Source organism: Nonomuraea sp. NPDC049695 (assembly GCF_040674955.1).
In the GTDB taxonomy this organism is placed as follows: domain Bacteria; phylum Actinomycetota; class Actinomycetes; order Streptosporangiales; family Streptosporangiaceae; genus Nonomuraea; species Nonomuraea helvata.
On the sequence record NZ_JBFANV010000004.1, the window covers coordinates 1 to 55268 of the forward strand.

Genomic DNA, 55268 nt, shown 5'->3' on the forward strand with positions numbered 1-55268 from the left:
ACCAGGCAGCCCGGACTCGATCGGCTGCGCATAGTAGGCCGCGACCGCGCGGTCCGGGCAGACGACCAGGACCGTGACGCCGCAGTCCAGCAGCATCCCGGCGGTGCCATGGGGTGGATCGGCCGGGTCGGTCGGGTGGCTTTGACGATGACGATGATGAGTGCGGTGACGCCGCCTACGACGACGGCCAGCACGACAAGGATGACGCAGGAAAGAGCGCCCCGACGGCGACCTCATCGAGCGTGACATCGAAACGTGACGGCCGGCGGTGACCCACGCGTGATCCAGGTCAGGCGTGCCGGCGGAGCGGACGGGAGCGCCCGCGGGCCGTCCGGAATGTCCCTGGCCTGGAGAGGGTTGAAGCACGTGTGAAAAAGATCGGGTTCCTCAGCTTCGGGCACTGGATGTCTTCGCCGTACTCGGAAGTACGCAGCGCGTCCGACAGCCTGCTGCAGGCGATTGAGTTGGCCGTGGCCGCCGAGGAACTCGGTGCCGACGGCGCCTACTTCCGGGTCCACCACTTCGCCCACCAGCTCGGGAGTCCATTCCCGCTGCTGGCGGCCATCGGCGCGAAAACAAGCCGGATCGAGATCGGCACAGGCGTCATCGACATGCGGTACGAGAACCCCCTCTACATGGCCGAGGACGCCGGTGCGGCCGACCTCATCGCAGGCGGACGGCTACAGCTCGGCATCAGCCGCGGGTCACCGGAGCAGGTGATCGACGGCTGGCGCTACTTCGGCTACGAGCCGGCCGAGGGCGAAAGCGATGCGGACATGGCGCGTAGGCACGCGGAAGTCTTCCTCAAAGTGCTCAACGGTGAGGGATTCGCCCAGCCCAACCCGCGGCCGATGTTCCCCAACCCGCCCGGGCTTCTGCGTGTCGAGCCGCATTCGGAAGGACTGCGGGAGCGGATCTGGTGGGGTTCCAGCTCGAACGCGACCGCAAAGTGGGCTGCCGGGCTGGGCATGCACCTGATGAGCTCCACTCTTAAGGACGACGAGAACGGCAAGCCGTTTCATGTGCAGCAGGCCGAGCAGATCGCCGCCTACCGGCAGGCTTGGAAAGAGGCCGGGCACGAGGGCGAGCCGCGGGTTTCGGTGAGCCGATCGATCATGCCGATCGTCACCGACACGGACCGCGCGTACTTCGGTCAGGAAAAGGCGAGTTCTGACCAGATAGGTTTCATCGACGCCACCACCAGGGCCATCTTCGGGCGCACGTACGCCGCCGAGCCCGACGTACTCGTCAAGGAACTGGCCACCGACGAGGCGATCGCGGCGGCTGACACGCTTCTGCTGACGGTTCCCAGCCAGCTCGGCGTGGACTACAACGCCCACCTCCTCGCATCGGTCCTGAACCACGTCGCTCCCGCGCTCGGCTGGCGTTGATCGCCGTATTGCAGGGCCCACCTGCGATTCGCCATTACATTCCAGGTAAGCCCGATGGGTCTCGCAAGGTGGGGGGAGTCGGACGCAGGGGCCTCTAACTGCGACTTCACGCCGGGGCGGAGCCCCTGATGAGACAGCCCGAGCGTCAGCGAGGATCGCTCGGGGCGGGCTCCAGCAGACCCACCCGGTAACCGGGCAACGGGCGGGCGATCGGCGAGCGAAGCGAGCGGAGGTCTTCGGGGGGTCGAAGGGGGCGCGAGCCCCCCTGGGAGGCGCTGCCCGAAGCCCCGTCGTGCGAAGCGCGTCCCATCGCGGAGGACCATGCAGTCCCCGGGAGCGCCGGGAAGCTCTAGGCGGTTTTGTGGCCGGCGCGGAGAAGGCCGTATGTCACCGCTTGCTCGAGCGCCTGCCACGACGCCTCGATGATGTTCTCCGCCACCCCGACCGTCGCCCACTCTGCCCTGTCGTCGCTGGACGTGATGAGGACCCGGGTGATGGCGCCCGTGCCGTGGGTGCCCTCCAGGATGCGGACCTTGTAGTCCACCAGTTCCAGCTTCGCCAGCTCGGGGTAGAGCTTCTCGAGCGCCAGGCGTACCGCCTTGTCGAGGGCGTTCACGGGGCCGTTGCCCTCGCCCGTCGCGACGATGCGCTCGCCCTTGGCGTGGAGCTTGACGGTGGCCTCGCTGACCAGCTCGCCGCCCTTCGTACGCTCCACGATGACGCGCCACGACTCGACCTCGAAGTGGCGGGTGCGCTCCCCGTGTACGGTGTCGCGCAGGAGCAGCTCGAACGAGGCGTCCGCGGCCTCGAAGGTGAAGCCCCGCGACTCCAGGTCCTTGACCCGCGCCACCAGGGTCTTGGTGTTCTCCGGGGTCAGTTCGTAGCCGAGCTCGCGGCCCTTGAGCTCCACCGAGGCGCGGCCGGCCATGTCGGAGACGAGCATGCGCATGTCGTTGCCGACCGCGGCCGGGTCGATGTGCTGGTAGAGGTTGGGGTCGACCTTGATGGCGCTGGCGTGCAGGCCGGCCTTGTGGGCGAAGGCGGAGGTGCCGACGTACGGGGCGTGGGAGTTGGGCGTGACGTTCGTGACCTCGGTGATCGCGTGGGCGACGCGGGTCATGTCGGCCAGGGCGGTCGGAGGCACGAGGTCGAAGCCGCGCTTGAGCTGGAGGTTCGCCACGACGGTGAAGAGGTTGGCGTTGCCGGAGCGCTCGCCGTAGCCGTTGGCGCAGCCCTGGACGTGCGTCGCGCCCGCCTTGACGGCGGCCAGGGTGTTGGCGACCGCGCAGCCGGTGTCGTCGTGGCAGTGGATGCCGACCCTGGCGCTGGTCTGTACGGCCTCGTGGACGATCTCGGCGAGTTCGTCGGGGAGCATGCCGCCGTTCGTGTCGCACAGGGCGATGACGTCGGCCCCGGCCTCGGCGGCGGTCCTGATGACCTCGAGCGCGTACGCCGGGTTGGACCGGTAGCCGTCGAAGAAGTGCTCGGCGTCGAGGAAGACTCGCTGGCCCTCCGCGCGGAGGTGGGAGACCGTGTCGCGGATCATCGCGAGGTTCTCCTGCAGAGTCGTGCGCAGGGCCAGCTCCACGTGCCGGTCGTGACTCTTGGCGACAAGGGTCACGACCGGCGCGCCGGATTCGCGCAACGCGGCCACCAATGGGTCGTCGGCTGCCTTCACACCGGCCCGGCGGGTCGCGCCGAACGCGGCGAGTTGCGCGTGCTTCAGGTCGAGCTCTGTTTGAGCGCGCCTGAAGAACTCTGTGTCCTTGGGGTTGGCGCCCGGCCAGCCCCCTTCGATGAAGCCGACGCCCAGGCCGTCCAGCTGGCGCGCGACGACAAGCTTGTCGGCGACGGTGAGGTTGAGCCCCTCCTGCTGGGCGCCGTCACGCAGCGTCGTGTCGTAGACGTGGAACCGGTCGTCGGCCATCAGTCTCTCTTCTCTCAAAAGTTCTCTGGGAAGGTCCCTGGAAGTTCCTGGAAAACAAAAAGACCCCTCACGGACGTGAGAGGTCTGCGCGCTGGCGGTGTCCCTTTTCAGCCAGCGCGCCTGCCGATAATGAGCAGACCGTAGAACATGGTGCCACCCAGTCTGCCACATGGATTCACCATCTGGCACACCGATCTCACCCTCTGGGACAGTCCACTACACGGTGACGCCGCTGCCACCGGTGATGACGCGCTCCAGCGTCGCCGCGTCGAATGCCTCGTTGCCCAGCACCTGCCCGTTGAGGAGCACCGTCGGCGTGCCCTCCAGCCGTACCTTCGCGGTCTCCTCCAGATGAGCCTGCGCGTACGACTGCGACCTGACGCATTCGTCCACCGAGGCCCCCGCCTGCCTGGCCGCCTTGACCAGGTCCTCGACGGCGAACCCGGACGCCTCGCCGTGCGGCGCCGGCTGCATGGCGTACAGCTCGTCCCTGAAGGCGAGCCAGCTCTCCTCGGGGACGCAGCGGGCGGCAGCGGCGGCGCGGATGGAGTTCGAGCGCATGGGCTCGTCCTTGAAGATCGTCACGGGGTGGAAGACGACCTTGACCTTGCCCTCCATCGCGAGCTTCCTGATGGTCGTGTCTACTCTGGTGTGAAGTTCCTTGCAGATGGGACAGTCGAAGTCCTCGTACAGGTCGAGCACGGGAGCGGTGCTCGACCGGTCGGCCAGGACCATCGAGCCGTCCACCTGCCGGGCCAGCCGCACCTCTTCGGACGACTCGCCCGGCTCCGAGAACGCCAGCACCCCGAGTACGGCGAGGGCCACGCACGCGAGCGCCACCGCCAGCAACCGCTTCATCATCTGCCCACTCTCACGTCATTGATCGCGCAGACCCTACCTGAAACCGGAAGAATGGCCACATGAAGGCATATCTCCTTGACCCCGCCGTCGCCCAGTACGTCTTTGCCCACTCCACCCCGCCCGATCCCCTGCTGGAGGAGCTGGCCAAGGAGACGGCCGAATCCACGGGGGACGCCGCCGGCATGCAGATCTCCCCCGATCAGGGCACCTTCCTCACCATGATCACCCAGCTCGTGGCCCCCCAGGTCGTCGTGGAGGTAGGTACGTTCACCGGCTATTCGTCCGTGTGCATCGCCAGAGGGCTGTCCGGCGGGCGGCTGCACTGCTTCGACGTGAGCGAGGAGTGGACGTCCGTCGCCCGCCGCTACTGGGAGCGAGCGGGGGTGGCCGACCGGGTGACGCTCACGCTGGGGCCCGCGCTGGAGACGCTCGCCGCCTTCGACCAGCCCATCGACCTGGCCTTCATCGACGCCGACAAGGGCAACTATCCCGGCTACTACGAGCTGGTCATGGAGCGCCTGCGGCCCGGCGGGCTGATCCTGGCGGACAACACGCTGCGCAGGGGGCACGTGGCGGACCCGGCGCACGACGAGACGACGACCGTGGAGATCAGGCAGTTCAACGACCTGGTGATCGAGGACCCGCGGGTGACCGTGCTCATGCTGCCCGTCGCGGACGGGATGACGATGATCAGGAAGAACTAGCCGAGAACGTGCGTGGCCGGGCCCCGAGGGGACCCGGCCACCTCACGCTAGGCGACCTTGTGGATCCAGTTGTGGGGGTCGGGGCGGGCGCCGTACTGGATGCCCACGAGGTCCTCACGCACCCGCATCGTCACGGGACCAGGCGTGCCGTCCCCGATCGTCCAGGAGCGGTCCGCGCCCCTCACCGAGCCCACCGGCGTCACGACGGCCGCCGTCCCGCACGCGAACACCTCGGTGAGCTCCCCGGACGCGCACCCCGCCTGCCACTCATCGACCGAGACGAGGCGCTCCTCGGTCTCCAGGCCCAGGTCGCCGGCGAGCTCCAGGATCGAGTCCCTGGTGATGCCGGGCAGCAGGGTGCCGGTCAGCGCGGGGGTGACGAGCTTGTCGCCGAAGACGAAGAACAGGTTCATCCCGCCCATCTCCTCGACGTACTTGTGCTCGTGGGCGTCCAGCCACACCACCTGGTCGCAGCCGTTCTCCACCGCCTGCCGCTGCGCGACGAAGGCCGCCGCGTAGTTCCCACCGCACTTGGCGAAGCCCGTGCCGCCGGGGGCGGCGCGCGTGTACTCGGTGGACAGCCACACCGAGACGGGCTTGATGCCACCCGTGAAGTACGAGGCCGCCGGGGAGGCGATCACCATGTACTTGTACATCTTCGACGGGTAGTTGACGCCCAGCCCCGCCTGGGTGGCGATCATGAAGGGGCGCAGGTAGAGGCTGTGGCCCTCGGTCGTGGGCACCCATTCCTTGTCGGTCTGGACGAGGAGCTCGAGCGACTCGACGAACGTCTCCTCGGGCAGCTCGGGCATGGCCATCCGGAGGGCCGACTGGTTGAAGCGGGCGGCGTTGGCGTACGGGCGGAACGTCACGATCGAGCCGTTGGTCTGGCGGTACGCCTTGAGCCCCTCGAACAGCTCCTGCGCGTAGTGGAAGACCGAGGTGGCCGGGTCGAGCGAGAGCGGGCCGTACGGCATGAGCCTGGCGTCGTGCCAGCCCTGCCCCTCGGTGTAGTCGATCGAGATCATGTGATCTGTGAAGATCTGCCCGAACCCGGGGTTCGCCAGTACCTGCTCTCGCTCGGCCGCGGTGCGAGCGTGGTCGGATAGCTGCACGTCGAAGCTGAGCTTCTGAGCGATGGTCATGACGGAGGTCCTTCTCTCTGCGAAATCTGCCCAAACCTACAGAAAACTGCGGATAGGCGTCGGTGGCCGGCGCTGCCCGCGGGCAGCCCCGTACTTCTTATTGTCTCGCTATATGGGATGGCAAGCGGCCAATGGGGTGGTTAGGCCGTTTGGACGCGAAAAAGCGCCCGGCGGTCCTCCGCGGACCACCAGGCGCTCTCGGGGCTAGGCGGTCCTAGCCGGATACTCGCGCGGTGATGTCGTCACCGATCTCGTGCGTGGTACGGCCGGCCCAGCCGGCCAGCCGCTCGACGATGTCCTCGGCCACCGCCTGCTCGACCTTGGCCGCCTCGGCGTGCCGGCCGAGGTGGTCGAGGAGCATGGCGACGGACAGGATGGTCGCGGTCGGGTCGGCCTTGCCCTGGCCGGCGATGTCGGGCGCGCTGCCGTGCACCGGCTCGAACATGCTGGGCGCGGTCCGCTCGGGGTTGATGTTGCCGCTGGCGGCCAGGCCGATGCCGCCGGCGATGGCCGCGCCGAGGTCGGTGATGATGTCACCGAACAGGTTGTCGGTGACGATCACGTCGAACCGCTCGGGCTGGCTCACGAAGAACATCGAGGCCGCGTCGATGTGGCAGTAGTCGGTCGTGACCTCGGGGAACTCCTCCGCCACGCGGTTGACCGTGCGCTGCCACAGGTCGCCGGCGTAGGTGAGCACGTTGGTCTTGTGGACGAGCGTCAGCTTCTTGCGGGGGCGCGACTTGGCCTTCTCGAACGCGTACCGCACGACGCGCTCGACGCCGTAGGCGGTGTTGAGCGACTCCTGCGTGGCGATCTCGTACGGTGTGCCGCGCCGCATGGCGCCGCCGGTGCCCGCGTAGAGGCCCTCGGTGCCCTCGCGGACGACGATCATGTCGATGTCCTCGGCAGGCGTGTCGGCCAGCGGGGTCTCCACGCCGGGGAACAGCTTGACCGGGCGCAGGTTGACGTAGTGGTCGAACTCGAAGCGCAGCTTGAGCAGCAGGTCGCGCTCGAGGATGCCCGGCGGGACGCTGGGGTCGCCCACGGCGCCGAGGAGGATCGCGTCGTAGCCGCGCAGCTCCTCCAGCACCGCGTCGGGCAGGGTCTCGCCGGTGCGGTGGTAGCGTGCGGCTCCCAGGTCGTAGTGCGTGGGCTCGATCTTCGTGCCCACTGCCTCCAGGACCTTGAGGCCCTCGGCCACGACCTCGGTGCCGATGCCATCGCCGGGGATGACTGCCAGACGGATGTTACGCGACTCCATGGGCCGTACCTTACCGCGTCGTCTCGACTGACGAACACTCCATCTCATTTCTCGGACGTCCGTTTTGTGCGTATTGCGGTTCTTTGACCGTTTCGTTAGAGTCCGTCGGGCCTAATCCACGCAGCGGTTGCGTGGAGCCGGGGACCCACCTCCCCCCTGGGGCGAATCGGCACCCACCGCCGTAGGGCTACTTCCAGGCCCGAGCCCGTCAGCTAACCCGGCCGGCCGCATGGAAGGACAGACCCCTGTCTCGCATTGCCATTGCCCTGGCGGTGGGCGCCGCCGGACTCCTCCTGGCCACCCCTGCCCAGGCTTCCCCCAAGGAAGACCCCACCACTCTGACCGACCCCACCACACTGACCGGCGCCGAGATCAAACGCATCCGGGAACAGCAGGCGCCGAAACCCGCCTGGAAGATCGCTGTCGACTTCGCCATGAGCAAGCGCGGCACACCGTACGTGTGGGGCGGCGCCAGCCCGAGCGGGTACGACTGCTCCGGGCTCATGCTCCGGGCGTACGAGCACGGGGGGATCGAGCTCCCCCGCACCGCCGCCGAACAGTACGGCGCGTTCGCCAAGAAGATCGCCTGGAAGGACCTCAAGCCCGGCGATCTCGTCTTCTTCCACGGCCTCGGGCACGTCGGGATGATCTCCCGGCCCGGCTACATGGTCCACTCGCCGCACACGGGTGACGTGGTCAAGGAAGAGCGCCTGAGCGACTGGCGCAGGGAATCCTTCGTGGGCGCCGTCCGTCCCGACCCCAAGGGCGTACGCCTGTGGGCCAGGCTCAAGGAGCAGCGCAGCGCCCCGGCGCCCGCCACGTTCAAGGCGACTCTGTAGGAAGCGCCCGCCTGCCCTGAGCCGTGCCTCAGGGCAGGCGGGCGTCGAAGATGAGGTCCCAGGCGCGGGTCCTGGCGTGGGCGACCGCGCCCAGCAGGACGCCGCTGTCGCCCAGCGTGCTGGCCACCACCGCCGGCCGCAGCGGGCCGAGCTCGGCGATCCGGGTCTCGATGGCCGCGCCCAGGAGGTCGAGGTTGCGGCCCACGCCGCCGCTGAGCACGATCACCTCCGGGTCCAGCACCGCCGCGACCGCCACCAGCAGCCCGCCGATGCGGCGGCCCTCGGCCTCCACCACCGAGCGGGCCACGGCGTCGCCGGAGGCCGCCGCGGCGAAGACCTCCTTGGCCGTGTCCAGGGTCAGGCCGGCGGCGCGGGCCGCGCGGACGACGCCGGGGGCCGCGGTCACCGCCTCGGTGGCGCCGTGGGCCAGGGCGTCGTCCGGCGGGAGCGCGGGCTCCTCTGCGGCGGGCACGTAGGAGACCTCGCCGGCCGCCCCGCGCGCGCCGACGTACAGTTCGCCGTTGATCACGATGCCCATGCCGACACCGGTCCCGATGGACACGAGCGCGAAGTTGGACTTCCCGCGCCCCTCCCCGTGCACGTGCTCGCCGACGGCGGCCAGGTTGATGTCGTTCTCGATGACGAGGTCCACCTCGAGCGTGGCGCGCAGGCGTTCGGCCAGGTCGGGGCCGGGCAGGTTGGGGGCGAACTCCAGGCGGCCGAGCGCGGGGTCGTACACGCCGGGCGATCCGACGACGGCGCAGGCGATGGACGGCCAGTCGAGCTCGGCCTCCCGTGCCGCCGCCCGGCACAGCTCGCCGACCAGGAGGGCGAGTTCGGCGGAGGTGCGCGCGGTGTTGCGCCCGTCCGTCCGGCCGGCGAACGTGCCGCGGAGGTCCGCGACGGCGACCCTGATCCAGTCGCGGCCGATGTCGATGCCGGCGACGTGGGTGGCGGCGGCGTTCACGTCGTACAGGGACGTGACGGGCCCGGGACGGCCGGAGAGCTCCCCGACGAGGTGCACGAGCCCGTCCTCCTCCAGCCCGGCCAGGGCCGCGGAGACCGTGGGCTTCGACAGGCCGGTGATCTTGGCTAGGTCGGTACGGGAGGCGGGGCCGTGCTCCTGGAGGTGGTCGAGCAGGCGGCGCTCGTTCAGCACCCGAAGCAGGCGCGGATTGCCCAGGTCACCCCGCATCGTCGAACCTCCTCGAAAGAAATCTAGCCAACGAGGCTGATAGTAAATTACCTTTCTTACCAAGCACAGGGGCGGCACATTCGGAAGGACGAAGTGCGATGCACCGAGCATGGCGATCAATCCCTGTCGCGGCGGTCTTACTGACCGCCGCCTGCGGGAACACCACAGGCACCACCCCCACGACCACGCAGAGCCAGGGCGGCAAGACGATCGCGCTGTTCCTGCCCGAGTCCAAGACCACCCGGTACGAGGCGTTCGACCGTCCGCTCTTCGAGGCGAAGGTCAAGTCGCTCTGCCCCGACTGCAAGATCCTCTACAGCAACGCCGAGCAGGACGCGCCCAAGCAGCAGCAGCAGGTCGAGGCCGCGCTCACCCAGCAGGCCGACGTGCTGGTCCTCGACGCCGTGGACGCCAACGCGGTGGCCCCGCTGGTGAACCAGGCCAAGCAGAAGAAGGTCCCGGTCATCGCCTACGACCGGCTCATCTCGGGCATCGACTACGCGTACTACGTCTCGTTCAACAACGTGCGGGTCGGCGAGATGCAGGGCCAGGCGCTGCTGGACGCCATGAACGCCAGGGGGACGACGGCGAAGGGCGAGATCGTGATGATCCACGGCTCGCCGACCGACCCCAGCTCCGCCGACTACAAGAAGGGCGCCAAGAGCGTGCTGGACGGGAAGGTGAAGGTCGGCAGGGAGTTCGACACGCCGGACTGGAGCCCCGACAAGGCGCAGCAGCAGATGGAGCAGGCGATCACGGCGCTCGGCAAGGACAACATCACGGGCGTCCTGTCCGCGAACGACGGCATGGCGGGCGGCGCGATCGCGGCCATGAAGCGCGCGGGCTACAAGCAGCTCCCGCCGATCACCGGGCAGGACGCCGAGCTGGCCGCCGTGCAGCGCATCCTCACGGGCGAGCAGTACATGACCATATATCTGGACATCAGGGCCGAGGCGGAGAAGTCCGCCGAGCTGGCCGTCGCCATCGCCAAGGGCGAGCAGCCCACCGCCCCCGCCAAGGTCAACAACGGCGCCGCCGACATCCCCGCCTTCCTCCTCGACCCCATCCCCATCACCGCCGACAAGATCAAGGACACGATCGTGAAGGACGGTTTCTACACGCCCGCCCAGATCTGCACGGCCGAGGTCAAGGCCGCGTGCGCGAAGCAGGGCATCCAGTAGATGCTCTCGGCGACAGGCATCTCCAAGAGGTACGGGGCGGTCCAGGCGCTCGACGGGGCCCGCCTGGACCTGCATCCCGGCGAGGTCGTGGCCCTCATGGGCGACAACGGCGCCGGCAAGTCCACCCTGGTCAAGGCCATCTCGGGGGTCGTGACCCCCGACGAGGGCACGATCACCGTGGACGGCTCGCCGGTCAGGATCGCCAACCCGCACGACGCGCAGTCCCTCGGCGTCTCGACCGTCTACCAGGACCTCGCGCTCTGCGAGAACCTCGACGTCGTGGCCAACCTGTTCCTGGGCACCGAGCGCCGCCGCTGGTCGCTGCTGCGCCACCTCGCCATGGAACGCGCGACCCGCGAGCTCCTCGCCCAGCTCGACGTGCGCATCAAGGACATCAGGGTGCCGGTCGCGATGCTGTCAGGCGGTCAGCGCCAGTCGGTGGCCATCGCCAGGGCGCTGATCGGCGAGCCCCGGCTGGTCATACTCGACGAGCCCACGGCCGCGCTGGGCGTGGAGCAGACGGCGCAGGTGCTGGCGCTGATCGGGCGGCTGCGCGAGCGCGGGCTCGCGGTGCTGGTCATCTCGCACAACCTGGCCGACGTGCGCGCGGCGAGCGACCGCGTGGTGGTGCTGCGGCTCGGCCGCAACGCCGGTGAGTTCCGTACGGCCACCGCCTCACAGGAGGAGATCGTGGCCGCGATCACGGGGGCGGGAGAATGACCGACACGCTGGTACGCAGGCCGTACACGCCGAAGGTCGCGGTCGAGCGGCTGCGCCAAGGGGACGTGGGCGCGTGGCCGGTGGTCGCCGGGCTGGTGGCGATCGCGATCGTGTTCAGCACGCTCAACGACCGGTTCCTCTCCCCCGAGAACCTCACCAACCTCGTCCTCCAGATGGCCGCCACCGGCACGATCGCGCTCGGCATCATCATGGTGCTGCTGCTCGGCGAGATCGACCTGTCGGCGGGCTCGGTCAGCGGCCTGTGCGCCACGATCATGACGATCGCCCACGTCAAGCAGGGCTGGAACCCGCTGCTCGCCATCGTGCTCGCGCTCGCCGTCGGGGCGGCGATCGGGCTCCTGCACGGGGTGATGCTGACCAAGCTGCGCATGCCGTCGTTCGTGGTGACCCTGGCCGGTCTGATGGGCTGGCTCGGCCTGCTGCTCTACCTGCTGCGGCAGGGCGGGACGATCAACCTGCCGTTCACCGGGTTCATCTCCAAGCTGAGCGACACGTGGCTGCCCGGCTGGCTGGCGTGGGCGGTCGCGGCGGGGCTGGTGGCCGTGTCGGCGGGCGCCTCGCTCGTCGCCAGGAGGCTGCGGCTGGCGGCCGGGCTGCCGGTGACGCCGCTGTGGTGGCTGCTCGCGAAGGCGGGCGGTCTGGCGGTGCTGCTCGCCGCGGCGGTGCTCGTCATGTCGGCGGACCGCGGCGTGCCGCTCCTGCTGATCATCTTCGGCGCGCTCGTGGTGCTGCTGGACCTCATGCTCAGGCACACCGCGTTCGGGCGGCACGTGTACGCCGTCGGCGGCAACGCCGAGGCCGCCAGGCGCGCCGGCATCAACGTCACGAGGATCAGGATCCTGGCCTTCATGCTGGCCTCGACGCTGGCGGCGGCCGGCGGCGTCCTCGCCGCCAGCCGCCTGTCCGCCGTCAACCAGGGCTCGGGAGGCAGCGACATCCTCCTCATGGCGATCGCCACCGCGGTCATCGGCGGCACCTCACTGTTCGGCGGGCGCGGGCGGGCGTATGACGCGCTGCTCGGCGTCCTCGTCATCCAGGCCATCACCAACGGCATGTACCTGCTCAGCGTGGACTCCTCGGTGCGCTTCATGGTGACGGCCGGGGTGCTGGCGCTGGCCGTGGCGATCGACTCGCTCGCCCGCAGGGGCGCCGCCCGGTGAGCCGGGTCCTGGGCATCGACGTGGGCGGGACGAAGGTCGCCATCGGGGTGTCCGGCTCCGACGGCCCGGAACTCTCCGCCCACGTGCGCCTGGACACCGGCCCCGACACGCTCGCGCGGGCGCTCGCGGCGGCCCGCGCCCTTGAGGGTTCGCCGGCCGCGGTGGGCTTCTCGACGTGCGGGGTGATCCGCGATGGCGTCGTACGGCTCGCCCCGAACGTCCCCGGCTGGGAGGGGCTCGAGCTGCCGAGGCTGCTCAGGGAGGAGTACGGCGACATCCCGGTCGCCATCGACAACGACGTCAACGCGGCGGCCGCGGCCGAGCTGCGCTGGGGCGCTCTTCGCGGGGTCTCCACGGGCGTCTATGTGAACCTCGGCACCGGCCTGGCGGCGGCCCTGGTGGTGGACGGGCAGGTGGTGCCGGGTGCCCACGGCGCGGCAGGCGAGATCGGTTACCTGCAGGTGGCGCCGGGCGAGCCCGCCTTCGCCGACGGCCGGGCACCTCTGGAGGAGCGCGTCTCCGGCGGCGCGCTGGCCGCCCGCGGCGCCGCCCTCCTGGGCCGCCCTACCACGGCGGCGGAGCTCCTGACCGAGGTGAGCGCGCGGGAACTGGTGGAGGAGACACTGCGGACCCTCGCCATGAGCGTGGCGAACCTGTGCGTGGTGCTCGACCCCGAGTGCCTGGTCGTGGGCGGCGGCATGATGGGCGCGGCGGACCTGATCATGCCGAGGCTGGCGGCCGAGCTCGCCCGGGCGGTGCCGTTCCCGCCGCAGCCGCGCCCGGCCAGGTTCGCGGACGACGCCCCCTTGCTGGGCGCGCTTGCGCTGGCCCGCGCGGCGTTAGCGTAGAGGTATGGCGCCAGAGAAGGTGCGACTCACCGAGGAGAAGGCCACCCTCCTCGCCACCCTGTACGGCCGGGCGCTCGACGCGAGATCCAGGCGCCCGATACTCGGCGACGACCTGGCCGTCGAGGCGGTCAAGAAGATCGACTTCGATTTCCGCAAGACCGGCATGAGCCCCGCCCTGGGCGCGGCCGTCGCGCTCAGGGACCGCTTCATCGACCGGTGGGCGGCCGAGTACCTCGCCACGCACCCGGATGCCACCGTGCTCCACCTGGGCTGCGGCCTCGACACCCGCTTCCACCGGCTGGCGCCGCCGCCCACCGTCCGCTGGTACGACGTCGACTATCCCGACGTCATCGAGCTGCGCGGCCGGCTGTTCCCCGAGCGGCCGGGCCACCGCATGATCGCCTCGTCGGTCACCGACCTGACGTGGCTGGAGCAGGTACCGGACGACGTCCCCGCGCTGGTCGTCGCCGAGGGCCTGCTCTACTACCTCGACCCGGACGACGGCCGGGCACTGTTGCGGGCGATCGTGGACCGCTTCCCCGGCGGGCAGTTCGTCTTCGACGCCGTGAACTGGCTCGGGATACGCCTGCAGAAGCTCAACAGGCCCGTACGGAAGGCCGGGGCCACGCTCCGCTGGGGCATCGACGGCCCTGGCGAGCTGGTGGCGATCCATCCGAGGCTGCGCTGCGTCAGCGCGGTGAGCGCGTTCGACATGGGCGGGTTCGACCGCCTGTCGGCGCCGCACCGGATCTCGACCTGGATCGCCGGGGCGCTGCCGGGGGTGAAGCGGTCGGCGATGTTCTACCGGCTCGAGTTCTGAGGCGCCCCGCCGTTGTCGCGGCGGTCCAGCGCGGTCTGCACGGCCTCCGCGGCCTCGTCCTCGTGCTCTTCCGAACGGTTCCAGGCATACATGTCGTACATGTGACTCATCTCATTTCGCGAGCGTTCCAGAGGGGGACGTCGAACCCCCGTCTCACGTACCGGACGGATGGGACTTACTGGTCGACGCACCGCCACTCGCCGCGGCGAGTCGTCGACCTGCCCTAACAGGCCCCGCCGCGGCAGGTAATAAGTACGAGCACCTGGCGCATTACCTGAAACAGTACCTCAGCAATCTCGTTGGATGTCCTAGCATCTCGCATGCTGAGACGCCAAAGGGGCCGTCACCTGGACGATCCAGGTGACGGCCCCAGGGCCGGAAATAGCGGCGGTCAGTCCTCCAGGTCCACCGAGCGGCCGCTGTCAGCGCCGATCTCGTTGACGATCTGGTCGATCACGTCGGCCGGGATCGCGGAGTCCACGGTGAGCGCGATGAGCGCCTTGCCGCCCTTGGTGGAGCGGGCCACCTGCATCGAGGCGATGTTGACGCCGTGCTCACCGAGCAGGCGGCCGACCACGCCGACGATGCCGGGGCGGTCGGTGTAGGTGTAGAACGCCAGGTGGGCCGTCGGCTCGATCTCCATCTCGTAGCCGTTGACCTCGACGATCTTCGTGATCTGGCGCGGGCCGGAGAGCGTGCCGGACACCGAGACCTGACGGCCGTCGGCCAGCAGGCCGCGCACGGTCACGACGTTGCGCCAGTCGGGGCTCTCCGAGCTGGTCACCAGCTCCACGGTGAGGCCGCGGTCCTTGGCCAGCAGCGGCGCGTTGACGTACGTGACCTGCTCCTCGATCACGTCGGTGAACACGCCCTTGAGCGCGGCCAGCTCGATCACCCGCACGTCCTCGGAGGCGATCTCGCCGCGCACCTCGACGTCGAGCTTGGTGGCGACCTCGCCGGCCAGCGCGGTGAACACGCGGCCGAGCTTCTCGGCCAGCGGCAGGCCCGGCTTGACGTCCTCGGCCACCACGCCGCCCTGGACGTTGACCGCGTCGGGCACGAACTCGCCCGCGAGCGCCAGCTTCACGCTCCGCGCGACCTGGGTGCCGGCCTTCTCCTGGGCCTCGTGCGTGGAGGCGCCGAGGTGCGGCGTGACGACGACCTGGTCGAGCTCGAACAGCGGGCTGTCGGTGCACGGCTCCTTGGCGAACACGTCGAGACCGGCGCCCGCGACGCGGCCCTCCTTGATCGCGGAGTAGAGCGCGCTCTCGTCCACGATGCCGCCGCGGGCGACGTTGATGATGCGCACGGACGGCTTGACCTGGTGCAGCTCCCTGTCACCGATGAGACCGAGGGTCTCCTTGGACTTGGGGAGGTGGACGGTGATGAAGTCGGCCTGCTTGAGCACCTCTTCCAGGCTGAGGAGCTTGACGCCCATCTGCGCGGCGCGGGCCGGCGGCAGGTACGGGTCGTAAGCGATCAGCTCGACGCCGAACGGCTGGAGCCGCTGGGCCACCAGCTGGCCGATCTTGCCCAGGCCCAGGATGCCGATGACCTTCTCGTCGAGCTCGACACCGGTGTACTTGGAGCGCTTCCACTCCCCGTTCTTCAGCGCGGCGTGGGCCTGGGCCGTGTTGCGCGCGCTGGCCAGGATGAGGGCGACGGTCTGCTCGGCGGCGCTGGTGATGTTGGAGGTCGGCGCGTTGACGACCATGACACCGGCCTTGGTGGCGGCTTCGACGTCGACGTTGTCGAGACCGACACCGGCGCGGGCGACCACGCGCAGCTTGGGCGCGGCGGCGATGGCCTCGGCGTCGACCTGCGTGGCGGAGCGGACGATCAGGGCGTCCACGTCGGCGAGGGCGGGCAGCAGCTGGGAACGGTCGGCGCCGTCGGTGTGGCGGACCTCGAAATCAGCCCCGAGTACGGCGAGGCCTGCCTCGGACAGCTCTTCTGCGACCAGAACGACGGGCTTGTTCACTGGTGTGGATCCTTAACGGCACGGCGGGCTTCGGGGGACACGTCCACGATCCCCCGGCGGTCCTACAGAGTGTATCCACCGCTTGTGAACGTGTTCACGAGGCACCCACGATGTGAGACGGCTCCGGTCTAGGTGCACAGTCCGCTACCTGCGGCGGTCCGCTGGACGCGGCCCGTCGTACCCGTCAGGCGACAAACTCATCCACTCCGCGTACATCTTTGTCTTGATCGGGAGATTTATTCGCCATTAGCCTGATAAGCCGTGGCCGAGTACCTAGGGTTCGTCTTATGAGCATCGGGAATCCTGCGCTTGCCGACGTGCTCGCACAGCATGGCACCCCGCATCGCCTGCTGAGCGCTCTCGCCGACGGTGGAGTCCTGGTGGCAGTGCGACCAGATCGCTCAGTCGTCCTCGGGACGACGCAAGCCGGTGACCGGGTGTTGCTCGGTTACACCGGAGCTGCCACCTATGCCAGGCACCGCGGAAGTCATTCCCTATCGGCGTGCGACGCCGACACCATCCTGGACATCCAGCGTGTCACCGGAGTGCGGGAGATCGTCATCGACGCGGCCGGACCAGCCGCCGCGGCCGTGCCCATCGACGACCTCCAGCGCTTCCTCACCTCGACGCGTACCGGGCCGACGCCCGTCCTGTCAGGGGCGGCGCCGGCGGCGTACGCGACGGGGGCGATGGCGACCGTGTCACGCGGTGCCGCGCTGGCCCAGGTGGCGCCCCCGAGTCCGCATGCGCCCACGCTGCCGTGGGTGCCCGCGCCCCGGCCGCACCTGTCGGGGCCCATGCAGCAGGTGGACCCCGGCTACCGGCGGTGCACCCATCCGATCCTGCCCGCGCTACGGCAGGCCATCGGACAGTTGCTCATGGACTTCCCGCTCGTGCACCACGTGTGGATCTCCGAGGCGCGTACGGCGTCCGGGGCTCCAGGGATCATGCTGCACGTGAAGGTGCACATGTCGGCGGCCGAGGACGTCGTACGCGACCTGCACCGCCTGGTCCGCGCCCGCCTGCCGCAGTTCGCGGCCTCCGGGGCGCCGATCCTCATGGCCAGGGTGGCGGACGCGCGCAGCGAGCGCCGGATGATCGAGATCGGCGCGCACGTGGTGTGCGCGAGCGTCACCGACTGACGCCCAGCACGGCGAACGGGGCCCGGACTTCCGGGCCCCGTTCGCCGTGCTTCGGGCTCAGACCACCCTGCGCGCGAGCACCAGTCGGGTCCGGGCGCACAGCCCGGCGACGACGGAGGCCAGCAGGGGCAGCCCCACCACGACCGCGGCCAGGAAGAGCCAGGGGACGGCGATCACCTGGGGGCCTCTGTACACCTCCACGCTGGACCGGGTCAGCGGCCAGGTCAGCGCGATGCCACTGACCGTGCCCCCGACGAGCCCGACCAGGGCGCCGAGTCCGGAGATGTAGGCGGCCTGGGCCGCCACCACGAGCCTTCGGACCCGCGGCGGACCACCGACGGCGGCCAGGGTGTCGAGGTCCTGGCGCATGTCGGCGGCGGCCAGCCCGGTGGCCGCGAACGTGCCGCCGAGCACGAGGACCAGCGCGGCTACCACCAGCACGAGGAGAACCATGAAGCGGTCCTCGCCATAGCCCTCGTTCACGGCCGCGAAGGCGCCCTCGCCGACCAGGGTCCTGATCTCGGTGTTCAGACGCTGCTCGTCGTCGGGGACGTAGGACGCGTAGAGGACCCGTTCCACCGCCTTGAACCCTGCCGCGGTCACCGCCGACGCCGGGATGATCATGCCGCTCTGGGAGGCGTCGGCCCCTTTCGACACCACGGCAGGCACCCGCAACGACTTGATCGGCTTGTTGTCTTCGGCAACCCACGGCCTCACCTCCAACTCGACGAAGCCGTCGCGCACCAGGCGCGGGTCGAACGCCACGGCCTTGCCCGCCGCCAGTGCCGCGGCGGCCTGCGGATCCCGGCGCCCCTGGAGGAAGCCGAGCACCCGCTCGTCCCCCACAGGCACGGGTACGAAGTAAAGGTCGGAAGAGCGGCAATCATCCTTCGTGCAGTACTTCTCCCAGGCGACGCTCACGGTCAGGGGCTTGCCCTGCGCGTCCATCACGTCCAGCCCGGTGGCCGGGCTTCCCGCCGGCACCTTCCCCTTGACGAACGCCTGCAGTTTGGCCCACGCCTGATCGTCCAGGCCCATACCGTCGAACGTCGTGGTGCCCATGGGGGTCACCGTGCCGTGATTCGCCTCCCGGTCGGCGAAGGAGCTGTCGGCTCCGATGCCGAGGGCGACCGCCCCCATGGTGGCCGCCATCACCGCCGCGGCGGCGGAGGCCGTACGGACCCGGTGGCGGGAGGCGTCGCGCACGGACAGGCGCAGCGGGAGCGGCAGCCGCCCCGCGAGCCGTCCCGTGGCCTGGACCAGCCACGGCATCAGCGCGACCAGGCCGAGCACGACCAGTACCGAGGCCACCGCGACGGACAGCGTGCCCCTTCGCAGGGCCCACACGTTCGCCGCGACCCCCAGCGCCACCAGCGCGATCCCGAGTGCCGGCCGGCCCGCGCGGCTGTGCGTGTCCACCGCGGCGCGTCCCGCCAGCACCTGAACGGGACTCTGCCGGCTCCCCTGGATCGCCGGCACGATCGCCGCGGTCAGCCCGCTCACCAGGCCCAGCGCGGCCACGCCGAGCACCTGCCCCCACGGCACGTCCGCGGGGCCGTGCCCCCAGTCCAGCCGGCGGGCCAGGTACGACTCCGCCACCAGCCCGGCGCCGATGCCGAGCGCGGCGCCGGCCAGGGCCGCCAGGCCGCCGAGCACCAGGCCGTCGGCCAGCACGATCGTCTTGAGCTGCCGCCCCGATCCGCCCTGTGCGGCGATCACGGCGAGCTCCCTGCGCCTGCGCCGCAGCCCGACGGCGAAGGCGGGGCCGGCGAGCAGGACGGTCTCCGTCACGATGAGCACGACGGCGACACCCAGCTCGACCAGCCCGTGCAGGTCCCGCGGCCGGGAATCGTCGAAGTCGGAGCTCTCGATCACAGCGCGCGAGCTGACGACCAGCCCCGCCTGGTTGAGCCGCCGCACGTCCGGCCACTGGACGGGGGCGCGGGTGTCGATCAGCCAGCCGCTGCTGTTGCCGTCGTTCTGGTGCTTGAGCAGCCCGTCCGGCAGGGCGATCATCTCGAGTATGCCGGGCCGGTTCGGGTTCTCGGCGACGCCGACCACCCGCACGGTGCGGTCCGGCCGCCACACCTTGACGGTGTCGCCGATCCGGATGCCTCTGTCGACCATCTCGGGCGACACCGCGACCTCGCCGGGCGCGGCGGCGAACCTGCCCTCGACCAGGCGGCGCATCCCGCTGGTCATAGGGTCGCGCAGATCGGCCTCGAACACGTCCATATGGTCGTAGCCGTCCGGCAGACGGGCCTCAACGGTGCTCGACTGCCAGCGGAGCAGGCGACCCTGGAGCAGCGTGCCGAGCTCGGCGGGCGTCCACTGCGGCGCGGAGCGCTCCGCATCGGGCTGCGAACCGGCCTCGCCGGAGGCCGTCTGGGTGGCGGGGGTGCGGAACGGGAGGGTCATGAGGCGGGCGTCGGCCGCGCCCAGCAGGGACCCGAGCTTCTCCGGTGGGGTGAGGCTCGTAGTTGCGGCGCTGGTGAGCACCGCCGTGATGACCAGGACGGGCAGGCCGATCATCACCATGATCAGCGCGGTGCGGCCCTTGGAACGCAGGGCGTCCCTGCGCGAGATGCGCAGCGCGGCGAGGAAGGCGCTCATCTGGCGCTCTCCAGCCGGACTGCGTTCGACTCCACGATCAGTCCGTCACGCAGGTAGACCACCCGGTCCGCCCACGCCGCGTAGCGCGGCTCGTGGGTGACGAGCAGCACCGCGGCGCCCTCGTCGCAGCGGGTGCGCAGTAACTGCAGGATCTCGTCGCCGGTGGCCGTGTCGAGCGCGCCGGTCGGCTCGTCGGCCAGCAGCAGCCGCCGCTCGCCCACCAGCGCCCTGGCGATGGCCACGCGCTGGCGCTGCCCGCCGGACAGCTCCTCGGGGAACCTGCCCGCAACCTCTCCGGCCCCCACCTCGGCGAGTACGGCCAGCGCCTCCTCCCGTGCCTGTCCGGAGCGGACGCCGTCGAGCTCCCTGGGCAGCATCACGTTCTCGGCGGCGGTCAGGGACGGGATCAGGTTCAGGTCCTGGAAGACGTACCCGACGCTGGTGCGCCTGAGCGCGGCCAGGTCCTTGACCTTGGCCAGGTCCTCGCCCTCGATCGTCACGGTCCCCGAGGTGGGCCGGTCGAGGCCGCCCGCCACGTTGAGCAGGGTCGACTTGCCCGAGCCGGACGGGCCCATGACCGCGACCAGCTCCCCCGCCGACACCTCCAGGCCCACCCCCTTCAGGGCGTGCACCTGGCCGTGCTCGCGGGTCACGTCCCGCAAACTCACCACCACAGTCATGACGTCTTCTTCTCCTTGGAAACGGCCTCGCAGTGGTCCAGCCAGCGCTGCTCCGCCTCGGCCTTGAAAATCAACGAATCGAGGACCAGCCGCTGCGCCGTACCGCCGGTCGCGGCCCGCTTGGCCCTCGTTAGCTCCTGCAGCGCGCGCATGGTGGCCGCGCGCTGGGTCTGGATGACTTCGGCGACGTCCACGTCACCGGCGACGGCCATCGCGATCTTGATGGCCAGTTCGTCCCGAGGCCGGTCGGTCTGGGCGACGGGGGTGCTGAACCATCGCTCCAACTCCTCCCGACCGGCCTCGGTGATCGTGTAGACCGCGCGGCCCTGCTCGTCGGCGCCCCCTGGCGCCACCAGGCCGTCACGCTCAAGGCGGGAGAGCGTCGTATAGACCTGGCCGATGTTCAGCGGCCAGGTCGCCCCTGTGGACGCCTCGAACTCCACCCGCAGCTGATAGCCGTATCGCGGTCCGCTGCTCAGCAACGCGAGCAGTCCGTGTCTGATCGACATGAATACTGAGTATGCATACCGAGTATGCTCGCTGCAACTGATCTCGCATATTCTGGACAGCGAGCGGCCTCCGGTCCGATACTCGCTACATGAGTTCCACGCATCCGCCCTTTCGCGCGTCCGACGGGGACCGCGACCGCGCGATCGAGGAGCTCAAGGACCGGGCCGTGGAGGGCCGGATCTCGCATGACACGTTCGTGGGCCGGGTGGACCAGGTGCTGCGGGCACGCAGCCGGCACGAGCTCGACGAGGTGATCGCGGACCTGCCGCGACGGCCCTCACTCCGGCAGCGGCTGACCGACGCCGTCGCCTCCGTCTCCGAGTTCACCACCCGGTTACAGTCGGCGTGGCGCCGTCCGCGGCTGCCCCGGCTGGCGCTGCCCGACGACGACCGGCTGCGCTACGTGGTGGGGCGGGGGTCGGCATGCGACCTCGTGCTGTCGGACCTGACGGTGTCCCGGGTCCACGCCGAGCTGCGGCGCGAGGGCGACGGCGGGTGGATGCTGGTGGACCTGGGCTCGCTCAACGGCACCCGGCTCAACGGGTGGCGGCTGGTGGGTCCCGCGCGGGTGCGGTCGGGTGACGAGATCTCGTTCGGCGACTGCGGGTTCCTGCTGACCTCGGACCAGCCGTCCCTCTGACGTCGCGGCCCTTCGTTCGGCCGGGTGGCCGGATCGCCGACAAATACGGATATTTGCGGATTGCGTGGGGGCTGGGGTGATTCATGCTCGCAGGTGATCCTCCCAGTCACTTGGAGACCCCATGCGGCGCACCTCAGCATCCCTCGTCGCGGGCGCGCTCGTCGCGGCCCTCGCGTGGGCGTCCAGCCCCTCCTCCACCGCCGTCGCCCTGGACCCCTCCGCGGGCGTGGCCGACCTGACCCAGGACATCAACAAGATCCTCAGCGACTCCCGGCTCACGATCGCCAGGGCAGGCGTCGTCGTCAAGAGCGCCGACACCGGCGAGGAGCTGTACGCCACGGACGCCGGCAAGCTCCTCACTCCCGCGTCCAACACCAAGCTCTTCACCTCCGCCGCGGCCGTGGAGACGCTCGGGCTCGACTACCGCTTCCCCACCACCGTGCTGAGCACCGGCCGTAAGATCGGCTCGGCGCTGACCGGCGACCTGGTGCTGCGCGGCACCGGTGACCCGACCATGCTGGCCGAGGACTACGACGCGCTGGCCGCCAAGGTGGCCGCGACAGGCGTCAAGGTCATCGCGGGCAAGCTGGTGGCGGACGACACCTGGTTCGACTCGCAGCGGCTCGGCAACGACTGGTCGTGGGACGACGAGACCGCCTACTACGCGGCGCCCATCTCCGCGCTGACCGCCTCGCCCGACAGGGACTACGACGCCGGCTCGGTGATCGTGTCCGTGGCGGCCGACGGCGACAAGGTCAAGGTGTCCACCACGCCGGAGACCGGCTACCTGAAGATCGTCAACAGGGCCACCGTGGGCTCGGAGACCGACGTCCTCATCGAGCGGCAGCACAACAGCCGTACCGTCGTGATCACCGGCACGGTGAAGGACCCGTACCAGGAGTGGGTGGCCGTGGACGACGCCACGGCGTACGTCTCGTCGCTGTTCCGCGGCGCGCTGGCCAAGCACGGCGTGAAGGTGCTCGGGCCGACCGTCACGGGCGCGGCTCCCCAAGGGGCCGTCGAGCTGGCCAAGCACGAGTCGATGACGCTGGGCGAGCTGCTGGTGCCGTTCCTGAAGCTGAGCAACAACATCCACGCCGAGATCCTCACCAAGGCCATGGGACGCAAGGTCGCGGGCCAGGGCACCTGGTCGGCCGGCCTCAAGGTCAGCACCGACTTCGCCAAGGCCAACGGGGTGCAGGTGATCAACATGCGGGACGGCTCCGGGCTGTCGCGCCGCGACGGCTTCTCGCCGGGCTCGATCGTGCAGCTGCTCACGGCCGTGCGGAGCAAGCCGTGGTTCAAGACCTGGTACGAGGCGCTGCCCATCGCGGGCAACGCCGAGCGCTTCGTCGGCGGCACCCTGCGCAGCCGGATGCGCAACACGCCGGCCGCGAACAACGTCCACGCCAAGACCGGCTCGCTGACCGGCGTCACCTCGCTGTCCGGATACGTGACCAGCGCCGAGGGCGAGCCGCTGATCTTCTCGATCATGCTGAACCAGTACCTGTCGTCCTCGCCCAAGGACATCGAGGACAAGATCGCCATCAGGCTCGCCCAGTTCTCCCACGCGAATCCCACCGCCGACGCCGTGCAGCTCCGGGCCGAGGACCTGGGTTCGGCGGGCGACCTCGAGTGCTCCTGGCTGAAGCCCGCGCAGTGCTAGCGCTCCGCTGAGATCCGCGGCCCCCTGACGTCCAGGGGGCCGCCGTGGTTTACCCCTCCGGCCACTTGGGACTCCAGGTTAGGTCCGAAATTTCCATACATAGCCGCCCCGGGACCGCCAGAATTCGGATTCGACGCCAAGAGCCAAGGGAGCGTCGGGCCTCCACCGGCCCCACCCGAGCCGGTTTCCCACCGCACGCCCACGCGCTCCCCTTCGAGTGGGCCCGGCCGCGCCTCCCCCCGCACACAGGACCGCGGCCGGGCCCGCACACCCCACGCCGACGCGCTGAGGGCGGTGCGGGCCCGCGTCAGGGGCGGTCGCGCGGGTCGGAGAAGCGGGCCAGGACGAGCGACTCGACCACGCCCACGACCGCGTACGCCAGGATGGACACGGTCGTGACCACCACGATGTCCGCCCACACCTCGTCATAACGGAAGCCGCCGATGGCCCGCAGGATCTCGGCGCCGATCCCCCGCCCGCTGGCCAGCCACTCGGCGATGAGCGCCCCGATGATGGAGGCGGGCACGGAGATCCGGGCCGAGGCGAAGACCGAGGGCATCGCCGTCGGCACGGCCACCTTGCGCAGGACCGTCATGCGGCTCCCGCCGTACGCCATGATCAGGTCGGTGGCCTGCGGCGAGGCGGAGCGCAGCCCGAAGGCGATGTTCACCAGCGCCGGGAAGAACACCACGATGCCGCCGATGACGGCCACGCCGAGCAGGTCCCGGCCGAAGATCAGCGTGATCAGCGGCGTCATCACCACGAGCGGCACGGACCGCAGCAGCATCGCGACCGGCATGAACGTCTGCTCGACGGTCCTGAACAGCACGAACGCGACCGCCACGGCCATGGCGGCGATCATCCCGCCGGCGAACCCGATGGCGGCGTCCCTGATCGTGATGCCCAGCGCGCCGAACACGGCCTCGCGGTGGGCGGCCGAGGAGGTCAGGTACTCCCAGACCTGCGGGGGCCGCTTGCCCACGAGCGGGCTGATCCCGAACGCCTCCAGGGCCAGCCACCACGCGGCCACGACGATGACCACGGAGGGCAGCAGCGGGCCGACGATCCTCAGCACGGTACGGCCGATCACTGCGACTCGCCTCTCGACCAGGGGGTGACCACGCGCGCGACGAGGGCGACGATCGCGTACCCGAGCCCGGCGACCAGCCCGGCCACGAGCGCGAGGCCCCACGTGCGCGGCACCTGGAACTGCTGCTGGGAGATCATCAGGGAGACGCCCAGCCCCGCGTCGTTGCTGCCCAGGTACTCGCCGATGATGGCGCCGAGCAGCGCGGAGGGGGCGGAGATCTTCAGCCCGGCGAACGTGCTCGGCAGGGCGGAGATGATCTGCACGTAGCGGAGCCTGGCCAGGCGGCCGCCGCCGTACACGGTGACGACGTCCAGGCTGGCCCGGTCGGCGGAGCGCAGACCGAGCAGGGCGCCGATGAGCGTGGTGAAGAAGACGGAGATGGCGGCGAGGAACACCACGGTGGCGTCGCCGCCGAAGACCACCAGCACGATGGGGCCGATGGCGAGCAGGGGGACGCAGTAGCTGATCACCGCGAGCTGCGTGGCGACCGCCTCCAGCCGGGGCACGAGCAGCACCAGCAGCGCCACGCCGATGGCCAGCCCGTTGCCCCACAGGAAGCCCTGGACCGCCGCGGTGAGGGTGGCGGAGATGTTCGGGCCGTAGAAGGCCCAGCCGTCGGCGCCCATGGCGGACAGCACCGCCCAGGGAGTCGGCACCGCGCCGCCGCCGGCGAACACGGTCACGGCGAGCAGCCACCAGAGCCCGATGAGCGCGACGACGCCGAGCAGCCCCTGGACGCGTCTCATGAGCCGTGCCCGAACAGCAGGTCGCTGAGGTGGTCGTGGAGGGCGTGGAACTCGGGCGTACGCATCATGTCGGGGGTGCGCGGCCGCGGCAGGTCGATCTCCACCATCTCGACGACCCGCCCGGGACGGGGGCTCATGACGGCCACCACGTCCGACAGGAAGACGGCCTCGCCGATGCCGTGGGTGACCATGAGCGTCGTGGCCGGCTTCTCGGTCCAGATGCGCAGCAGCTCCAGGTTGAGCCGCTGCCTGGTCATGTCGTCCAGCGCGCCGAACGGCTCGTCGAGCAGCAGCACGCTGGGCTTGACCACCAGCGCGCGGGCGATGGACACGCGCTGGCGCATGCCGCCCGACAGCTCGGCGGGCCTGGCCTTCTCGAACCCCTCCAGGCCGACCAGCTTGATGAGCTCCTCGATCTGACCCGGCTCCGGCTTGATCCCGGCGACCTCGAGCGGCAGCCGGATGTTGGCCGCCACGCTCCGCCAGGCCAGCAGCGCCGAGTCCTGGAAGGCGATGCCGAGGTGGTGGCTCCTGCGCAGCTCCTCCGGGGTCTCGCCGTTCACCCGGATCTCGCCGGACGTGGGCTCTTCCAGCCCGGCCAGGATGCGCAGCACCGTGGACTTGCCGCAGCCGGAGGGGCCGAGCAGCGACAGGAACGAGCCCTTCGGCGTCTGGATGTCGACTCCCTGGAGCGCGGTCACTCCTTTGCCGAAGGTCTTGCTCAGCCCCGCGATGCCGATGCCCGTCATGACAGCTTCAGGCTCGGGTCGGCCTTGTAGACCTCGTCCAGGATCGTCAGGTCGAAGAGCTGCTCGGCCTTGATGTTCAGGCCCGCCTTGGCCAGGGAGGCGATGTTCTGCTCGATCAGCTCCGGCGTGATCGTGAACAGGCCGTTGGCCTTGACGTCAGGGGTGACCACGAGCTCGTTCTGCATCTTGGCCTCCTCGGTCTGCTCCTTGACGTCGAGGTTCTGGTCCTTGCCGTAGACGGTGGCGGCCAGCTCGGCGGACTTGGCCGGGTCGGCGACGGCGTCCCTCCAGCCCTTGATCTCGGCGGTCAGGAACGCCTTGAGCTTGTCGCGCTCCTTGTCGATGGTCTCCTGCGTCACCGTGAACGTCTCGGCGACCAGCGGCAGCCCGGCGTCGGCGAACAGCAGGTAGGCCGGGTCGTGGCCCTGCATCCTCAGCCGTACGGGGCCGCTGGTGACGTAGCCGACGTAGCCGTCGAGCTGGCCGGAGGTGAGCATCGACGGGTCCGACTGGAACGGCACCCTGGTCACGCTCGACGGGTCGATGCCGTTGGCCTTGAGCAGCGCGTTCCACACCAGCTCGTTGGAGTCCTGGACGCCGATCTTCTTGCCGGCCAGGTCCTTGGCGGACTCGATCGGGTTCTTGCTGAGCGAGACGATCGCGAACGGGTTCTTCTGGAAGGTCGCGCCGACGATCTTCAGCGGGGCGCCCTGGAGGATGGCCGGCGCGGTGATCGTGGGCGCGGAAAGGCCCGCCCAGCAGCGTCCGGTGGCCAGGCCCGACTCGACCGAGGTGCCCGAGCCGCCACCCGACAGCAGCTCGACCTGGGAGAACCCGGCGGCCTTGAAGTACCCCTTGGTGTCGGCGAAGTACTCGCCGGCGAACTCGACGTTCTTCTTCCAGGAGAGCTGGAGTTTCACCGAGCCGAGCCCGCCGCCGGAGGAGCCGGCCGACGTGCCGCTCTCGCCGCAGGCGGCCAGACCGAACGCCAGCCCGGCCAGACCTGTTGTCCGCAGGAACGCGCGGCGGTCGAGGGAAATAGCCATAATTCTTCCTTGCAGCGGCGGGAACGTGCAGGTCAGGACGGTATCTATCGATTATTACCATCATGTGACGGTGGTTTTGGACAGCGCGGCCCGGCCAGGGGCCGCGAAGGGGGAACGCGGGAAAACCGCTGGCGGCCCCTGTAGGTCCCTACGAGAGTGCCGCGCGAGGACCGTAGATCCCTCCAGCCGGCCGGCGGCTCCGGTAGCGTCGAGCGTGAAATGAGACTCGACGGAATCCCTCTTTGGGACGGTACCGAATACCGGGGCCCGGTCGATCTGAGCTGGGAGCCCGACCGCATCCTCAGCGTGCAGCCGGATGCCGAGCCGCGCTACGACGACCTGTGCGTGCTGCCCGGCCTGGTGGACACGCACGTCCACCTGGTGGGGTACGCGGGCCCGGGCGACCCGCCGGACTTCGCGACCTGGCCGCTGGTCACCACCAGGGACGAGCAGGTGCTGCACGGCGTCGCCCACGCCCAGCGGGCGATGCGGCACGGCGTGACGACGCTGCGCGACCTGGCGGGCGACGAGGCCCAGGTCGCGCTGCGCCGCGTGTTCGACGCCGGGGTGCTGCCCGGGCCGCGCGTCCAGGTGCACGGCGTGGTGGGGATGACGGCCGGGCACAACGACCTGTTCGTGCCGCCCGCGGTGCCCGCGAGGAAGCCCACGGCCGACGGCCCCGACGAGTGCCGCAAGCTCGTACGCACCTGGGCCCGCGCCGGCATGGACGGCATCAAGCTCACCACCAGCGGCGGCGTGCTGTCGATCGGCGACAGGAACGCCTGGCGCAACTACACGCGTGACGAGATCAGGGCCGTCGTGGACGAGGCGCACGCGCTCGGCATGCTGGTGGCCTCCCACGCCCACTCCGAGGACGGCATCCGGGTGGCCGTCGAGGAGGGCGTCGACTCGATCGAGCACGGCACGCTCATGAGCAAGGACCTGGCCGAGACGTTGGCCGCCCGCAGCACGCCCGTCGCGCCGACGCTGCTGATCAACGAGGCCATCGCGCAGGGCCGCGTCCCGGTCACGCCCGAGGCCATGGCCAAGGCCGCCGAGCTGGTCGCCACCCGGGACGTGCTGCTGGCCCAGGCCGCCGCGCTGGGCGTGCGGTTCGTGCTCGGGACCGACGCGAACGGCCACCACGTGCAGTTCGGCGACCAGTTCGCCGAGGTCGTCCACATGACGCGCATCCTGGGGATGGACGCCGGATCGGCGCTGCGCGCGGCCACCTCCGACGCGGCCGACTCGATCGGCATGCCGGTGGGCAGGATCGCTGAAGGGCTGGGCGCCGACCTCGTCGTGCTGCGCGGCCGCCCCTGGGAGCGCATCGAGGACCTGGCCGTCGAGAACATCGTGGCCGTGGTCTCACGGGGGCACGTCGTCGCGGGCCGCCTGCCCTGACCTTTATTGCGCCTCTCGCCCTGATCTCAGCGCCAGATAGAGATCCGTACGGTCGCGCATCGACGACATCCGCCGCCCGGTCAGCTCCTCGATCCGCTGCATCCGGTAGCGCAAGGTGTTGACGTGCACGTACAGCTCGTCGGCGGTGCGCTGCCACGACCCGCACGTCTCCAGGAAGATGTCGAGCGTGCGCAGCAGCTCGGAGCCGTGCCGCGCGTCGTACTCCTCGACCGGCCCCAGCAGGTGATCGCGGAAGGAGCGGCGCACGCTCGCGGGCAGCGTGGCCAGCAGCAGGTCGAAGCTGTCGATGTCGGCCACCGACATGATCGACACGGGCCCCGGTCCGCCCCGCGCGGACTCCATGCCGCGCCTGGCCGTCTCCAGCGCCTCGCCGAGCTGCGACACGCTGGCCGCCATCTCGCTGATCCCGGCCGCGATGCTCATCCCGGGCCGCTCGGCGGCCAGGCCGCGCAGCTCGTCCGCGAGGCTCTTGCGCGAGGCCCTGCCGTTGACCAGCACGATCGCCTCGCGCGGCGTGCCGCCGACGATCAGGTGCCGCCCTTTCCTGGCCAGCCCCTCGTGCAGCACCTCGGGCAGGTCGTAGTCGGCCCGGCCGGTGAGTGTGACCGCCATGGCCGCGGTCGGCAGGCCCGGGTCGGCGCCGAGCAGCCGGAGGTGCGCGGAGACCTCCCCTGGCGGGATCTGGCCCAGCACGTCGAGCAGCGTCTGCGCCCTGACCCGCTCGGCCCTGCGCTGCTCGGCCGCGAACCCCTCGACGGTCACGGCCTCCGTGATCGCCCCGAACGACTGGTCGGGAGCGGCCAGAAGCAGCGGCAGCCGGCGCCGTTCACACGCCTTGACCAGCTCCTCGGGGAGCTCGCCGAGCACGATCAGCCCCACCACCAGTCCGGCGGCGTCGCTGGCCCATAGCGCGTCGGCGAAGCGCTCGCAGTCGGACGGCGCGCCGTACCAGACGCCGCTGGTGAGCACGAGATCTCCGGCCTCCAGGTAACGACGGGGGTCGGGCAGATCCGTGGGGTACGCGCGCCGGATCTCGCGCTCGAGCGCCTCGTGACCCGTCACCAGCGTCAGCCGCAGGTCTTCGCGCGCGAGCAGGTCCGCCAGCCTCATGAAATCTGATGTTATGCCAGCTCAAAGGCCAACACTTCAGAGGTTCACACGATACTCCCACCATGCGGGGTCGGGTTTACTCGTTGTCATGCGTCCCAAAGCAGAGCTCCATCTGCACATCGAAGGCACCCTCGAGCCCGAGCTCGTCGTCGAGCTGGCCAGGCGTAACCGGATCGACCTGCCGACCTTCGACGTGGACGCCATCCGCGCCCGCTACTCCTTCACCGATCTGCAGTCGTTCCTGGACGTCTACTACGAGCACATGGCGGTCCTGCGTACCGAGGAGGACTTCTACGACCTCGCCACCGCCTACCTGCGGCGGGCCGGCGAGCAGGGGGTGCGGCACGCGGAGATCTTCTTCGACCCGCAGGCGCACCTGAGCAGGGGCGTGCCCCTGGAGGTGGTGTTCGGCGGGCTGTCGGCGGCGCTCAAGGACGGTGACGTCTCGGCGGCGCTGATCCTTTGCTTCCTGCGCGACCGGGGCGCGGACGAGGCCGAGCAGGTGCTGCGGGCCGCCCTGCCGTACCGGGACTCGTTCATCGGGGTGGGGCTGGACTCGGCGGAGGTCGGCTATCCGCCGTCGCTGTTCAGGCGCGTGTTCGACATCGCGGCCGGCGAGGGGCTGCGGAGGGTGGCGCACGCGGGCGAGGAGGGCGGCCCCGACTACGTGTGGGAGGCGCTGGACGTGCTGCGCGTGGAGCGGGTGGACCACGGGATCCGGGCGATGGAGGATCCGCTGCTCGTGGCCAGGCTGCGGGACGAGCGGATCCCGCTGACCGTGTGCCCGCTGTCGAACGTGCGCCTGCGCGCCGTGCCGTCCCTTCGCGACCACATCCTGCCCGCGATGCTGGACGAGGGCCTCGTCGTGACGGTCAATTCCGATGATCCCGCCTACTTCGGCGGATACGTGGAGGACAACTACGTGGCGCTCCAGCGGGAGCTGGGCATGACGGACGAGCAGCTCGACCGGATCGCGCGCAACTCCTTCGACGCCTCTTTCGCCTACGACGGCTGAACCTGATCCGCACCATGGCGCGGGCCCGTCCTGGGCCTCACACTGGTGCGTGCCAGGGAGGCCGATCATGACCGCACCTACCGGGCCGTCGCAGCAGGCGGCCCCAGACCGTCGACCGGAGCTCGACGCCATGCGCGCTCTTGTGGTGGTCGGGTTGGTGTTCTTTCACGCCGCGGCCCCGGCGGGTTCGCCATGGAGCGATTACTGCGGCTGGGGGTGCCGCTGGTCTTCGCCACGGCCACGATCATGCCGCTGCCCCAGTGGCTGCGGCTGCGGGCCGATCCCGCCTACCACGAGTCCTACCTGGCGTTCCTGCCGAAGTTCTACACCGTGCGGCTCGACCTGAGCGACTTCCCCTTCATCCTGCGCGGGACGTACTTCGAGACCGGGCACCTGTGGTTCGTGGTGCTGCTGCTGACGTTCTCGCTGCTGCTCGCGGCGGTCGCGCGCTGGGCGCCGCCCACCCTTGAGTGGCCCGCCGCGCTCTCGCGACCGCGCGGCGGGCTGCTGGTGCTCGGGCTGCCGATCGCGCTGGTCTGCGCCTTCGTGGGGCTGGAGGAGGCGTTCAGCGGCTGGAGCCGGTGGGCGTTCCTGCTGTTCTTCCTGTACGGGTACTTCTTCGTGACCGATCCCCGATTCCGCGCGGCGATGCGGCGTGACTGGGTGCCCGCCGCGGTCGTGGGCGTCGTGCTGGTGGCGGTCGGGGTTCCCGGCTTCGTCATCGCGGGCGACGCGCCCGGCGCGGACGCGTTCACGGACATGACCCCGCTCGCGATCGGGGCCCGCGCCCTGTATGGCCTGGCGGGGTGGTACTGGCTGGTCGCGATACTCGGCGCCCTCGACCGGCCGTGCTCGCCCTCCACCGGCGCCGGGAGACCGCCGCGCCGGCTGTACGCCTACCTGTCTTCCGCCGTGCTCCCCCTGTACGTGCTGCACCAGCCGATCGTCGTGGCGGTGGCCTACTTCGTGGTGGGGTGGAAGGCGCCGATCCTGGTCGAATACCTGGTCATCGTGGCGGTCTCGCTCGTGCTGACCGTGGGCGTCCATGACCTGCTGGTGCGGCGTACCAGGGTGACCAGGTTCCTGTTCGGGATGCGTGAGCCTACGGCAACGTCAGGATGACCGGGCCGTCGGCGGTGATCGCGACGGTGTGCTCGACGTGCACGCTCCTGCTGCCGTCGCCCGAGCACACCGACCAGCCGTCGTCGGCCATGTAGTAGTCGTCGCCGCCCCCGGCCATCAGGCTCGGCTCGATCGCGATCACCAATCCCGGCCGCAGCCGCAGCCCGCGGCCCGCGGTGGCCTCGTTGGGCACGAACGGCGACTCGTGCATGGCCCGCCCGATGCCGTGGCCGCCGAAGTCGTTCTGCATGCCGTATCCCGCGCCGCGGCCGACCGTGGACATGGCGTGGCCGATGTCACCCATCCGGCCCCCGGGCACGGCCGCCTGGATGCCCGCCGCCAGCGTCTCCTCCGCCGCCCTGATCAGCTTGAGGTCCTCCTCGCGCGCGTGCCCGACGGCGAAGCTGACCGTGCCGTCGGCATGCCAGCCGTCGACGATCGCGCCGCAGTCGACGCTGATCAGGTCGCCGTCGCGCAGCCGGTACGGGGTCGGCAGGCCGTGCAGCATGGTCCCGTTCACGGAGGTGCAGATCACCCCCGGGTACGGCATCGCGCCGAACGACGGGTGATACCCCAGGAACGACGCCCCCGCGCCGGCCTCCTCGATGACCGTCCTCGCCACCTCGTCGAGCGCCTTCAACGACACCCCGACCGCGGCCCGCTCCCGCACCGCGGCATGGATCGCGGCGACGACCCTGCCCGCCTCGCGCATCGCGGCTATCTCACCGGCTGACTTCAGCTCGATCACAGTGCCTCCTCGGCTCGTGGGATCGATAACTATACCGGTATTATTATCGTGATGTCGACGACGCCCCAGGTCAGTCGAGGCCTTTCCTGCCGGGGGTCCAGAAGGGCTTCGTACGCACGTCCCTGCGCTGCCAGCCGCGCTCGCGGACCAGGTGGGCGCGTACGGCCTGGATCGTGCGCGCCTCACCGGCGAGGTAGGCGACGCCCGGCTCGTCCGGCAGGTCCAGGGCCCGCACCGCGTCCACCAGGACCTCGGAACCGGCCGCGGAGGCGCCGCCCCGGCACACCCGCACCAGCTCCTTGGGCAGGTCGAGGTGGCCGTCCGGCCCGTCGGCCTCCACCGCGCCGAACACCCGCTCACCGACCGGCAGCGCCCGCAGCATCGCGCCGAACGCCACCGAGGCCGTCTCCTCGCCCGCGAACACGTGGTACGGCGCCTGCTCCTTGACCACGAAACCGCCGTCCGGCCTGGTGAAGGCGATCTCCATGCCGGGCCTGGCGTTCCTGATCCAGGAGGCGCCCGGCGAGTCGCCGCCGTGGTCGTACCCGATGAGGTCGATCGCCTCCCAGCCGGGGTCGTACTCCCAGATCGAGTAGGTGCGCAGGACCCCGCCCAGCAGGCCGCCGCCGTCGCCGATCAGGAGCCGTACGTGCTGGCCGGGCGTCCATTCCAGCTCGGCGAGCGCCTCTCCCCCGATCCTGACCCGCCGCATGCGGGCGGCCACCTGCTCGACATCGAGCACCTCCCCCGCGACGAACATCCGGTCGAGCAGCCTGCGGGCCACGGTCTGCCTCATCGCCCCTCCTTCCACTGCTTCCTGGGATCCAGCCGCTCGATCCTGCGCCGGGCCTCGACGAAGATCTCCTGGATCTCCTCGACCACCCTGGGATCGCCGTGGGCGTGCGCGAGCGTCTTCACGGCGGCTTTGACCAGACGCAGCGCCGGGCCGATGATCTCGGCGGCCTCGGGTTCGCGGAACATCCCCCACTCGGCCCGGCCGGCCGCCCGGCCCCAGAGCCGCTCGATCTCCTCGGCCTGCTCGTCGGCCGCGCGCCTGCCCTCGTCGGTGACGTGGTAGACCTTGCGGCCGTCGTCGGGCTCGACGCGTACGAGACCCTCGTCCTCGAGCAGTTGCAGGGTGGGGTAGATGGAGCCGGCGCTCGGCTCGTAGGTGCCGTTGAAGCGGTCGGCGAGGCGGCTCATGACCTGGTAGCCGTGGCCGGGCTGCTCGGCGATGAGGGCGAGGACGGCCAGGCGGAGCTCCCCCGGCCCGAAGAAGCGCCCCGTCGGGCCCGGCCCGGGGGCGCGGCGCGCGTTCATCATGAGTCGGATGCTATATCGAACGATATAGCGTTGGGTATGTTTTCCGATGTATTGACGGCCCCGACTCAGCCGGCGGTCTCACCGCTCGCGTGCCAGAGGTTGACGCCCGGCGCCCGCAACGCGCCGGTGAGCTGCCGGCTCACCAGAACGGTGGCACGCATGACCGCCGCGGCGACCTCGAGCGGGATGTCCGCCAGGTTGCCGTGATGCTCTCTAGGGACCACCAGCGTGTGCCCCTTGGTGACCTGGGCGATGTTGAGGAAGGCGACCACGTGCTCGTCCTCGTAGACGGTCTGCGAAGGCTCGGTGCCGCGGACGATCCTGCAGAAGGTGCACGGGGAGGCCATGGATCATGATGCTCGCAGCCCCCTCGCGGCACTCTCAACTGCTTTAAGAGCGTCAGATCCGGGCGACGATCGCATAGCGTTCGTCGTCCACGGGGCCGCCCCACAGGTCGGCGTCGTGGCTGAGCGGCTCGACGCTCAGGTCGGCGACGAGCGGGCGCAGGGCGGCGGCCAGGTCGTCAGCCCGGACGCCGCCGCTCCACGGCAGCGAGCCGGCCCCCTCCACATAGGGCAGCCCCGCCTCGCCCCAGCGCCCTTCGACCAGCACCAGCCGGCCGCCTCCCGGACGCAGCCGGGAGACCCACTCGCTCAGCGCCGCCCGCGGGTCGGGCAGGGTCCACACCAGGTGGCGGCAGAGCACCATGTCGAACCGTTCGTCACCGGTGGGCGGCGCGGCGGCGTCGCCGACCACGAACCGGCCTTCGATCCCGGCGGCCGACAGCTTGGCGCGGGCGTGGTCGATCATCTGCGGGGCGAGGTCCACGCCGGTCACCCGGTGTCCGGCCGCGGCCAGCAGGAGGGACAGGGAGCCGGTGCCGCAGCCGACGTCGAGGACGTCGGCCGGGGCGGGCGGCGCCCAGGCCCGCAGGCGGCGGTCCCACGCGGCGCGCGTGCGCTCGGCCCGCAGGCCGTGGTCCGGCTCTTCGTCGAACGTCGGCGCGGCGGCATCCCAGTAATCGATGATCGCGGAGGTGAGCTGGGTCATGGCGCCGATCCTCCCAGCCGCCACTGACAATTCCGCGACTTACTATAGGAAAGCGATTGATAGCAATTGCTAAGCTATGCACGTGGAACCGCCGCCGTGGTCGCAGAGAGATGAGATAGCCGCAGCGCTACGCCAGATCAGCGCTGGATTCGCCGCGCTGGCCGACGCCATCTCGGCCGATCCCACCGAGCCCCCGGCCGAGAGCCGCTATCGATCACTCCTCACCGAATGGGGCGATCGGGGCCTGACCAGGGCCGAAGCGAGCGCTCTCTTCCGCAGGCACGGCTTCTCCCCGCAGGCGGCGGGCGGCTGGGTCCGCGGCGACTGGCTGGAGATCCGCGACGACGGCCGCCGCTATCTGACCGGCCGTTCACTGCACTGGCTGGCCGAGCAGGAGACCCCCGATGACTGAGCCGTTCAGCGTCCGCCTCGAGGTACGCAGCTACGAGATCGACCCCCACCTCCACCTCAACGGCGGCTTCTATGTGCAGTACGCCGACCATGCCCGCTTCGCCTGCGTACGGGCCGCCGGCGTCTCCGTCGAGGACCTGCTCGGCAGCGGCCTCGGCCCCGTCAACCTGGAGACCGTCATCAAATACCACCGCGAGCTGCGCGGCGGCGACGAGGTGGACGTCTCCTGCACCTGGGAATGGGGCGCCGGCAAGACCTACCGCGTACACCATCTCCTGCGGCGCCTCGACGGCACGCCGGCCGCGGAGGTCAGCCACGTGAGCGGGCTGCTCGACCTGAAGACCCGCCGCGTGATCGCCGACCCCGACCGTGAGTGGCGCGCCAGAGCCACCAACCCCGAACTCCTCGGCCTCAAGCCCTAGCCAGGCGTGGAGCGCCGGTCTGACGGGTGCCCGGGCGCAGGCCGCTAGCCCGCCCGGCCCTGAGCCGACGCCTGGTCGGAAGATGCTGCCAGCACCATGTCGGCGTGCCGGTAGGCCCACTCGCCGAGCGCGCGGATCGGGACGAGCAGGTCCTGGCCCGCCGCCGTCAGCTCGTACTCCACCCTGGGCGGGGCCTCGGCGTAGCGGTGGCGCCGGACCAGGCCCCAGCGCTCCATCCGGCGCAGCGTCTGTGTCAGCACCTTCTGGCTGACGCCGCCGATGCTCTGGCGCAGTGCCCCGGGCCGCATGGGGCCGTCCTTCAACGCGAACACCACCACGGGGAGCCAGGCGTGGGCGAACAGGTCCACGGCCAGCCGGGCCGGGCAATCGGCAACGAAGTCTCCGTACGGCTCAAAGGGGGCGTCGCGCTCCATACCCGCCAGTCTTCCCCAGCCGATAGGCACCCGGAAGTGCCTATCGACCCGCCTACTGTGCTGCGCGGAAACCTTCGGAAAGGGGAAAGGCATGCGTATCGGCATACTCGGGGCCGGGCAGATGGCTGAGGTGCTGGGGGCGGGCTGGGCCAGGGCCGGACACGAGGTGATGATCGGCGCGCGGTCACCGGAGAAGGCCGGCAAGCTGGCCGAGGGCATCGGGGTACGGCACGGCGACCTGCGGGCGGCGGCGGCGCACGGCGAGGCGGTCCTGCTGGCCGTGCCCACGACCGCGATCGCCGAGGTGCTGGGGCAGGCCGGCGCCCTGGACGGCCGGGTGGTCGTCGACTGCACCAACGCGTTCGAGCCCGACACGTCCACCACCGCGCCCGCCTCGTTCCTGCTGGCGGAGGACGCGGTGGCCGAGCGGGTGGCCCGGCTCGCCCCACAGGCTCGGGTGGTCAAGGCGTTCAACGTGTGCGCCGCCGAGGTGTGGGCCTCTCACCAGGGACTCGGCGTCCCGCTCTGCGGCGACGACGCGGCCGCCCTGGACCTTGTCGCCGGACTGGTCACGGATCTTGAATTCAAGCCGGTACGCGCCGGCGGCCTGAACCGGGCGCGTTACCTGGAGGCCATGTCGGCGTTCGTGGTCGGGCTCTGGTTCGCGGGGTACGACCCCAGGGACATGCTGCCGGCGCTGGGCGAGGCGTTCGCCCAGCCCGACTAGCGCCACCCGACATCACCTTCGTGTCCGGTAATGCTCGGCGATCTCGTCGCTGGTGGTCAGCCAGGCGTCGGGTTGCGCCGCGAGATAGGCCAGCGCCTGGTCCAGGTACTTGGCGCGGAACGCCTGGCCGATCACGAACGGGTGCAGGGCCAGCGCCATCACCCGGCCGCTGTCCCGGGAGTCGGCGCGCAGCTGCTCGTACTGGTCCTTGACGATCTGAACGAACTCCGGCCCGCTGGTGCCCTTGCCGAACAGGCCCAGGTCGTTGAGCTCCACCGTGTACGGGACGCTGAGCATGCCCGGCACGTTCAACCGGTAAGGCTGGTCGTCGTTGGTCCAGTCGAGCACGTAGCTCAGCCCGAGCTCCGCGAGCAGGGCCGGGGTGTCGAACGTCTCGGTCAGCCCCGGCCCCATCCAGCCGCGCGGCCTGCGGCCGGTGGCGGCCGCGATGGTGTCGACGACGTCGGTGAGGAAGGCGCGTTCCTCCTCGCGGGTCATGCCCGCCTGGAGGATCGAGTTGGTCCGCCCGTGCGCGAGCCAGGCCCAGTCGCGCTCCAGTCCGGCCTTGATGATCTGCGGGTAGTGGTGGGCGACGTCGGAGTTCAGCAGCACGCTCGCCCGTACGCCGTGCCGGTCCAGGATCTCCATCGTGCGCCAGATGCCGACGCGGGGCCCGTAGTCGCGCCAGCCGTAATTGAGCGCGTCGGGAACCAGGTCGGCGGTGCCCGGCCAGATGCTGGTGGACGGGCGGTCGATCAGGAAGTGCTCGACGTTGAGCCCGATGTAGACGGCGACCCTGGCGCCGCCGGGCCACTGGATCGGCGGGCGCTCGGTGATCGGGCTGTAGTCGAAGAGCTCGTTCTGCATGCCCCCAACCTTCGGACCTCCGGCGGGGCCGAACAATCACGATGTGTTCTACGATCGGTGCGTCCAACTCACCAATGAGAGCCGGTCAGGGGAAGGCGATGGAGCGGCACGAGATCGAGGCGTTCCTGACCCTGGCCGAGGAGTTGCATTTCAGGCGCACCTCCGAGCGGCTCGGCCTGGCCCAGGGCCGGGTCAGCCAGACCATCAAGAAGCTCGAGCGCCGCATCGGCGTACCGCTGTTCGAACGCACCAGCCGCCATGTCGCGCTGACCCCCACCGGGCAGCGGCTCCGCGACGACCTGGCCCCGGCCTACCAGCAGATCCAGGAGGCCGTCGCGCGGGCGATCGCGACCGGCAAGGCCGTCACCGGGACGCTGCGCGTCGGCTTCTCCTCCCAGTGGGCGGGCGACGCGGTCATCGAAGCCGCCGACGTGTTCGGACAGCGGTACCCGGACAGCGCCGTACGGATCCAGGAGGTGCAGCTCACCGATCCGTTCGGCCCGCTGCGCTCGGGCGAGCTGGATCTGCAGCTCACCGAGCTCCCCGTCGCCGAGCCGGATCTGGTCGCAGGACCGGTGGTCTTCTCCGAGCCGCGCGCCCTCATGGTCCACGCACGGCATCCGTTCGCCCGGCGCGAGTCGGTCTGCCTGGAAGATCTGGCACGCACCCCGCTGGTGGCCGTCTCAGGCGACGTCCCGCAGTACTGGCTGGATCACCACTACCCCCGCCGTACGCCCGAGGGGCGGCCCATCGCGCACAGTGCGACCGCTGCCTACTGGCAGGAGGTGCAGTCGCTCGTGGCGACCGGCCGCGGCGCGTCACCGGCCGCTCTGCGCGCCGCGCGGTACTACGCGCGGCCCGGCATCGTGTTCGTGCCGATCCATGACGCGCCGCCCATCGAGTACAGCCTGATCTGGCCGGTCAACGGCGGCACGGCCCGGGTCCGCGCCTTCGTCGAAACGGTCTGCGAGTTGACCCCGCCACCTGTATATACTGATTGAGCATTGTATATACAGGGAGGGTCTGCAGGCATGACCAAAACTGTGATCGACCTCGACGATGAAGCTCTGGCCGAAGCCGCCAAGCTGCTTGGGACCTCATCGAAGAAGGACACGGTCAACGCCGCCCTACGGGAGATCGTGGACCGGCGTCGGCGGGCGGCGGCCGTGGCTCGTATGCGTCAGATGGTGGCCGAGGGAGAAATCGACTTCTCCGTCCTCGACAAGAGCAGCGACACAAAGCCGGCCGTGGCGTGACCGAGCTCTATCTGATCGACACGAGCGCCTTGGTCCGCTTCTACAGGGGACAAGTAGGTGCCGAGTGGGATCAGGCAGTCTCTGCGGGGCTGGTCGGCATCTGTGAGCCAGTACGGCAGGAATATCTTCGGGCCGTTGGAGGGCGTCCTGCCTTCTACGAAGCCGACAGCCTCCTTCATGAGACCTTTCCGTACTACGTCATCCCGGACTCGGCATGGGACGAGACAAATCGGTTGCAACGCGACCTCGCCGACAAGGGCTGGCACCAATGCGCATCTCCGGTGGACCTGCTCATAGCCGTTACTGCCCGACATCACAAGCTGACGCTGCTCCACGCCGACGGCGACTTCGAGACCATCTCCCGCCTGACTGGACAGCAATCGCGCTGGATTCGGTGACTATCACGTGCGGCGTTCATACCCGGCCATCGATCCAATCGGCCAGTGCTCTGCCTGTCGTGCCTGATCGGCGCTACGGCGATTCGATTCCGACCAGGGCCTGCATGGAGCGGCCGTGCTCCATCTCAACGGCGGCTTCTACGTCCAGCCGCCGGCCACGCCCGCTTCGCCGGCGTCCGAGCCGCCGGGGTCTCCGTTGAGGAGCTCCTGGGCAGCGGACTCGACCCGTCAACCATTAATCCCGGGGCCAGCCGGTTACCTACCCTCGATGGATGGACATGTCGGACGATGATGTCGTGGTGGCGGGGCGTCGGGTGATTGCCCTAGGCGAAAGCATCGACGTCGTGCTGGCCATGGTGAGACAGGCCAGCTCCAGCAGCATTGCGCAGATCGCCCGGTTGCGAGCGATCACTGGTCTTGGATTGACCGACGCACAAAAGGTTATGTTCAGCGATTGCGCCCTGCCCCACATTGGTCAGCGGGAGATCGGGTTGATCCACAGCTTCCCGACGTTGACCGGCGAGTACGCGTCAACAATCCGATCGCTGTATGTCGCTGCCCTCATCAGTAACGGGCCATGGCTGACAGCGATCCCCTCTCGCGCCGCACCCCATGATGAGTCCGGTGTGTACTACTGGCAGCGCGAGAAGCCAGGGCTGGTGGATGCCCCCGGATTTGGTTTCTTCTCCGGCACCGGGTTCGACGCGTTCCGTGCTGAGATGCGAGCCGTCCCCGACACCCCGCCCAGATTCGCCGTGGTAACTGACACTCCTCATGTGTTTACCTGCCGGTTCGCCGTTGCCGGCTACTGAAGCGGTCCGACGCCGGCTCTGACCGCTGCACCATCGAAAGTAAGTGGATCGCAGCATTGATTCAGGGGTCGGGGCTCTGGCCCGACTGGAAGCAGCGCCTGAGCCACCGGGGCGCGAAGCGCCCGCCTTGCGATGACCTTGCGCGCTGTCAGGCGCGCCCGGGAAGGACGCCCGAGCGGAGCGAGGACCGCTCGGGGCGGGGTCCAGCAGGCCCACTTGGCAACAGGGCAACGGGTAGGTGAGCCTCGGCCCACCTACCTGTTGCCCGCACGTGCTAGGCCTTGAGCCAGCTCATCATCGGACGGAGCTTCGCGCCCGTCTTCTCGATCGCGTCCTCGGAGAGCTCCTCGCGGTAGCGCTTGAACTCCTTCTGGCCGCTCTCGAACTCCTCGACGAGCTGCCGCGCGAAGGTGCCGTCCTGGACCTCGCCCAGGATCCGGCGCATCTCCTGCCGCGTCTCCTCGGTGATGACGCGCGGGCCGCGGGTGTAGCCGCCGTACTCCGCGGTGTCGGAGACCGACCAGTACATCTTCGAGATGCCGCCCTCGTACATCAGGTCGACGATCAGCTTCATCTCGTGCAGGCACTCGAAGTACGCGACCTCGGGCTGGTAGCCGGCCTCGATCAGCGTGTCGAAGCCCGCCTTGATGAGCTCGGAGACGCCGCCGCACAGCACGGCCTGCTCGCCGAACAGGTCCGTCTCCGTCTCCTCCTTGAAGGTCGTGCGGAGCGCCCCGGCGCGGGTGCCGCCGATGCCCTTCGCGTACGACAGCGCCAGGTCCAGCGCCTTGCCGGAGGCGTCCTTCTCGACGGCCACGAGAACGGGCACGCCGCGCCCGGCCTCGAACTGGCGGCGGACGAGGTGGCCAGGACCCTTAGGGGCGACCATGCAGACGTCCACGCCCTCCGGGGCCTCGATGAGGCCGTAGCGGATGTTGAGGCCGTGGCCGAAGAAGAGCGCGTCGCCCTCGACGAGGTTGGGGGCGACGTGCTGGGTGTACAGGTCGCGCTGGATGTGGTCCGGCGCGAGGATCATGGTGAGGTTGGCCTCTTCGACCGCCTCCGCCGGGGTGACGACCCGGAGCCCGTCGTTCTCCGCCTTCTCGCGGCTCTTGGAGCCCTCCGGAAGGCCGACGCGGACGTCCACGCCGGAGTCACGCAGGGAGAGCGCGTGGGCGTGGCCCTGGCTGCCGTACCCCAGCACGGCCACGTGGCGTCCCTGGATGATCGACAGGTCGGCCTGGTCGTCGTAGTAAATCTCGGTCACTTGCTCAAAACCTTTCAGGCGGTACGGTCCAATGCCCTGAGGGACCGGTCGGTGATGGAACGGGCGCCGCGGCCGATGGCCACCATGCCCGACTGGACGAGTTCTTTGATCCCGAACGGCTCGAGGACCTTGACGAACGCCTCGAGCTTGTCGGGAGTGCCGGTGACCTCGATGGTCACGGCATCGGCGGCCACGTCGACGCAGCGGGCGCGGAAGAGGTTGACGAGCTCCAGCACGTGCGAACGGTTGTCGGCGTCGGCCTTGACCTTGATCAGCATCAGCTCGCGCTGGACGGACTGCGAGGTGTCGAGCTCGACGATCTTCAGGACGTTCACCAGTTTGTTGAGCTGCTTGGTGACCTGCTCGAGCGGCAGCTCCTCGACGCTGACCACGATGGTCATGCGGGAGATGTCGTCGTGTTCGGTCGGCCCCACTGCCAGCGAGTCTATGTTGAAGCCCCGCCTGCTGAACAGCGCGGACACGCGCGCCAGCACGCCCGGCTTGTTCTCGACGAGCACCGACAGCGTGTGTCTACTCATCCTCGTTCTCCCACTTCGGCGCCATGTCCCGGGCGATCTTGATGTCGTCGTTGCTGGTGCCTGCCGCGACCATGGGCCAGACCATGGCGTCCTGGTGGACGACGAAGTCGACCACGACGGGCACGTCGTTGATCTCCATGGCCTTCTCGATCACGGCGTCCACGTCCTCGGGACGCTCGCACCGCAGGCCCACACAACCATAGGCCTCGGCCAGCTTCACGAAGTCCGGGATGCGGCGCGTCGTCTGCAGGTTGGTGTTGGAGTAACGCTGGTCGTAGAAGAGCGTCTGCCACTGGCGGACCATGCCGAGATTACCGTTGTTGATGACGGCGATCTTGACCGGCACCCCCTCCAGGGCGCAGGTGGCCAGCTCCTGGTTGGTCATCTGGAAGCAGCCGTCGCCGTCGATGGCCCACACCGTGGCGTCGGGGCGGCCCATCTTGGCGCCCATCGCGGCCGGGACGGCGAAGCCCATCGTGCCGAGACCGCCGGAGTTGATGAACGTGCCGGGCTTCTCGTAGTCGATGAACTGCGAGGCCCACATCTGGTGCTGCCCGACCCCGGCCACGTAGTACGTGTCGGGCCCGGCGATGGCGCTCAGCCGCTCCATCACGTACTGCGGCGCCAGCGAGCCGTCCTCGAACGTCTCGTAGCCCAGCGGGTACGTCTTCTTGTAGCCGTTGAGGATCGTCCACCAGGCGCTGTAGTCGCCCTTCTGCCCCGACGCCTGGATGGCGGCGACGAGGTCGCCGATGACCTCCTTGCAGTCGCCCACGATCGGCACGTCGGCGTGGCGGTTCTTGGAGATCTCCGCCGGGTCGATGTCGGCGTGCACGACCTTCGCGTGCGGCGCGAACGACTTCAGGTCGCCGGTCACCCGGTCGTCGAAGCGCACGCCCAGACCGATGAGCAGATCGGACTGCTGCAGCGCGGCCACGGCCGAGACGCTGCCGTGCATCCCCGGCATGCCCATGTGCTGGGGGTGGCTGTCGGGGAACGTGCCCCTGGCCATCAGGGTCGTGACGACCGGGATGTCGGTCAGCTCGGCCAGCTGGAGCAGCTCCTGCGACGCGCCCGCCTTGTGGACGCCGCCGCCGACGTACAGGACCGGCCGCCTGGACTCGGCGATCAGCTTGGCGGCCTCGCGGATCTGCTTGGAGTGCGGCCTGGTGACCGGGCGGTAGCCCGGGAGCTGCATGGTCGGCGGCCAGCTGAAGGTGGTCTCCGACTGCAGCGCGTCCTTCGAGATGTCCACGAGCACCGGGCCGGGACGGCCGGTGGAGGCGATGTGGAAGGCCTCCATGATCGTACGGGCGATGTCCGCGGGGTCCGTGACCAGGAAGTTGTGCTTCGTGATCGGCATGGTGATGCCGGAGATGTCGGCTTCCTGGAACGCGTCCGTGCCGATGGCCGCGCTGGCCACCTGGCCGGTGATCGCCACGATCGGCACCGAGTCCATGTACGCGTCGGCGATCGGCGTCACCAGGTTCGTGGCGCCGGGGCCGCTGGTCGCCATGCACACCCCGACCTTGCCGGTGGCCTGCGCGTAGCCCTCGGCCGCGTGACCCGCACCCTGCTCGTGGCGTACGAGCACGTGCCGGACCTTGGTCGAGTCGTAGAGAGGATCGTAGGCCGGCAGAATGGCACCGCCCGGGATCCCGAACACTGTGTCGACTCCAACGTGCTCCAGCGCCCTGACCAGGGCCTGTGCACCTGTCATCCGTTCGGTCATCGGCTCGTTCCTTGCGTGGCTACTCGCTTAAGGACATAAAAAATGCCCCTGCCCACCGAGGGGGTGGGCCTGGGGCGGCGCGCAGGTCGTCGTGCTTCGCTATCGGCCTGCGCGCCGGCGAAGTACTACGAGAATCTCACTGCGAAGCATGGCAAACACCATAGCCGCTCGGAACGCCCCGGTGCCAACTTCGTGGACACTTGTCTCAAACAGTGAGACTCGTACGCATCAAGGAGTCCACGCCGCGCGCTGCCATCGGCCGTGCCACCAGGAACCCCTGCCCCTTCGTGCACCCCATCCTCTTGAGCAGCTCGAGCTGCTCGGGACGTTCGATGCCCTCGGCCACCACGACCAGCCCGAGGTCGTGGCCGAGCCGGACGATCGTCCGGGTGAGCAGGGTCAGCGTGTCGTCCGTGCCGAGCCCCGACACGAACGACGGATCTATCTTGATCATGTCGACGGGGAGCTGCCGCAGGAACGCCAGCGAGGCGTAGCCCGTGCCGAAGTCGTCGATGGCCAGCCGCACCCCGAGGGCGCGCAGCTCGGACAGCCGCTTGATCGTCTCCTCGGCGTCCTCGACCAGCATCTCCTCGATCACCTCGAGGGTCAGCGCGGAGGCGGGCAGCCCGCTCTCGGTCAGCGCCTCCTCGACCGTCTCCACGAAGCGCGGGGCGGTGATCTGGCGGGCGGACAAGTTGAGCGACAGCCCGATGTCCCAGGACGAGGCCCGCCAGGCGGCCACCTCGCGGCAGGCCTCGCGCAGGATCCACTCGCCCAGCGGCACGATCAGCCCGGTGTCCTCGGCCGGGCCGAGGAACTGCTCCGGCGGCACGAACACCGACCCGCGCCACCAGCGCACCAGCGCCTCGACCGCGGTGACCCGCGACGTGGCCAGGTCGACCACCGGCTGGTACTCGATCGCGAACTGCTGCTCGATCAGCGCCCGCTGCAGGTCGGCCGCCAGCTCCAGCCGGCGCACCACGTCGGCGTGCATCTGCGCGGCGAACACCTCGACCCGGCGCCCGCCCAGCTCTTTGGCGCGTGCCATGGCGACGTCCGCGTTGCGGATCAGGTCGCCGGCGGGCATGTCGTCCTCGGTGAAGGCCACGCCGACGCTGGCGGTCAGCGCCACGTCGCGGTCGGCGACGCGGAACGGCTCCTGCGAGACCGCGCGTACGAGCCGCTCGGCCAGGTCGACCGCGATCTGCGCCTCGCCGCCCGTCTCCACGAGCACCGCGAACTCGTCGCCGCCCCAGCGGGCCAGCGTGTCGTCGCTGCGTACGGAGCCACGCAGCCTGCGCGCCGCCTGGCCGAGGAGGTAGTCGCCGCTGGCGTGGCCCACCGAGTCGTTGACCGAGGTGAACCCGTCGAGATCGAGGAAGATGACCGCGACGTTCGCCGTCCCGGAGCCCGACGTGCGGCCGGCGAGCACCTCGCGGGTGCGCTCCTCGAAGTAGGCGCGGTTGGGCAGCCCGGTCACGCCGTCGTGGAAGGTCAGGTGGGCGACCTGGTTGCGCAGCGCCTCCTCGTCACTGATGTCCCTGGTGGTCACCAGCATCAGGTCGTCGCCGCCGACGTGGCGGGTGGCGACGGACTCCGTGGGCCGCCAGGTGCCGTCGGCCGCGCGTACCCGGCAGGCGATCAGGCAGGCGCCCGGCGCGCTGTTGTCCTCGTCGAGGTGCATGGCGCGCAGCGCGACCTGGATGCCGGGGACGTCCTCCGGGTGGATGTAGTCGAAGATCGACCCGCCGACCACGTCGTCGGGGCAGTAGCCGTACGTGGCCTCGACCCCTGGGCCGATCTGGCGCACCACGCCCTCGTAGTCGCAGGTGAACACCACGTCGCCGGTGCTCTCCGCCAGATCCCTGAGCTGCCGCTCGCCCAGCTTGACCCGGACGCGCAGGCGCATGTTGGCCACCGAGACCACGAACAGGCGCACCAGCAGGAGCAGCACCACGGAGACCGCGACCACGACGACGCCGGTCACGGGCCGTTCGGGGCGCTCGCCGGCCAGGTGGGCCAGCCACGTGACGGCGGCCACGGCGACCAGCGCCAGCGGCACGAGCGCGACCACGTTGCCGACGGCGGACCGGTCCAGCTCGCGCGCGGGCGGCCCCCAGGGCACGGCGGCGAGCAGCAGGAACGCGACGGGCGCCAGCATGACGCTCCAGACCTGCGGGTCGCCTCCGTCGAGCCTGGCCACCGCCGCCGCCAGGCCCGCCACGCTCATGGTGGCGAGCACGCCGACGCCTGCCAGGGCCAGCAGCCATGAGGAGGCCCGGCTGGTCAGCACCGACGGGATCACCGCGCACGTCACCAGCAGCGCGATCATCGGCGGCAGCATCACCAGCGTGAACGCCGCCGGATCGGCCGCGTCGTCGTAGACGTGGCGCAGTGCCACGACCCAGCCGATCAGGAAGAGCGAGGCGGCGCACAGGTAGGAGTCGGTCACATGCCGTAAAACAATCCTGGCCGGGAACCTGCGGTCGGCGGCGATCAGCGCCCCACCGGCCGTGACCACGGTGCCGAGCAGCACGAACAGGTCCGCGAAGCTGACCAGGAAGCTCTCGGCGAACGGGCGCAGCGCCACCCCGGCGGCCCAGATGACAGCTCCGCCGCCCATCCAGCGGGCGCCGAGCGCCATGGAGCGGTCCGCCGCCGACCTCACCGAGGCCACCAGCAGGGAGCCGGCGGCGATCAGCGCAGCCAGCACGCCGGCGACCGCGCCGGTGACCAAGGCGTGACCGCCTATGCCGAGCGCAGCGGCGAACGCCACCGTGCCTGCCGCCGCGGCGGCGGTAAGCGGCGCCCGTGGATCACGCCAGCGGATCACAGTCGTTGCCCATCCCGTCTCGAACTCTGCACCGGTGACCGCCGAAGTCCGGCCGATCACTTCGCCAGTGTGTGCGGTCGTGGGTGCGCGGGTGGTGACAACGCCGATGTCGTCACCGATCTGATAACCACACAGACCAATTACCGCCAAGAGCCCCTTGACAGCGAGTCAGGAACTCCCTGCAAGTGCCACGGTACGCACCGAAGGTCACGGACCAGCCACGGTCCGGGATCCTCTCAGTACGCGTCCGTTATGACGTTGACCAGCGGCTCGCCTGCGAGGTGACGCAGGATCTGGGCACGGATGAGCCGTAGCGTGCGCCGCCCCGACGCCGGAGTGCTGCCGGCGATGTGCGGGGTGATCAGCACGCCCGGAGCGCTCCAGAGGGGGTGGCCCTCGGGCAACGGTTCGGGCGCCGTCACATCCAGCGCGGCGCGTAGCCTACCGGTTTTCAGCTCCGCGATCAGTGCGTCCGTGTCGACGATCCCGCCCCTGGCCGCGTTGACGAGCACGGCGCCGTCCTTCATCCGGGAGAGGAACGCCGCGTCGACCATGCCCGCGGTGTCGGCGGTGGCGGGCACGAGCAGCACCACGACGTCCGCCTCCGGCAGCAGCGCGGGCAGCTCCTCCATGGCGTGCACGCCGTCGCGGGCGCTCCTGGCCACGCGTACGACCTCCACCTCGAACCCCTCGAGCCGCCTCTCGAGCGCGGCGCCGATGGAGCCGTGGCCGACGATGAGCACGGTGGAGTCGGCCAGCACCTCGGTGTGGTGGTAGGTCCACTCGCCCCTGCGCTGCGCGTCCACGAACCCGGGGAACTCCCGCAGCACCGCGATCATCGCCCCGACCGCCCACTCGGCGGTGCCGGCGTCGTGCACGCCGCGCGCGTTGCACAGCACCACGCCCGCCGGCACGTGCGGCAGGTACGCCTCCACACCGGCGCTGACCGTCTGCACCAGCCGCAACGAGCTCATCTTCGCCAGCGTCCCTGGCACGTCGGGCACGATGACGAGCGGCGGGACCCAGACCTCGACCTCCTCGATCCCTTCCGGCATCGGGGACGTGCCATCGTAAACGGCACATTCAACCCCAGGCAGGTCAGAGAGAACATCAGCCACTGAATCGGACGGAACCCAGGTCTTCATGCCGAGAACCTTACGGCTCGGCGGGAAGTATGAACCATATGAGGAAGCTCTGGACGATCATGCTCATGGCCGTGCTGACAGCCTGTTCCAGCGGCCTGGCCAGCGACGGGGACGAGCCCCCAACCGCCTCGGGCGCCCCCGGGCAGCCGAAGGACGTGGTGACGGGGCTGGCCGTGCCATGGGCGATCGCGTTTCTCCCCGGAGGGGACGCGCTGGTCACCGAGCGGGACTCGGCACGCCTGCTGCGGGTCCGTCCCGACGGGAAGATGACGTCGCTGGGGAAGATCCCCGGGGTGCGGCCCGAGGGCGAGGGCGGGCTGATGGGGGTGGCCGTCAAGGGCGAGCAGGTCTTCCTCTACTACAGCGCGGACCAGGACAACCGGATCGTCCGCTACCGGCTCTCCGGCGACCGCCTCAGCGATGAGCGGGTCCTGGTGCCTGGCATCCCGAGGGGCGGGATCCACAACGGGGGGCGGCTGGCGTTCGGGCCCGACGGCTACCTGTACGCCTCCACCGGGGAGACGGGGAACGACCGGCTCGCCCAGCAGCGTGACTCGCTCGGGGGCAAGATCCTGCGCATGACCGCGGACGGTGCCCCGGCCCCCGGGAACCCGTTCGGCACGCTCGTCTACAGCTACGGGCACCGCAACGTCCAGGGGCTGGCCTGGGACCCGTCCGGCCGGCTGTACGCCACCGAGTTCGGCCAGAACACCTACGACGAGGTGAACCTCATCAAGGCAGGAGGCAACTACGGGTGGCCGGAGGTCGAGGGGAAGGGCGACGATCCCCGCTTCGTGAACCCCATCGTCACGTGGTCCACCGACGAGGCGTCTCCCTCGGGCATGGCGTACGCGAAGGGCTCGCTGTGGGTGGCGGCGCTGCGGGGCGAGCGCCTGTGGCAGGTGCCGCTGAAGGCGGACGGGTCGGCGGGCAGGCCCGTCGCCCACTTCACCGACCGCTACGGCCGCCTCCGCGCCGTCACGTCCGCCCCTGACGGCACGCTGTGGGTCGGGACCAGCAACAAGGACGGCCGCGGCTCCCCGCGTCCCGGCGACGACCGCATCCTCTCGATCACACCCTCATGAACGGGCGCGCCTCCCAAGGGATCAGTTGGTCGCCGTGCAGGTCGTCTGGGGCTGGGCACGGTACTTGGTGGTCACCTTCTTGTCCTTCTTGACCACCTTGCCGCCCTGGTGGAACACGCGCGTGACGTCGATCGTGAACCCCTGCTGCCCCGTGGTGGACAGGCAGCCGGGCGCCGAGCTGGTCTCGCTCCGGAACGGTACGAAGTCCCGCTTGTCGGACTCCACCGCCTCCACCTCGTCGTACCGCTTGGTGCTCCACAACGTGACCGTCACCGACGTGTCCGTGAAGGCCGTCTTGATCAGCACCCCGTACTCGGAGTCGTTGCGCCACTTCAGGTCCGTGTCCGGATACAGCAGCGTGACGTCACGCCCGGCCGGGTAGCGAGTCGAGAAGTAGTCCATCGGCTTGTGCTCGACGAGATCGAACCCGCCGAAGAACGCCGCGTTGTACATGGCCGTGGCGAACTGCGACACGCCGCCGCCCACGATGTTCACCATCCGGCCGCCGACGATCTGCCCCGCCTCGACGTACCCGTCCTCGACGGTGCGCTCTCCCACGGCCTCGTTGATCGAGAACGTCTCCCCCGGCTTGACGAGGCGCCCGTCGAGCTCCTGCGCCATCCGCTGGATGTTCTTCACCCGCGGCTGGCAGCATTCGAACGTCGTGTTGAACGAGCCCACGACCTCCTTGATGCCGAGGCCGCGTACCTGGGAGGTCGTGACAGTGGGGGCGACGGCGCCCAGCCGCACGGGGACGGTACGGCTCCCGCCCTGGTCGAACACCTTCTCGGCGTCCCTGGCCAGCAGCTTGTCGTTCACGCCCCGGCCCGTGCGCGCGGGCACCAGCACCGGCTTGTCGTTGACGATCTGGTACGTGGCGTCGCGCGGCTGCTGGGCGGCGTCCACGAGGCTGCCCTCCACGGCGGCCAGCACCGCCTTGGCGTTGAACGAGGGCGCGAGCTCACCGGAGCCGTCGGAGGTGTAGGTCAGGTTGGCGGCGATCATGACCGGGGAGACCTGCGCCTGCTTGCCGTCGAGGGTCAGCGTGAGGGGCGCGGAGACGGCCTGCTTCGCCTTGGCCAGGGCGGCCTCGACGGCCTGCGGAGTGGTGACGGGCTTGGCCGGCCGCAGCGTCAGCGGGACGTTGCCGCCCCCGTGCAGGAAGGCGTCACCGATCCTGCGTACGGCGTCGTCCCGGTCGAGCAGCACGCCGTCCTCAGGTTGGCGGGCCTTCGGCTGCAGCCCGGCGAAGAACACCCGGCCCTCGTGCGCCTTCTTGTCGGCGCCCTCCGCCAGGCCCTCGACGGTCCTGGCGAGCTGGGAGGAGTCGAGGTTCACCTTCGGCTGGAGCTCGGTCCTGCCGGTCAGCCCCCGCCACACCTCCTGCGGGCTGGGGAAGCCGCTGGGCGCCTGCCCGATCGTGCTCACCACGTCGAGCTCGAGCCCGGCCTCGTCGGGCTGGATGGTCTCCTTCTTGCCGCCGATGTCGACCACGACCGGGTCGCTCAGCCTGGTGGCCAGCTTGGTGCGGAGCTTGTCGGCCGCCTGGGTGACGGTCAGCCCGCCGATGTCGACGCCCGCGACGTGGGTGCCGCGCAGCACGGAGCCCGACATGAGCACGGCGGGCACGACGTACGCCAGTCCCGCCAGGACCACCACGAACGCCAGCAGGCCCGGCAGAAGGCGGCGCCGCCTGGGCGGCTCGGGCTCGTAGGCGGGCGGGCGCTCCGCGGGCCCGGCCGTGCCGAACACCGGGGCGGGCGAGCCCGACGGCTGCTTGTCGTTCATCGGCCAGGGCTGCGCCGGCGGCGCCACAGGGGGCAGCGCGCCGCCCGAGGGACCGCCCGGAGCGCTCGGTCCTTGGGCCGGCCGGGGCTCCTGCCTGTCCGGCGGACCGAAGATGTCCCGGGAGACGCCCGGGGGAAGGCCTTCGATCCGCGGCTTCTTGGAGACGCCCGACGTGGGTAACGGCACCGAGGCGAACGGGTCGGTCGGTGATTCGATCGGTCCGGCGTTACGCACGCCTCAATCTCCTCCCGGGTCCGCGGCCAAGTCTCAGGCAACAGTAAGGCACGCGGATCCGCATATGTCACGGGAAATGGCTACGGAAGTGTGTCAACCTAGCCACCGGTAGCGATGCTCCGGCCGGCCGGCGGTGCCGTAACGCGGCCGGAGCTCGGCCTGACCGGCCGCGCACAGGTATTCGAGATAGCGGCGGACGCTCACCCGCGACAGGCCCGTGAGCTGGGCCGTCTCGGTCGCCGACAGGTCGCGGCCCGCTTCCCGCAGGGTATCGGCGACCAGCGCGCACGTGGCCGCGGACAACCCTTTCGGCATGGGTGCGGTGGTTGTGGGGCTGCCGAAGAGCCGGTCCACGTCGTCCTGGCGCGCCTCGGGTCCGATGGCGGTCAGGCGCCTGCGGGTGTCGGCGTACTGCTGGAGGCGCTCGGTCAGGGCGGCGGCGGTGAACGGCTTGATGAGGTAGTTGACGGCGCCGCCGCGCATGGCCTCCTTGACCGTGGACACGTCGCGGGCCGCACTGATCATGAGGACGTCCACGTCGTGGAGCTGCTTGAGCACCTCCAGCCCCGACATGTCGGGCAGGTAGATGTCGAGCAGAACGAGATCGGGCCGCTGCTCGGCCACCGCGGCCAGCGCGTCCGCCCCGTTGTGCGCCACGGCGACGACCTGGAAGCCCGGCATCCGGGACACGTATCCGCTGTGGATGCGGGCCACCATGAAGTCGTCGTCCACGACCAGCACCCGGATCATGAGGACGCCTTCGCCGGGAGCAGGGCGGTGAAGACGGCGCCGCCGGAGTTGCGCACGCGTACCCAGCCTCCCCTGCGCAGGCACGCCTGGCGGGTCAGCGCCAGCCCGAGCCCGCGCTGGCCCGCGCGGGCGGCCTTGGTGGTGAACCCCTCCCTGAACACCTCTTCCACCAGGTCGGGCGCGATGCCGGGCCCCGAGTCGCCCACCCGCACGCGCAGCCCGTCGGCGTCGGCCTGCACCGACACCTCGATCGTGCCCTCGGCGCCGTCGAGGGCGTCGATGGCGTTCGCGACCAGGTTGCCGACCACGAGGACCGCGTCCTGCGGGTCGCCCAGCGTCCCCTCGGGCACGCAGGAGTCGTCCGACAGCACGATCCGGGCACCGCGCTCGGCCGCCTCGGCGGACTTGGCCAGCAGCAGGGCGGCCAGGGTGGGCTCCTGGACGCGCTCGCGCAGGCCGGTGGCGTACGTGCCGTGGGTGGTCTTGGTGATGAAGCCGATGGCCGCCTCGTGCTCGCCGAGCTCCAGCAGCCCGACGACGGTGTGCATGCGGTTGGCGAACTCGTGCGCCTGGGCCCGCAGCGCCTCGGTCGCGCTGCTGGTGTCGTGGAGCTCGCGGGCCAGGCGGGTCAGCTCGGTGCGGTCGCGCAGGGTGACCACCCAGCCGCGCTGCCGGCCGCGTACCCAGACCGGGGTGCGGTTGAGCACCAGCACGCGCTCGCCGTGCAGCACGACGCGGTCCTCGCCCGGGTCGGCGCCGCCGAGCACGTCGCGCATGCGCTCGGAGACGGGCATCTGGGTCAGATCCTCGCCGACGTCGCCGAGCAGCTCGCGGGCGGCGTCGTTGACCAGCGTGACGCGCCCGTTGAGGTCGAGCGCGAGTACGCCCTCCTTGACGCCGTGCAGCACGCCCTCGCGCTGCTCCAGCAGCGCGGCGATCTCGCGCGGCTCCAGCCCGAACGTCTGCCTGCGCACCCGTGCGGTGATCACCGCGGCCAGCGTCACCCCGGCGAGCAGCACGGCCAGCGCCGTCCAGATGAGCGGCGGGAGGGCGGCGCCGAGCTGGCCGACGACCGTGGTCTCCAGCACGCCGACCGAGACCAGGCCGATCACGTCGCCGTATTCATCGCGGATCGGGGCCTTGCCCCTGACCGTGGTGCCGATCGTGCCGGTCTCGGTGCCGACCCAGCTCCTGCCTGTCGTGAGGACGTTGGTGCCGTCGGTGGACAGCTGCTTGCCGATCAGCGAGGCGTTGGGGTGCGCGTAGCGCTTCTGCTGGTCGTTGGCGATCACGACATAGTCGGCGCCGGTCTCGTGCTGCACGCTCATGGCCAGCGGCTGCAGCACCGTCTCCGGATTCCTGAGTCTGAACGCCTCTCGCACCGCCGGGAGCCCCGCCACGGACTGCGCGATGGCCAGCGCGCGCTGCTGGTGCAGCGAGTCGAGCTGGTCGCGCGTGTGCTCGGCCCACACTCCCGCCGTGCCCCCGACGGCGAGGATCACGATCACCATCTGGAGCACGAACAGCTGGGTCCCGAGGGAGGCGTCCCGCACCCGTCTCACGACGAATATGGAAACAAACGCAGGTCACGGCCAGGTCGCGACCAATACGACCACTATGACGGCAAGCGTGCAAACCCTCGACGCGGGCGGGCCGGGGCTTCACCATCCCAGTTTTACAACCGTGAAATCCCCCCCAGGAGTTGATCATGCGCTTGCGCGTATTCGCCGCCTTCGCGGCACTCTCCCTCGCCGCGCTGACCGGCTGCGGCGCATCCGGCACCGGCGCCTCCGCCGACGGCCCGCTGCGGATCATGGCTCCTGCCGCGCCCGGCGGCGGTTGGGACCAGACCTCCCGCATCGCGGAGCAGGCGATCAAGGCCGCCGACTCCAAGCGCAAGGTCGAGGTGTACAACGTGCCCGGCGCGGGCGGCACCATCGGCCTGGCGCAGCTCGCCGGCGAGAAGGGCAACGGCAACCTGCTGATGACCATGGGCCTGGTGATGGTGGGCGCCATCGAGCAGAACAAGTCCAAGGTCACGCTCTCCGAGACCACGCCCATCGCCAAGCTGACCGAGGAGTACGAGATCATCGTGGTCCCGGCCGAGTCCCCGTACAAGACGCTGGCGGACCTGGTGGCGGCCTGGAAGGCCGACCCCAAGAAGGTGTCGATCTCGGGCGGCTCCGCGGGCGGCACCGACCACATCGTGGCCGGCCTGATGGCCAAGGCCGCGGGCGTGGACCCCAAGCAGGTCAACTACATCGCCCACTCGGGCGGCGGTGAGGCGCTCAACGAGCTGCTCGGCAACAAGGTCAGCGCGGGCATCTCCGGCGTGGGCGAGTTCGCCGAGCACGTCAAGTCCGGCAAGCTGCGCGCCCTCGGCGTGACCTCCGGTCAGCGGGTCTCCGGCCTGGACGCTCCCACGCTGAAGGAGGGCGGCCTGGACGTCGAGCTGTCCAACTGGCGCGGCTTCGTCGCCCCCGGCGGGCTCTCCGACGCCGACAAGAAGGCGCTGACCGACCTGGTCACCAAGATGCACGACTCGCAGCCGTGGAAGGACGCGGTGGCCAAGAACGGCTGGATCGACTCGTTCCAGACCGGTCAGCAGTTCGCCGACTTCATGAACGCCGAGCAGACCCGGGTCAAGGGCATCATCGCCGAGATGGGGCTCGTCTCCTGATGGCGCGCTGGTGGCGGCCCGAGCTCGGGCTGGCGGTCGTGGTGCTGGCGCTGGGCGTGTTCGTGGTGATCGGCACGCTCGACGTCTCCGCGGCGGCCTCACAGCTCGGCATCGGGCCGCGTTTCTTCCCCATGCTGGTCGGCGGCGCCATGGTCCTCATCGGCCTGTTCTACGTGGCGGACGTCATCCGCGGCGGCCACGGCGATCCCGAGGAGAGCGAGGACGTGGACGTGGACGCGCCCGCGGACTGGCGGAGCGTCGGGCTGGTCAGCGGCATCTTCCTGGCGTTCGCGGCGCTGCTGAACGTGGTCGGCTGGATCATCGGCGCGAGCCTGCTGTTCTTCGGCCTGTCGGTGGCGCTGGGCGCCGAGCACAAGCGCCGGGCGGCTGTGGTCTCGGTGGTCATGGGGCTGGCCACGTACCTGCTGTTCGTCAAGGGCCTCGGCGTGTCGCTCCCGGGCGGCCCGCTGGCGGGGGTGATCTAGGTGGAGTCGCTGCAGCTTCTGATCGACGGCTTCGCCGCCGCTCTCACCCCCGTCAACCTCATGTACGCGCTCGTCGGCGTCACGCTCGGCACCCTGGTCGGCGTGCTGCCCGGCATCGGGCCCGCGATGACCGTGGCGCTGCTGCTGCCGATCACGTTCACGGTGCCGCCGGCCAGCGCGTTCATCATGTTCGCGGGCATCTACTACGGCGGCATGTACGGCGGTTCGACCACCTCCATCCTGCTCAACACGCCCGGCGAGTCGTCGTCGATGATCACGGCGCTGGAGGGCAACAAGATGGCCCGGCGCGGCCGGGCGGCGCAGGCGCTGGCCACGGCGGCCATCGGGTCGTTCGTGGCCGGCACGATCGCCACGGCGCTGCTGGTCGTGGCCGCGCCGGCGGTGGTGAGCTTCGCGATCGCGTTCGGCCCCGAGGACTACTTCGCGCTGGCGATCCTGGCCTTCACCGCCGTGTCCTCCGTGCTGTCCCGCTCGGTCGTGCGCGGCCTGGCCTCCCTGGGGCTCGGGCTGGTGGTCGGGCTCATCGGGATCGACCAGCAGACCGGGCAGGCCCGGCTCACGCTGGGCATCCCGCAGCTGCTCGACGGCATCGACGTGGTGATCGTCGCGGTCGGCCTCTTCGCCCTCGGCGAGGCCCTGTACGTGGCCTCGCG

54 protein-coding genes and 1 riboswitch (1 of these 55 running past the window's edge) are annotated in these 55268 nt (G+C 70.2%); of the genes, 25 read left to right on the forward strand and 29 right to left on the reverse strand.

Features of this window, described 5'->3' with window-relative positions; all coding sequences use genetic code 11:
• The first annotated feature begins 368 nt into the window (after positions 1-368).
• Complete coding sequence (locus AB0J64_RS04835) at positions 369-1391, forward strand: LLM class flavin-dependent oxidoreductase (RefSeq protein ID WP_364020701.1); 1023 nt, start codon at positions 369-371, stop codon at positions 1389-1391.
• Positions 1392-1740: 349 nt separating this feature from the next.
• Here AB0J64_RS04835 and cimA read toward each other — a convergent pair whose 3' ends face one another.
• Positions 1741-3318, reverse strand: coding sequence for a citramalate synthase (cimA, locus tag AB0J64_RS04840; protein WP_364020703.1), 1578 nt, complete (start codon positions 3316-3318; stop codon positions 1741-1743).
• 216 nt (positions 3319-3534) lie between these two features.
• Complete coding sequence (locus AB0J64_RS04845) at positions 3535-4179, reverse strand: thioredoxin domain-containing protein (protein WP_364020706.1); 645 nt, start codon at positions 4177-4179, stop codon at positions 3535-3537.
• 59 nt (positions 4180-4238) lie between these two features.
• Here AB0J64_RS04845 and AB0J64_RS04850 point away from each other — a divergent pair, with 59 nt between their 5' ends.
• Positions 4239-4883, forward strand: coding sequence for an O-methyltransferase (locus tag AB0J64_RS04850; protein ID WP_364020709.1), 645 nt, complete (start codon positions 4239-4241; stop codon positions 4881-4883).
• A gap of 47 nt (positions 4884-4930) precedes the next feature.
• On the opposite strand, the gene AB0J64_RS04855 is transcribed toward AB0J64_RS04850, so the two are convergent.
• Together AB0J64_RS04855 and AB0J64_RS04860 are read right to left on the reverse strand one after the other, a co-directional pair.
• The gene (locus AB0J64_RS04855; protein WP_364020712.1) at positions 4931-6028 is read right to left on the reverse strand and encodes a branched-chain amino acid aminotransferase; all 1098 of its coding nucleotides are present in this window, start codon (positions 6026-6028) and stop codon (positions 4931-4933) included.
• A gap of 214 nt (positions 6029-6242) precedes the next feature.
• Positions 6243-7289: a 3-isopropylmalate dehydrogenase gene (locus tag AB0J64_RS04860; RefSeq protein WP_364020715.1), complete on the reverse strand. Its 1047-nt coding sequence runs from the start codon at positions 7287-7289 to the stop codon at positions 6243-6245.
• A gap of 98 nt (positions 7290-7387) precedes the next feature.
• Positions 7388-7531, forward strand: a riboswitch (cyclic di-AMP (ydaO/yuaA leader).
• Between the two features lie 30 nt (positions 7532-7561).
• On the opposite strand from AB0J64_RS04860, the gene AB0J64_RS04865 reads away from it, so the two are divergent.
• A complete protein-coding gene (locus AB0J64_RS04865) occupies positions 7562-8128 on the forward strand; it encodes a C40 family peptidase (RefSeq protein ID WP_364020718.1) in 567 nt (188 codons plus the stop codon).
• A 28-nt stretch (positions 8129-8156) separates the two neighbouring features.
• Here AB0J64_RS04865 and AB0J64_RS04870 read toward each other — a convergent pair whose 3' ends face one another.
• Positions 8157-9323 (reverse strand): ROK family transcriptional regulator, encoded by a 1167-nt coding sequence (locus AB0J64_RS04870; RefSeq protein ID WP_364020721.1) that lies wholly within the window; start codon positions 9321-9323, stop codon positions 8157-8159.
• Between the two features lie 98 nt (positions 9324-9421).
• Here AB0J64_RS04870 and AB0J64_RS04875 point away from each other — a divergent pair, with 98 nt between their 5' ends.
• Genes AB0J64_RS04875 through AB0J64_RS04895 form a run of 5 tightly spaced genes read left to right on the forward strand, consistent with a single transcriptional unit; the run spans position 9422 to position 14073 of the window.
• Complete coding sequence (locus AB0J64_RS04875) at positions 9422-10504, forward strand: sugar ABC transporter substrate-binding protein (protein ID WP_364020724.1); 1083 nt, start codon at positions 9422-9424, stop codon at positions 10502-10504.
• Complete coding sequence (locus tag AB0J64_RS04880) at positions 10505-11224, forward strand: ATP-binding cassette domain-containing protein (protein ID WP_364020727.1); 720 nt, start codon at positions 10505-10507, stop codon at positions 11222-11224.
• A complete protein-coding gene (locus AB0J64_RS04885) occupies positions 11221-12405 on the forward strand; it encodes a sugar ABC transporter permease (RefSeq protein WP_364020729.1) in 1185 nt (394 codons plus the stop codon). The genes AB0J64_RS04880 and AB0J64_RS04885 overlap by 4 nt, the downstream gene beginning before the upstream one ends.
• Positions 12402-13253, forward strand: a complete 852-nt coding sequence (locus tag AB0J64_RS04890; RefSeq protein ID WP_364020732.1) for an ROK family protein — start codon at positions 12402-12404, stop codon at positions 13251-13253. Before AB0J64_RS04885 ends, AB0J64_RS04890 begins: the two co-directional genes overlap by 4 nt.
• A 4-nt stretch (positions 13254-13257) precedes the next feature.
• On the forward strand, positions 13258-14073 hold the full coding sequence (locus tag AB0J64_RS04895; RefSeq protein WP_364020739.1) for a class I SAM-dependent methyltransferase: 816 nt from the start codon (positions 13258-13260) through the stop codon (positions 14071-14073).
• 391 nt (positions 14074-14464) lie between these two features.
• Here the strand turns inward: AB0J64_RS04895 and serA are convergent, their stop codons facing one another.
• On the reverse strand, positions 14465-16054 hold the full coding sequence (serA, locus tag AB0J64_RS04900; RefSeq protein ID WP_364020741.1) for a phosphoglycerate dehydrogenase: 1590 nt from the start codon (positions 16052-16054) through the stop codon (positions 14465-14467).
• A 287-nt stretch (positions 16055-16341) separates the two neighbouring features.
• On the opposite strand from serA, the gene AB0J64_RS04905 reads away from it, so the two are divergent.
• Complete coding sequence (locus tag AB0J64_RS04905; RefSeq protein ID WP_364020744.1) at positions 16342-17196, forward strand: hypothetical protein; 855 nt, start codon at positions 16342-16344, stop codon at positions 17194-17196.
• A gap of 57 nt (positions 17197-17253) precedes the next feature.
• On the opposite strand, the gene AB0J64_RS04910 is transcribed toward AB0J64_RS04905, so the two are convergent.
• The 3 genes from AB0J64_RS04910 to AB0J64_RS04920 are packed head-to-tail and all read right to left on the reverse strand — an operon-like array spanning position 17254 to position 20998.
• Positions 17254-19809: an FtsX-like permease family protein gene (locus tag AB0J64_RS04910; RefSeq protein ID WP_364020746.1), complete on the reverse strand. Its 2556-nt coding sequence runs from the start codon at positions 19807-19809 to the stop codon at positions 17254-17256.
• Positions 19806-20489 (reverse strand): ABC transporter ATP-binding protein, encoded by a 684-nt coding sequence (locus AB0J64_RS04915; protein WP_364020751.1) that lies wholly within the window; start codon positions 20487-20489, stop codon positions 19806-19808. The genes AB0J64_RS04910 and AB0J64_RS04915 overlap by 4 nt, the downstream gene beginning before the upstream one ends.
• Positions 20486-20998: a PadR family transcriptional regulator gene (locus tag AB0J64_RS04920; RefSeq protein WP_357602645.1), complete on the reverse strand. Its 513-nt coding sequence runs from the start codon at positions 20996-20998 to the stop codon at positions 20486-20488. Before AB0J64_RS04920 ends, AB0J64_RS04915 begins: the two co-directional genes overlap by 4 nt.
• A gap of 89 nt (positions 20999-21087) precedes the next feature.
• On the opposite strand from AB0J64_RS04920, the gene AB0J64_RS04925 reads away from it, so the two are divergent.
• Positions 21088-21639, forward strand: a complete 552-nt coding sequence (locus tag AB0J64_RS04925; RefSeq protein WP_364020755.1) for a DUF1707 and FHA domain-containing protein — start codon at positions 21088-21090, stop codon at positions 21637-21639.
• Between the two features lie 121 nt (positions 21640-21760).
• Positions 21761-23305, forward strand: a complete 1545-nt coding sequence (gene dacB / locus AB0J64_RS04930; RefSeq protein ID WP_364020758.1) for a D-alanyl-D-alanine carboxypeptidase/D-alanyl-D-alanine-endopeptidase — start codon at positions 21761-21763, stop codon at positions 23303-23305.
• A gap of 307 nt (positions 23306-23612) precedes the next feature.
• Here dacB and AB0J64_RS04935 read toward each other — a convergent pair whose 3' ends face one another.
• From AB0J64_RS04935 to AB0J64_RS04950, 4 genes are read right to left on the reverse strand one after another with little or no spacing between them, the layout of a single operon-like run.
• Positions 23613-24395, reverse strand: a complete 783-nt coding sequence (locus AB0J64_RS04935; RefSeq protein ID WP_364020761.1) for an ABC transporter permease subunit — start codon at positions 24393-24395, stop codon at positions 23613-23615.
• A complete protein-coding gene (locus tag AB0J64_RS04940; protein ID WP_364020764.1) occupies positions 24392-25141 on the reverse strand; it encodes an ABC transporter permease subunit in 750 nt (249 codons plus the stop codon). Before AB0J64_RS04940 ends, AB0J64_RS04935 begins: the two co-directional genes overlap by 4 nt.
• Complete coding sequence (locus AB0J64_RS04945; RefSeq protein WP_364020767.1) at positions 25138-25890, reverse strand: ABC transporter ATP-binding protein; 753 nt, start codon at positions 25888-25890, stop codon at positions 25138-25140. Before AB0J64_RS04945 ends, AB0J64_RS04940 begins: the two co-directional genes overlap by 4 nt.
• Entirely contained in the window at positions 25887-26936 is a 1050-nt protein-coding gene (locus AB0J64_RS04950; protein ID WP_364020770.1) for an ABC transporter substrate-binding protein, read from the reverse strand. The genes AB0J64_RS04945 and AB0J64_RS04950 overlap by 4 nt, the downstream gene beginning before the upstream one ends.
• A gap of 219 nt (positions 26937-27155) precedes the next feature.
• Between AB0J64_RS04950 and AB0J64_RS04955 the strand changes: the two genes are divergently transcribed.
• Complete coding sequence (locus tag AB0J64_RS04955) at positions 27156-28340, forward strand: amidohydrolase family protein (protein WP_364020773.1); 1185 nt, start codon at positions 27156-27158, stop codon at positions 28338-28340.
• A 3-nt stretch (positions 28341-28343) separates the two neighbouring features.
• Here the strand turns inward: AB0J64_RS04955 and AB0J64_RS04960 are convergent, their stop codons facing one another.
• Positions 28344-29471 carry a helix-turn-helix domain-containing protein gene (locus AB0J64_RS04960; protein ID WP_364020776.1) on the reverse strand — a complete coding sequence of 376 codons (1128 nt, stop codon included), beginning with the start codon at positions 29469-29471 and terminating at the stop codon, positions 28344-28346.
• 88 nt (positions 29472-29559) lie between these two features.
• On the opposite strand from AB0J64_RS04960, the gene AB0J64_RS04965 reads away from it, so the two are divergent.
• Together AB0J64_RS04965 and AB0J64_RS04970 are read left to right on the forward strand one after the other, a co-directional pair.
• A complete protein-coding gene (locus tag AB0J64_RS04965; RefSeq protein ID WP_364020779.1) occupies positions 29560-30486 on the forward strand; it encodes an adenosine deaminase in 927 nt (308 codons plus the stop codon).
• Between the two features lie 192 nt (positions 30487-30678).
• Positions 30679-31608 carry an acyltransferase family protein gene (locus AB0J64_RS04970; protein ID WP_364020782.1) on the forward strand — a complete coding sequence of 310 codons (930 nt, stop codon included), beginning with the start codon at positions 30679-30681 and terminating at the stop codon, positions 31606-31608.
• On the opposite strand, the gene map is transcribed toward AB0J64_RS04970, so the two are convergent.
• The 5 genes from map to AB0J64_RS04995 form a co-directional block, all read right to left on the reverse strand.
• Positions 31589-32356 (reverse strand): type I methionyl aminopeptidase, encoded by a 768-nt coding sequence (map, locus tag AB0J64_RS04975; protein WP_364020785.1) that lies wholly within the window; start codon positions 32354-32356, stop codon positions 31589-31591. The two genes, AB0J64_RS04970 and map, sit on opposite strands and share 20 nt — an antisense overlap.
• Before the next feature lie 70 nt (positions 32357-32426).
• The gene (locus tag AB0J64_RS04980; RefSeq protein WP_364020788.1) at positions 32427-33152 is read right to left on the reverse strand and encodes a siderophore-interacting protein; all 726 of its coding nucleotides are present in this window, start codon (positions 33150-33152) and stop codon (positions 32427-32429) included.
• Positions 33149-33679, reverse strand: a complete 531-nt coding sequence (locus AB0J64_RS04985; protein WP_364020791.1) for a PadR family transcriptional regulator — start codon at positions 33677-33679, stop codon at positions 33149-33151. The genes AB0J64_RS04980 and AB0J64_RS04985 overlap by 4 nt, the downstream gene beginning before the upstream one ends.
• A 65-nt stretch (positions 33680-33744) precedes the next feature.
• Complete coding sequence (locus AB0J64_RS04990) at positions 33745-34026, reverse strand: HIT domain-containing protein (protein ID WP_364020793.1); 282 nt, start codon at positions 34024-34026, stop codon at positions 33745-33747.
• Between the two features lie 52 nt (positions 34027-34078).
• Complete coding sequence (locus AB0J64_RS04995) at positions 34079-34729, reverse strand: class I SAM-dependent methyltransferase (protein ID WP_364020796.1); 651 nt, start codon at positions 34727-34729, stop codon at positions 34079-34081.
• A gap of 82 nt (positions 34730-34811) precedes the next feature.
• On the opposite strand from AB0J64_RS04995, the gene AB0J64_RS05000 reads away from it, so the two are divergent.
• Together AB0J64_RS05000 and AB0J64_RS05005 are read left to right on the forward strand one after the other, a co-directional pair.
• On the forward strand, positions 34812-35141 hold the full coding sequence (locus AB0J64_RS05000; protein ID WP_364020799.1) for a hypothetical protein: 330 nt from the start codon (positions 34812-34814) through the stop codon (positions 35139-35141).
• Complete coding sequence (locus AB0J64_RS05005) at positions 35134-35562, forward strand: acyl-CoA thioesterase (RefSeq protein WP_364020802.1); 429 nt, start codon at positions 35134-35136, stop codon at positions 35560-35562. Before AB0J64_RS05000 ends, AB0J64_RS05005 begins: the two co-directional genes overlap by 8 nt.
• Positions 35563-35606: 44 nt before the next feature.
• Here the strand turns inward: AB0J64_RS05005 and AB0J64_RS05010 are convergent, their stop codons facing one another.
• Positions 35607-35996 (reverse strand): helix-turn-helix domain-containing protein, encoded by a 390-nt coding sequence (locus AB0J64_RS05010; RefSeq protein WP_364020804.1) that lies wholly within the window; start codon positions 35994-35996, stop codon positions 35607-35609.
• 91 nt (positions 35997-36087) lie between these two features.
• Between AB0J64_RS05010 and AB0J64_RS05015 the strand changes: the two genes are divergently transcribed.
• A complete protein-coding gene (locus AB0J64_RS05015) occupies positions 36088-36723 on the forward strand; it encodes an NAD(P)-binding domain-containing protein (protein WP_364020807.1) in 636 nt (211 codons plus the stop codon).
• Between the two features lie 12 nt (positions 36724-36735).
• Here AB0J64_RS05015 and AB0J64_RS05020 read toward each other — a convergent pair whose 3' ends face one another.
• Complete coding sequence (locus AB0J64_RS05020) at positions 36736-37590, reverse strand: polysaccharide deacetylase family protein (protein WP_364020810.1); 855 nt, start codon at positions 37588-37590, stop codon at positions 36736-36738.
• A 98-nt stretch (positions 37591-37688) separates the two neighbouring features.
• Between AB0J64_RS05020 and AB0J64_RS05025 the strand changes: the two genes are divergently transcribed.
• The 4 genes from AB0J64_RS05025 to AB0J64_RS05040 all read left to right on the forward strand — a co-directional run bounded on the left by AB0J64_RS05025 (position 37689) and on the right by AB0J64_RS05040 (position 40056).
• The gene (locus AB0J64_RS05025; RefSeq protein ID WP_364020813.1) at positions 37689-38591 is read left to right on the forward strand and encodes a LysR family transcriptional regulator; all 903 of its coding nucleotides are present in this window, start codon (positions 37689-37691) and stop codon (positions 38589-38591) included.
• A gap of 42 nt (positions 38592-38633) precedes the next feature.
• Entirely contained in the window at positions 38634-38846 is a 213-nt protein-coding gene (locus AB0J64_RS05030; protein ID WP_364020816.1) for a type II toxin-antitoxin system VapB family antitoxin, read from the forward strand.
• Positions 38843-39244, forward strand: a complete 402-nt coding sequence (locus AB0J64_RS05035) for a PIN domain nuclease (RefSeq protein WP_364020819.1) — start codon at positions 38843-38845, stop codon at positions 39242-39244. Before AB0J64_RS05030 ends, AB0J64_RS05035 begins: the two co-directional genes overlap by 4 nt.
• A 272-nt stretch (positions 39245-39516) precedes the next feature.
• Positions 39517-40056 carry a hypothetical protein gene (locus AB0J64_RS05040; RefSeq protein WP_364020822.1) on the forward strand — a complete coding sequence of 180 codons (540 nt, stop codon included), beginning with the start codon at positions 39517-39519 and terminating at the stop codon, positions 40054-40056.
• A gap of 274 nt (positions 40057-40330) precedes the next feature.
• On the opposite strand, the gene ilvC is transcribed toward AB0J64_RS05040, so the two are convergent.
• From ilvC to AB0J64_RS05065, 5 genes are all read right to left on the reverse strand, one after another.
• Positions 40331-41314, reverse strand: a complete 984-nt coding sequence (gene ilvC, locus AB0J64_RS05045; protein WP_344993008.1) for a ketol-acid reductoisomerase — start codon at positions 41312-41314, stop codon at positions 40331-40333.
• A gap of 23 nt (positions 41315-41337) precedes the next feature.
• The gene (ilvN, locus tag AB0J64_RS05050; protein WP_344991699.1) at positions 41338-41862 is read right to left on the reverse strand and encodes an acetolactate synthase small subunit; all 525 of its coding nucleotides are present in this window, start codon (positions 41860-41862) and stop codon (positions 41338-41340) included.
• Positions 41855-43594, reverse strand: coding sequence for an acetolactate synthase large subunit (locus AB0J64_RS05055; RefSeq protein ID WP_364020826.1), 1740 nt, complete (start codon positions 43592-43594; stop codon positions 41855-41857). The genes ilvN and AB0J64_RS05055 overlap by 8 nt, the downstream gene beginning before the upstream one ends.
• 205 nt (positions 43595-43799) lie before the next feature.
• Positions 43800-46427, reverse strand: a complete 2628-nt coding sequence (locus AB0J64_RS05060; RefSeq protein WP_364020830.1) for an EAL domain-containing protein — start codon at positions 46425-46427, stop codon at positions 43800-43802.
• A gap of 236 nt (positions 46428-46663) precedes the next feature.
• Entirely contained in the window at positions 46664-47482 is an 819-nt protein-coding gene (locus AB0J64_RS05065) for a 2-hydroxyacid dehydrogenase (RefSeq protein WP_364020833.1), read from the reverse strand.
• 128 nt (positions 47483-47610) lie between these two features.
• Here AB0J64_RS05065 and AB0J64_RS05070 point away from each other — a divergent pair, with 128 nt between their 5' ends.
• The gene (locus AB0J64_RS05070; protein WP_364020836.1) at positions 47611-48657 is read left to right on the forward strand and encodes a PQQ-dependent sugar dehydrogenase; all 1047 of its coding nucleotides are present in this window, start codon (positions 47611-47613) and stop codon (positions 48655-48657) included.
• A 21-nt stretch (positions 48658-48678) separates the two neighbouring features.
• Here the strand turns inward: AB0J64_RS05070 and AB0J64_RS05075 are convergent, their stop codons facing one another.
• From AB0J64_RS05075 to AB0J64_RS05085, 3 genes are all read right to left on the reverse strand, one after another.
• Positions 48679-50679 carry a VanW family protein gene (locus AB0J64_RS05075; protein WP_364020840.1) on the reverse strand — a complete coding sequence of 667 codons (2001 nt, stop codon included), beginning with the start codon at positions 50677-50679 and terminating at the stop codon, positions 48679-48681.
• A 93-nt stretch (positions 50680-50772) separates the two neighbouring features.
• Positions 50773-51429: a response regulator gene (locus tag AB0J64_RS05080; protein WP_364020843.1), complete on the reverse strand. Its 657-nt coding sequence runs from the start codon at positions 51427-51429 to the stop codon at positions 50773-50775.
• Entirely contained in the window at positions 51426-52991 is a 1566-nt protein-coding gene (locus tag AB0J64_RS05085) for a sensor histidine kinase (RefSeq protein ID WP_364020846.1), read from the reverse strand. Before AB0J64_RS05085 ends, AB0J64_RS05080 begins: the two co-directional genes overlap by 4 nt.
• Before the next feature lie 146 nt (positions 52992-53137).
• On the opposite strand from AB0J64_RS05085, the gene AB0J64_RS05090 reads away from it, so the two are divergent.
• The 3 genes in view from AB0J64_RS05090 to AB0J64_RS05100 are tightly spaced (each overlapping or abutting the next) and all read left to right on the forward strand, a layout consistent with a single transcriptional unit that may run on beyond the window.
• Entirely contained in the window at positions 53138-54109 is a 972-nt protein-coding gene (locus AB0J64_RS05090) for a tripartite tricarboxylate transporter substrate binding protein (RefSeq protein WP_364020849.1), read from the forward strand.
• A complete protein-coding gene (locus AB0J64_RS05095) occupies positions 54109-54594 on the forward strand; it encodes a tripartite tricarboxylate transporter TctB family protein (RefSeq protein WP_364020852.1) in 486 nt (161 codons plus the stop codon). Before AB0J64_RS05090 ends, AB0J64_RS05095 begins: the two co-directional genes overlap by 1 nt.
• Positions 54595-55268, forward strand: the start of a protein-coding gene (locus AB0J64_RS05100) for a tripartite tricarboxylate transporter permease (RefSeq protein WP_364020855.1). The gene runs 835 nt beyond the window's last position; only the first 674 of its 1509 coding nucleotides appear in the window; the start codon lies at positions 54595-54597; the stop codon falls past the right edge of the window.

What these genes read in the sequence shown, in the direction of transcription:
- cimA (WP_364020703.1), bottom strand. Translation starts at nt 3,318, where the DNA reads ATGGCCGACGACCGGTTCCACGTCTACGACACGACGCTGCGTGACGGC.
- AB0J64_RS04845 (WP_364020706.1), bottom strand. Translation starts at nt 4,179, where the DNA reads ATGATGAAGCGGTTGCTGGCGGTGGCGCTCGCGTGCGTGGCCCTCGCC.
- AB0J64_RS04850 (WP_364020709.1), top strand. Translation starts at nt 4,239, where the DNA reads ATGAAGGCATATCTCCTTGACCCCGCCGTCGCCCAGTACGTCTTTGCC.
- AB0J64_RS04855 (WP_364020712.1), bottom strand. Translation starts at nt 6,028, where the DNA reads ATGACCATCGCTCAGAAGCTCAGCTTCGACGTGCAGCTATCCGACCAC.
- AB0J64_RS04860 (WP_364020715.1), bottom strand. Translation starts at nt 7,289, where the DNA reads ATGGAGTCGCGTAACATCCGTCTGGCAGTCATCCCCGGCGATGGCATC.
- AB0J64_RS04870 (WP_364020721.1), bottom strand. Translation starts at nt 9,323, where the DNA reads ATGCGGGGTGACCTGGGCAATCCGCGCCTGCTTCGGGTGCTGAACGAG.
- AB0J64_RS04875 (WP_364020724.1), top strand. Translation starts at nt 9,422, where the DNA reads ATGCACCGAGCATGGCGATCAATCCCTGTCGCGGCGGTCTTACTGACC.
- AB0J64_RS04880 (WP_364020727.1), top strand. Translation starts at nt 10,505, where the DNA reads ATGCTCTCGGCGACAGGCATCTCCAAGAGGTACGGGGCGGTCCAGGCG.
- AB0J64_RS04885 (WP_364020729.1), top strand. Translation starts at nt 11,221, where the DNA reads ATGACCGACACGCTGGTACGCAGGCCGTACACGCCGAAGGTCGCGGTC.
- AB0J64_RS04895 (WP_364020739.1), top strand. Translation starts at nt 13,258, where the DNA reads ATGGCGCCAGAGAAGGTGCGACTCACCGAGGAGAAGGCCACCCTCCTC.
- AB0J64_RS04905 (WP_364020744.1), top strand. Translation starts at nt 16,342, where the DNA reads ATGAGCATCGGGAATCCTGCGCTTGCCGACGTGCTCGCACAGCATGGC.
- AB0J64_RS04910 (WP_364020746.1), bottom strand. Translation starts at nt 19,809, where the DNA reads ATGAGCGCCTTCCTCGCCGCGCTGCGCATCTCGCGCAGGGACGCCCTG.
- AB0J64_RS04915 (WP_364020751.1), bottom strand. Translation starts at nt 20,489, where the DNA reads ATGACTGTGGTGGTGAGTTTGCGGGACGTGACCCGCGAGCACGGCCAG.
- AB0J64_RS04920 (WP_357602645.1), bottom strand. Translation starts at nt 20,998, where the DNA reads ATGTCGATCAGACACGGACTGCTCGCGTTGCTGAGCAGCGGACCGCGA.
- AB0J64_RS04925 (WP_364020755.1), top strand. Translation starts at nt 21,088, where the DNA reads ATGAGTTCCACGCATCCGCCCTTTCGCGCGTCCGACGGGGACCGCGAC.
- dacB (WP_364020758.1), top strand. Translation starts at nt 21,761, where the DNA reads ATGCGGCGCACCTCAGCATCCCTCGTCGCGGGCGCGCTCGTCGCGGCC.
- AB0J64_RS04940 (WP_364020764.1), bottom strand. Translation starts at nt 25,141, where the DNA reads ATGAGACGCGTCCAGGGGCTGCTCGGCGTCGTCGCGCTCATCGGGCTC.
- AB0J64_RS04945 (WP_364020767.1), bottom strand. Translation starts at nt 25,890, where the DNA reads ATGACGGGCATCGGCATCGCGGGGCTGAGCAAGACCTTCGGCAAAGGA.
- AB0J64_RS04950 (WP_364020770.1), bottom strand. Translation starts at nt 26,936, where the DNA reads ATGGCTATTTCCCTCGACCGCCGCGCGTTCCTGCGGACAACAGGTCTG.
- AB0J64_RS04955 (WP_364020773.1), top strand. Translation starts at nt 27,156, where the DNA reads ATGAGACTCGACGGAATCCCTCTTTGGGACGGTACCGAATACCGGGGC.
- AB0J64_RS04960 (WP_364020776.1), bottom strand. Translation starts at nt 29,471, where the DNA reads ATGAGGCTGGCGGACCTGCTCGCGCGCGAAGACCTGCGGCTGACGCTG.
- AB0J64_RS04965 (WP_364020779.1), top strand. Translation starts at nt 29,560, where the DNA reads ATGCGTCCCAAAGCAGAGCTCCATCTGCACATCGAAGGCACCCTCGAG.
- AB0J64_RS04970 (WP_364020782.1), top strand. Translation starts at nt 30,679, where the DNA reads ATGGAGCGATTACTGCGGCTGGGGGTGCCGCTGGTCTTCGCCACGGCC.
- AB0J64_RS04980 (WP_364020788.1), bottom strand. Translation starts at nt 33,152, where the DNA reads ATGAGGCAGACCGTGGCCCGCAGGCTGCTCGACCGGATGTTCGTCGCG.
- AB0J64_RS04985 (WP_364020791.1), bottom strand. Translation starts at nt 33,679, where the DNA reads ATGATGAACGCGCGCCGCGCCCCCGGGCCGGGCCCGACGGGGCGCTTC.
- AB0J64_RS04990 (WP_364020793.1), bottom strand. Translation starts at nt 34,026, where the DNA reads ATGGCCTCCCCGTGCACCTTCTGCAGGATCGTCCGCGGCACCGAGCCT.
- AB0J64_RS04995 (WP_364020796.1), bottom strand. Translation starts at nt 34,729, where the DNA reads ATGACCCAGCTCACCTCCGCGATCATCGATTACTGGGATGCCGCCGCG.
- AB0J64_RS05005 (WP_364020802.1), top strand. Translation starts at nt 35,134, where the DNA reads ATGACTGAGCCGTTCAGCGTCCGCCTCGAGGTACGCAGCTACGAGATC.
- AB0J64_RS05010 (WP_364020804.1), bottom strand. Translation starts at nt 35,996, where the DNA reads ATGGAGCGCGACGCCCCCTTTGAGCCGTACGGAGACTTCGTTGCCGAT.
- AB0J64_RS05015 (WP_364020807.1), top strand. Translation starts at nt 36,088, where the DNA reads ATGCGTATCGGCATACTCGGGGCCGGGCAGATGGCTGAGGTGCTGGGG.
- AB0J64_RS05020 (WP_364020810.1), bottom strand. Translation starts at nt 37,590, where the DNA reads ATGCAGAACGAGCTCTTCGACTACAGCCCGATCACCGAGCGCCCGCCG.
- AB0J64_RS05025 (WP_364020813.1), top strand. Translation starts at nt 37,689, where the DNA reads ATGGAGCGGCACGAGATCGAGGCGTTCCTGACCCTGGCCGAGGAGTTG.
- AB0J64_RS05040 (WP_364020822.1), top strand. Translation starts at nt 39,517, where the DNA reads ATGGACATGTCGGACGATGATGTCGTGGTGGCGGGGCGTCGGGTGATT.
- ilvN (WP_344991699.1), bottom strand. Translation starts at nt 41,862, where the DNA reads ATGAGTAGACACACGCTGTCGGTGCTCGTCGAGAACAAGCCGGGCGTG.
- AB0J64_RS05055 (WP_364020826.1), bottom strand. Translation starts at nt 43,594, where the DNA reads ATGACCGAACGGATGACAGGTGCACAGGCCCTGGTCAGGGCGCTGGAG.
- AB0J64_RS05065 (WP_364020833.1), bottom strand. Translation starts at nt 47,482, where the DNA reads ATGCCGGAAGGGATCGAGGAGGTCGAGGTCTGGGTCCCGCCGCTCGTC.
- AB0J64_RS05070 (WP_364020836.1), top strand. Translation starts at nt 47,611, where the DNA reads ATGAGGAAGCTCTGGACGATCATGCTCATGGCCGTGCTGACAGCCTGT.
- AB0J64_RS05080 (WP_364020843.1), bottom strand. Translation starts at nt 51,429, where the DNA reads ATGATCCGGGTGCTGGTCGTGGACGACGACTTCATGGTGGCCCGCATC.
- AB0J64_RS05090 (WP_364020849.1), top strand. Translation starts at nt 53,138, where the DNA reads ATGCGCTTGCGCGTATTCGCCGCCTTCGCGGCACTCTCCCTCGCCGCG.
- AB0J64_RS05095 (WP_364020852.1), top strand. Translation starts at nt 54,109, where the DNA reads ATGGCGCGCTGGTGGCGGCCCGAGCTCGGGCTGGCGGTCGTGGTGCTG.